This is a genomic window from Lachnobacterium bovis DSM 14045 (assembly GCF_900107245.1).
In the GTDB taxonomy this organism is placed as follows: Bacteria; Bacillota; Clostridia; order Lachnospirales; family Lachnospiraceae; genus Roseburia; species Roseburia bovis.
Genome location: NZ_FNPG01000007.1, coordinates 115,343 through 155,928, shown reverse-complemented (window position 1 = coordinate 155,928; position 40,586 = coordinate 115,343). Strand labels below are relative to the sequence as shown.

The following is a 40,586-nucleotide window of genomic DNA, read 5'->3' as shown; positions in this document are numbered from 1 at the left end:
ACTGTGTATATAGCAAACGTCTTCTTCTTCACTTTATCCTCCTCTTCTACGCTTTCCTTTACGTTAGTCTAGTTTTTGTCTTATTTAACTAGTTTTTTAGGTTAAATAGTCATTTCTAGTCTTACACAAAATCGTTCTTCGGTATTTAGTTACTTCATATATATAGCAATATAAAAAACTACATTGATTCATGCATAATATATTTGATTCATACATACTATGTTTGGTTTACATATACTTGTACGTTATCTTTTTAGTTTCGTATATATATATATATATGAAGGCGTTTTAGAAACTATATTTATAATACAACTGTGTTTTATTGTTGTCAATAATTATTGTTTTATTTTTTTTAGTATTTTATTTTTAAAAATAAGGATTTACTAAATAGATAAATATAAAAATGCCCTCTCTACTGACTGTCCAGCAAAGAGGGTACATATCATACTTTTAGCATTCTAATTTAAAATATATCATTTTATGTTAATTACCACACATGAAATCATTGGCACTTCTAATTCCAGATTTTTGGTTGCTTTTATAGTTTGTAAAGGTGTATCTGATGCTTTATCACCGTAAACATATATCTCTAATTCTTTGTCAATAATTTTAGAATCTAATATATCACATAAATTAATTTTGGTACTATTCCTATTTGCATTATATATTATCAACAAATTCTTAATGGTATATATTACTATTCTCTCGTTTAATTTATAAAAGAATATATCCTTTTTTATCTCTTTTTCAGTTCTTAATTTTAACTGATCAAATTTCTTTCTAACAGCAATTAAACCTTTGTAATAATCTAGCATTTTCTTTCTATCGCTGTCTAATTCATATTTTATGCTATTAATATCTCTTGATAAATTAAAACTATTTTCAGCATAATCAATAAATTCACCATTTTTATAAATTTTTTTGCTTCTTAGGGTTTCTTCACCTTGTAAGAAAAATGGTATACCCTGTGATGTAAAAACTATTGCTGCAGATAATCTATTTTGTGCCAGTAATAATTCTCTTTTAAGTTTTTCATTTGCAATATCATCATTATTATTAATTTTTTCATTTTCATCATACACAATATTTAGTTTATCCCATAAAGTGTAGTTATCATGACAGGAAACATAATTTATAACTTTGCGTGGATCATCATTCCATGCTCCATTAGGGGAATACGCATAGCTTACATAATCAACCTGACTATGTCTAATTGCTCCCACAACAGAAAAGGCTATATCATTTTCCATATTTTTTCCACCATTTACGAATCCTTGACTTTCTTTGTAAAAAACATGTCCTTTTACAGAATCTCTAATGTCATCTGAAAAAACACCAATTCCATCTAATTTTGTTACATTTTCTTTTAGAGAGAGTAATTCTTTTTTTAAGCCACATTGTTCTGCGCTCCATCCCTCTCCGTAAATTATAATATTTGGATTAATTTTTTTAAGTTCTTTAGAAATGATATTCATAGTTTCTAAATCGATACATCCCATAAGATCAAACCTAAAACCATCAATATGATACTCTTTTGCCCAATAACATACACAATTTACAATGTATTGTCTAACCATATCTTTTTCGGAAGCTACTTCATTTCCACAACCTGAACCATTCCAATATTTTTTATCATTTTTTCTAAAAAAATAATCTGGCTCAACCTTTTGAAAGCAAAAATCATCTACTGAATATGTATGATTAAACACCACATCCATAATTAACCCTATGTTATTCTTATGAAATGTTGAGACTAATTCTTTAAATTCTTTAATTCTTATATTTCCATCGTAAGGATCAGTTGAATACGAGCCCTCTAAAGAAAAATAGTTTATTGGATCATATCCCCAATTATACTGATTGGAATCCTTTTTACTTTCATCTATGCTTCCAAAATCAAAGAAAGGCATAATTTGAATATGAGTCACACCTAAGTTTTTCACATAATCAATGTATGATTTTTGTGCCATTCCTAAAAATTTACCTCTATATTCGTTTGGAATATCTATACTTTTATCAAGTGTTGCATCTGCAACTGAAGTTTCCATTATAATAGCATCATTTGCATTTTTCAAAATCACACACTTATCATTTTCAAAATCATCTGGATTAGTTTCACTAAGATTACAAACCATTGATCTTACACCATTGACGCCAACTGCCACTGCATATGGATCCTGAGTAATTCTGGTTTTGTCATTTTTTACAACGAAATCATAATACTTGTTTTTTAGATTTTTATTAATTGTAACCTTCCAAATATCTGTATTATCTTTTTTTAGTTCGTATGTTTTTTCTTTTTCTCCTACCGAATCATTGTAAATGTTAACACTGACAGCTTTTGCACTTGGTGACCATAAAGTAAAAGTTGTTGTTCCATCAGCATTAAGTAAATTCTTGTTAAATGTGCTTAATGTTTTCATCCTATTTCCTCTTTCTTTTAATAATTTATACTTTCGTTTTTTTTCGGATATAAATACATTATATTTTATATTGCACATTTTTGCAAGAATTTACTATAAAAATATAGCTAATTATTTATTTTTTCTATATTTTGCTGACAAATGCTTCTTTTAAATGCTGAAAACTATTTTTCATTTGATATTTTAACCATTTTTTCTAAAACTTCATATGCTTTATTGTTTTCAAGAACTTCTCTTGCTAATTCAATACCTTCTTTGATACTTTTTACCTTATTTCCAATATAAAGAGTTGCACCTGCATTTAACAATACAATATTTCTTTTGGCACCCGTTTCTTTTCCAGTTAAAATATCTTTTGTTATTTGAGCATTTACTGGTCCTTCTCCACCACGTAATTCATCAAGTTCTACTCTATCAAATCCGAATTCTTCAGGAGTTATAACATAATTCTTTTCTTCTCCATTTATGATTTCTGTCACATATGTTTCACCTGTTAATGTTATTTCATCCATGTGATCACATCCGCTTACAACCATTACTCTTTCTACTCCAAGCTTTGACATTGCTTTTGCAATTACCTCTGTTAATGATTTATCATAAACACCAATTAACATATTTTTTGCTCTTGATGGATTTGACATAGGTCCTAAAATATTAAATACTGTACGCATTCCAAGTTCTTTTCTTACTCCACCAACATATTTCATTGCAGGATTAAATGCTGGTGCAAACATAAAGCCTACTCCACCTTCTTCAACACATTTTTGAACCTTAGATACATCTGAGCTAATGTTTACACCTAAAGATTCTAGAACGTCTCCTGCACCACATTTTGAAGAAATCGAACGATTTCCGTGTTTAGCCACAGGTAAACCCGCTGCAGCTACAACAAAAGATGATGTAGTCGAAATATTAAATGAATATGTGCAATCTCCCCCTGTTCCAACTAAATCTACGTAATTATCAACTTTAGGTGAAATTGTATTAGCTTTTTCTCTTAAAACAGTTGCTAACCCAATTATTTCATCTAATGTTTCACCTTTTAATCTAAGAGCTGTAAGAAAAGACGATATCTGAACTGGTGTAGCCTGTCCTGATAATATTTCTTCTTGCGCTAACATTGCTTCTTTAGTTGTTAAATCTTTTCCTGATACTAATTTATTTAATACTTCTTTCATAATATTTCTCCTTCTTCCTCTTTTATTTTTTGATTCACGTTTCCAATTTATTCTTCTAGATTTTTTTAGCTATTTATTTTTAGTAGCTTTTCTAGTTTTTATTTGACAGCTAAATCTAAAGCATCTTTAAATTCTTTTGAATATTTATATGCTTCATCCACAGAAAAATCATTTTCTCTTAAAACCTCAATAAAATGTGTGCCAACAATTGCACCATCTACTTTATCAATCAATTTGCTTATATCGTCAAATGTTCTGATTCCAAATCCCAACATAACTGGAATGTCTGTTTTTTCTTTCACAGATTCTAGATAATTACTAACTTCTCTATGAAAATTTCCTCCTTGACCTGTTACGCCCATAGAAGAAACGCAATAAACGAAGCCTCTTGCATCTTTCAAAATCATATCCATCCTATCTCTTGATACCGGAGAAACTAATTGAATAATAATAGTTTTATCTTTTGAATTATTATCAATTGCTCTTTGTAAATCATCCTGCTCTTCAAATGGTAAATCTGGAACAATTATTCCATCAACGCCTACTTCATTACATTTTTTTATAAAATTTTCTATTCCATAAAAACAGATAGTATTATAATAAAGCATAAAAATTATTGGCATTTTTAGCCCTTTTTCTCTAGCCTGTTTTACACATTCAAATGTTTTGACTAAATTAGCGCCTTTTTGAATTGCTTCAAATGAAGCACTCTGAATAACAGGACCATCAGCTATAGGATCTGAAAAAGGAACTCCTAATTCTACTACATCAACTCCAGCCTTTTCCTGCGAAAACAAGATGTCAATTGTGTGCTCATAATCTGGAAAACACGCTGTAACATATGTAATAAATGCTTTTTTATTTTCTTTTTTTAGTTCTGCAAAACGTTGTTCTATTCTATTTTGTTCAGCAAAACCTACTTTTGAATTTTGTTCATTTTTAATTATTTTTTCCATAACATTCATCTCTTTCACCTCTAAAATATATTACTTTGATTTTTTTAATTCAGACTTTCTTTTAGTTTAAATATCCATTTCCATTTACATAATCTGAAATTGTATTAACATCTTTGTCTCCTCGACCTGATAAACAAATTACCATTGTTTGATCTTTTGTCATTTTCTTTGCCTTTTTCAAAGCATAAGCAACAGCGTGTGCGCTTTCGATTGCAGGAATAATTCCCTCCTCTTTACATAATAATAATAAAGCTTCCATTGCCTCATCATCTGTTATTGAAACATATTTAACTCTATGTGAATCTTTTAAATATGCATGTTCAGGTCCTACACCCGGATAATCTAATCCAGCAGAAATTGAATGTGCCAATTTAACGTTACCATTTTCATCCTGTAGTAAATATGATTTCATACCATGCAAAACACCTATTTGCTCACCAGCCATAGCTGAAGCGTGCATTCCTGTATCAATTCCACATCCAGCTGCTTCTACACCTATTAATTCAACTTCTTTATCTTGTAGAAAAGCAGAAAACATACCGATTGAATTCGATCCACCACCAACACAAGCCATTACAACATCAGGATTTCTTTTTTCCACTTCAAAATGTTGTTTTTTAGTTTCCTTTCCTATTACACTTTGGAATGTTTTTACCATCTTTGGATAAGGATATGGTCCAACTGCTGATCCTATTACATAAAATGTATCTTCTGCTGTTTTTGCCCATGTTCTAATAGCTTCGTTTGTTGCATCTTTTAAAGTATTGCTTCCTGATTCTACGCTGACTACCTTAGCACCTAACATTTCCATTCTTAAAACATTAAGTTTTTGGCGTTCGATATCTTCTTTTCCCATAAAAACACTACATTCCATTCCGAATAATGCAGCACCTGTTGCAGTAGCAACACCGTGTTGTCCAGCACCTGTCTCTGCTATAACTTTTGTTTTTCCCATACGTTTTGCAAGTAATAACTGTCCAATGACATTATTAATTTTATGCGCTCCCGTATGATTTAAATCTTCTCTCTTTAAATAGATTTTAGTATCGCATATTTTACTTAATTTTTCTGCAAAATACAAAGGAGTCTCTCTTCCTACGTACTGCTTCATATAATAATCAAATTCTTTTTTAAATGATTCATCTTTGATGGCTTTTTCAAACTCTCTATCAAGTTCTTCTAACGTTCCCATTAATGATTCTGCAACAAATCTTCCACCAAACTTTCCATAATAACCCTTTTTCATCTGATTATTAATCTCAACCTCACATTTTTTTACTTCAGATACAAAACTCATAATTTTTTCCTTATCCTTTCTAAATAACTTCTTATTATTTTCATAATACTCAACTTCCATTGACGACGAAACATCTACTACTTCAGGATTAAATTTTTTTATTCCCGCAGAAACATTCTGACTATTTAGTCCTCCCGCCAATATAATTCTACAATTGTTATTATCTCTTAAACTCTCTAATTCTTTTCTAAACTCATTTTCAGAATTCCATTCAAAAGTTTGTCCACTTCCATAATCTTTGTTATCCATAACAATTGCCTTAACCTTATTTCTATTTTTTATTGAAAACTCATTTAATTTAAAAATATAATTCTTTAAGTCCTCAACTGTATCAATATTAAATCCCAACCAAATAGGAATATTTATTTTTGATAACACATCCTCATCAAAAAAGTTTCCTTTTTTAGTATGAATTTGAATTACATCGAATTCATTTTTTTCAATATTCTTTATCTGTTCATCATTTGGATCAACAGTAACTGCAACCGTTTTTATATCATTTTTTAAGTTTTTCTTTAATTTCGAAGCCTCTTCAAATGTGACAAAGCGCTTACTTTTTGGATAAAATACAAATCCAACATAATTAACTCCAGACTCATTTACATATGAAATTTCTTCTTTTTTTGTAATTCCACATATTTTAATTTTCATACGCCACAACTCTTCTTTCGTTATAGATGTTTTTTATTGTGTTAGCAGTTTCCTCTGGATTAAATGATTCCATTAACATTTGTCCAACTAAAACTGCATCTATTTTCACATCTGATAGATATGAAATATCCCCTGGCGTATAAATACCACTTTCGGACACAAAAATCTTTTCGTCATCTACCATTTTTCTTAATCTTCTTGTTGTGTCTAAATTAATAGAAAAATCATTTAAATTTCTATTATTTACTCCTATAATTCTAGGATTTATTTTTAAAGCTCGCTCCATCTCATTTTCGTTATGAACTTCAACTAAAACATCTAAGTCTAGGCTTCTTGCTAACTTATAAAAGTATTTAATCTGATAATCATCAAGTATTGCACAAATTAACAGAACAGCAGAAGCTCCTATTATTTTTGCTTCATAAAACTGATATTCATCAATCATAAAATCTTTTCTTAAAATTGGAAGTGATGTAAGTTGTTTAATTTGCTTCAAATATTCTATACTTCCTTTAAAATAATCAACTTCTGTCAAACATGAAATTGCATCAACTGATTTACTATAAAAATCAATTCTACTTGCCAAATCAACTTTCGAATCAAAATCGCCCGCACTTGGTGACGCATTTTTAAATTCTCCTATAATCGACAAACCATCTTTTTTCAAATTTGAATAAAATGTTGTATTTGTAGGCTTTTCTTTAATACTAAGAGCCATAGATTTCATTTCATCTTCTGATATTTTTTTCTTTTGTTCTTCTAAAAAAACAATTTTTTTTTCGACAATTTTATCTAAAATCAACTTGTAACACCTCGCTTTTAACATTTTTAGTTTCGTTCAAATAATTAAGTAGTATTTCATGACCTTTTTGTGTATAAACTGATTCCGGATGAAATTGCAATCCATACACTTTGTATTTTTTGTGTTCTACTGCCATAATTTCATTATCATCTGACATCGAAAGAATCTCCAAATCATCTGGAAAGTCTTCTTTACTTATAACCAAAGAATGATACCTTGCAACTTCTAGTGGATTAGATATTCCATTTAATATTCCTTTTTCATTATGTTTTATTATACTTTTCTTTCCATGCATCATCTTATTTGCATGAACTATTTCTCCTCCAAATGCTTCACCAATACACTGATGTCCTAAACATATTCCTAAAATTGGAATAAGTTTATAAAATTTTTTTATTACATCAATACAGATTCCTGCATCTTTCGGAGCTTTTGGTCCTGGTGAAATAACAATTCCTCTTAAATCCTTTTCAAGATAATACTTTTCTACTTCTTCAACAGTGATTTCATCATTCTTTTTAACGATTATATCAGCTCCTAATTCTCCAAAATATTGATATAAATTATAAGTAAATGAATCATAATTATCTATTAGCAATATCATACATCTTCTCCTCTTCAACGATAGTTTTCATTAAAGCTTTTGCTTTGTTACAACATTCTTCGTACTCTAATTTTGGTACCGAATCAGCTACAATACCTGCACCCGCTTGAATATATATCTCATTTGCTTTTTTTACCATTGTTCTAATTGTTATACAAAAATCTAGATTTCCTGAAAAATCTATATAACCTGTTGCTCCTCCATATAGACCTCTTTTACTTTCTTCAAGTTCTTCTATTATCTCTAAAGCTCTATGTTTTGGAGCACCACTTAACGTTCCCGCTGGTAAAAAAGAACCTATAACATCCAATGGATGTATTTTTTCATTTTTTTCTCCCGAAACCAAAGAAACGATATGCATTACTTGCGAAAATCTCTTTATTTTCATAAAATCTTCTACCTTCACAGAACCAAATTTTGCAATCTTACCCATGTCATTACGAGCCAAATCAACTAACATTACATGTTCTGCTTGTTCTTTTTCATCAGAAATCAATTCTTTTTCTAACTGCATATCCTCCTCATATGATTGACCACGTTTTCTTGTCCCTGCAATTGGACAAGTAAAGACTTTATCATCTTTTTGTTTTACAAGCATCTCTGGTGAACTTCCAATTATTTCAAACTCAGGGAATTTAAAATAAAACATATATGGAGATGGATTTTGTTTCCTTAATTGTTCATAAATCTCAAACCCATCTCGTCTTGTCGCAACAGTCCATCTTTGTGATAATACAGTTTGAAAAACATGTCCATCTCTAATATACTCTTTTATTTTCTTTACCTTTTTTGTATATGATTCTAATGTGTCACTAGCATCAATTAATTCTCCATCTATAATGCCCTGCTCATCAAAATTCTTGTAATTTTCTGTGTTTAAAATATCATTTTCTTCCTTTATTTCTTTTCCAAATCTAGCCTTAATTATCATATAATCAGCCACAGTGCTTATATTTTTTTCTTTATGACTATAAGGATCATATAAAACAATTGCATTTAAAGTTCTTTTATAATGATCTATAACTAGAATTCTGCTTGAAAACATTAATTGAATTCGTTCTATACCTAGTTTATCTTCTAAAGTATTAGGTATTTTATCTATATATCTAATAAAATCAAATCCAAGGCTTCCAACTAATCCTCCCGAAAAATTGAAATTAGTTTCCTTTTTAAAGTCCTCTAAATTCAAAATATCAAACTCCTCATAATACTGTTTCAACAACTTATATGGATTACCTTTTCTTACTTCTTTTTCTCCATCTTTTTTCTCTATAACCAGGCTATTCTTATCTGAATGAATTATTTCATCAACATCAGCTCCAATAATAGTAAACCTATTATTTTTAGCATTTGTTATATTATGAATATTGTCATAGTCAGCTTCGTTATTTACCTGATTTATTTCTTCATAACTTTCTAACATAAAACCATTTGAATTACCAACATAATTCTTATATATTTGAATTGCCTGATCATCAACAGCAAATTCAACCGTTTTCATATAAATCTTCATTTTTCGTTTTTTCATATTGTTCCTCCTAATTACTATAAATAAACCTATACACAACCTTTATTCTATTAAAATTCCTACTAAAAATTTTTACAAAAAAAATCCCTAATAGTTTTTAACTACTAGGGACGAATTATCTGTCGTGGTGCCACCCAATTTCATTGTACTTTTTTAACAAAAAAACTGATACCTATAATTAGATATCAGCCACTAATCAATACAACCTCACTAGATACGGACTTCACGTTTCATATCTTTCTTATAAACGCTAAATCGATATCTTCCCTATATAACGTTAGGAAACGGCCTCAGCTACTTTTTATTCACCTAGCATCTCACGAATCCATTCCTCTAGATTAAACTACAAATTCACACCAACCATTTGCTCTCTGAAAATCATCCTCTAAAGTACTTACTTTCGATCATAGATTTTAAAAATATTCACTTTTAAATCATTCTTTTTTCAAAACTCACATATGACAATTAATTAATCATCATACATTCAAAACACTCATTGCTTTATGAAAAAGCTTTTCAATTATGCCCTTTTTGATAAATATTCATTTTCGTGCAGTAGTAATTTACTTAAGTAAAGTATATGCTATCAGCCTTAAAGTGTCAACTTTTTTTATTAAAAATACTAGAACAAATATTTATATAAAGCATAACCAAATTTTATATTTTTATAAAGTATTTATCGACTTCTAATAAAAATATAATAAGTGTTTTTTATTCTTCATTTAATCTTTTCAAAAAATCTGGACCTAAATTACCCTCTTTCCAATGTTTTCTACACAAAGCAATATAGGAACTATTTCCACCTAATACAACCTGTGATCCTTCTCTAATAATTCCATCTTTATTAAATCTAGCATTACATTTTGCAGCTTTAGTACACCAACAAACAGTCTTTATTTCTTCAATAGTATCTGCCCACGCAAGCAACCACATACTTCCTTCAAATAATTCATTTCTAAAATCTGCTCTCAATCCGTAACAAATGACTGGAATATTTAAATCATCCACAATATGTGTAAAAAATTCTACTTGATTTTTAGTACAAAATTGTGCCTCATCAATTATAATACAATCATATTTTTTTATTTCTTCATCAGAAAATTCTAGCAATTCATCCGTTAAAATACATTCGCTCTGTAATCCGATTCTTGATTTTACTATTCTTTCACCATCTCTTGTATCTGTTCGAGGTTTTGCAAGTAAAGCCTTTTTACCTCTCTCCAAATAATTATACTGAACCATTAACGCATTTGCAGTTTTAGAACTTCCCATTGCGCCATATCTAAAATATAATTTTGCCATCTCATTTCCTCTCTCATCTCTTTTTTACAGTAATCTATTCTAAAATGATTAATGAAATATTTACTAATTCAATACTTTGCTTATATAACATCTTACTATATCTTATTATACGAAAAATGAGGCAAGCCTAAGCCTACCTCATTATTTTACACCAATATCAAATTTATTTATATATAAAATTATTTAACTTGGTTGAACTCTAATGGTTTACCAGCGATGAAAGCTTTAGCATTCTGTAATGTTGTTTCAGAAATAGCGCTTAATGCTTCTTCTGTGAAGAATGCCTGATGAGATGTTACAATTACATTAGGGAAAGATACTAATCTTGATGTAATTGATGTCTCAAGAATTTCATGACTTCTGTTTTCAAATACGTTGTTACGTTCTTCTTCGTAAACGTCAAGACCTACACCATGGAATTTGTGAGCACGGATTCCTTGAATTAAGTCATCTGTATCAACTAATTCACCACGAGATGTGTTAACAAGGATAACACCATCTTTCATAGTTGTGATAGTTTTTTTGTTAATCATGTGGTAGTTCTCATCTGTAAGTGGGCAGTGGATAGAGATTAAGTCTGCCTGAGCTAATACATCATGTAAGCTCATGTATTCGATAAATTTTAAATCTTTGTTAGGGAATTTATCATATGCGATAACTCTCATACCAAATCCTGCACAAATTCTAGCCATAGCAGCACCGATTTTACCTGTACCGATGATACCAGCTACTTTACCATGTAAGTTTCTACCTTTTAATCCATCTAAACTAAAGTCGTTTTCACGAACCTTGATATATGCTTTGTGAATTCTACGGTTTACTGCAAGAGCAAGAGCCATTGCATGCTCAGCAACTGCTTCTGGAGAGTATCCAGGTACTCTGAATACGCTGATTCCGTTAGCTTTAGCAGCTTCAATATCAACATTATTAAATCCAGCGCAACGAAGTAAAATAAGTTTTACGCCTTTTTTAGCTAATTTAGCGATTACTTCAGCACTAAAATCAGAACTTACGAAACCACAAACTGCTTCGTGTCCTTCTACTAATGAAGCTGTTCTGATATCAAGATCAGATTCGATATAATCAAGCTCGATATCTTTGTATTTCTTTACTTCTTTGCTGAATGATTCGATGTCATAACTTTTCGCATCATAAATTAGGATTTTCATGAATGTTCCTCCTTGAAAATAAATATTCATCAATAATTTTTTTACATACGACACTTTTTCGATTTGTCGGTATATATTATATACCTTTTGTATACAAAATACAATAGTTTTACGATTTTGTACTCAAATACAGACATTTTCATGCATTTTACTTTACATTAAAAAAAATCAATACATTTTTTTGTTATCTGCTATAATTCTCGTACTCAGCCTTCTTCTATTTCGTCATATTACCAGTATTTATAAACCAAACTATTTATTATATTTGTATAAAATTTTTCCCACGTCTGTATAATCCTCTTCTGTAAAATCTGAGATTTTATTTGTATCTTTCTTTAGTATTGAGTTATTTTCGCCTAAATTATTCATTCCACCATAAAAATAAGTCAATTTATATTTATATATATTTTCTTTTGTCTCACAAAATAAATCTTCTTTTTTAGTACTATTGCTAGATATACCGCAATCACTAATCATTACAGGTGTTCCAAAATCTATACTCTTTTTAATGCTTTTTGCTGCAATTTGAACATTTTTTGCCTCTAGGTTCCCAAGATCTATCGAAAAAACAATATTGTTTGTTTTTATCTTATTCTTACTTATTGATTCTAATTTAATTGCCTTAAAAGGCACATTAATTGCTATTAATGAATTATTATTGTTTTCTCTCAGACTAGAAACGACAGTATTTACTTTTTTCAAATATTTAGCCCAATTTTTTTTACTTATCTTATCACTTTTAGTTTCTTCATTTACTATTCCTGTTTTTTCATTATATTCATCAGAATCTATTTTTTCTAAACCTTCTATATTTTTTAATTTTATTGCAAACATCAAATTAGTAGTTCCACTAGAATATTGCAAACATTCTGTATAGAACTTCTTTATTTCATCATTAGATGTTTTTATTCCAAAATCTCCTTCTATCATAACAAATAAATCAAGCATCTTAGCATTTTGAACAGCCTGACTTAATTTTTGTTTAATAATATTAGCATCTTTTCCAAAATATGAATTATTATCTTTAGTAATATCAACGCTTAATTTTATTCCGTTAATTTTCCAATTATCTTTCAAAAAATTCATTGTATCATAATTAATATAATTAGAATTCACATCAATATTCATTCCTCGAATAGCAATTGGATACGCACTTTCATTACATATTTGAGTTCCTATTACCTCAACAGCTGAAACTTTGGATGGATTTAATTCTAAAACCGAATTATATTTATTTAATTCTTCATTTTTATTTTGACTACTTTCATCTGGATTTGCACTTTTAGGAATTTTATTTTCAAACTCTATTTCTTCTTTTACTATAGACGAAGATTTATGAACTGATTTTTTTTCTGACTCTTTTGTGCTAAAAAGCATAATTATAGAAATTATCAATAGCAATACCACATTCGCAATTACTAATCTTGTTCTAAATGATATGTTTTTGTTCATATTTCATCCTCCTAATATCTTGTCTTTTCAAACCCTTATATATAATTTTTTCTAATATAATGAATATATTATATAATCTCTTCTGATTTTAAAATCAATAATATTTTCCTAGATAATATATCGTTTTTAAAAAAACAAAATTAGATATTGACTTTTAATTTATTTTATTTTTTTCAAAAAAATGAAAATATGAACAAACATATCATTAATAATCTAATACTTTATATTAATTCTGCCGAATTGGTTTTTCTTCAATAAAATACATTTTTGAGCTAAAGTCTTGGAAATAACGAACTTTATCATTATATCCTGTTGCACCATATGCTTGTGAAAGCTTAACTCCACCATTCATAAAAGCACTACCTGATGAAATATAAAGTTCTGTCTCTCCTGGCATTGATACAAATTTTGAAACTAAATGTTGTAACAATGAATTATTTTTTATATGAATAGGCGATTGTGTATTAATCAAGTCTCCAAAATTTTTAATATTTTGTTTAATTACTCTGTTCGTAAAAATGTACTTTCTATCCTTCTCTAGACCCTTTAGTTTAAAAACATTAAATGTAGTATTTGCATTAACTAGTTTTTGTAAAATCATACCAACCGCTGTTGTTTTATCCTTTGAAACAACAACCCATTGATAAAGATTATCCTGATTTTTTCTATCAAATCGATAGAAATCACCGTATAAAAGAACTTGTCTATATTTTTTATAAATCTCAATTTGTTCTTTAATCTCATTTAGTTCATCCTTGCTCATATCACAAAGATTACATTCATACCCAAATGAAGCAAATGCAGCAACATTAAACCTTGTATCAAGCGGAGTTTCTCTTAAAGTCTGATGATTTGGACATACTGAAACATGCGCTGTATAACAACTTTGTGGATATCCGTAACTATAATTATTTTGTGCTCCAACACGATAAATTGCATCAGTATCATCGCTTGCCCAAATCTGTGTACAATAACATAAAATTCCTAAGTCAAATCTATTCCCTCCAGCTGAGCATCCTTCAAACAAAATTTCCGGGAACCTATTAGTCAATTCTTCCATAATTTTATATAATCCCATAACATAACGATGAGCCAATTCTTTTTGTGCAAAAACACCTCGCTTAGCCAACATTGGTGAATAGTAATCGCTAAAAATTCTATTCATATCCCATTTTACATATTTTAAATTTATTGATGAAAAAACATCTGTCATTGCTTCTATAATATAGCTTACGACCTCATCATTTGATAAATCCAAAATTCTTTGGTTTCTACCTTCTGAATGTGGTTTTGAAGGATGACTTATACACCATTCTGGATGTTGGCGATATAAATCACTATCTACATTTACCATTTCCGGCTCAACCCATAATCCAAAATCCAATCCTAAATCATTTATCTTGCTTACTAGACCTTTTAATCCACTAGGTAATTTTTCTTTATTAACAAACCAATCTCCAAGCGAAGATTTATCATCATTTCTTTTTCCGAACCAGCCATCATCTAAAACGAATAATTCAATTCCAACTTTTTGGGCTTCTTTGGCTAGTTTTAAAAGTTTTGATTCATTAAAATCAAAATAAGATGCTTCCCAGCTATTGATTAAAATTGGACGATTTTCGTATTTATATTTACCTCTTGTAATATGTTCTCTGACAAAATCATGCATATTATGACTCATTTCATTAAACCCATTTGCCGAATATGTCATAACTGCCTCAGGCGCCTCAAATTCCTCTCCACCTTTTATTTCAAACATAAAATTAGTTGGATTTATACCTGTTACAACTCTTGTTTTGTGATTACTTGAACATTCAACTGCCTCATAATGATTTCCACTATAAATTAAATTAAATGCATAAACTTCTCCATAATCCTCTGTTGTATTTTCTTTTGCCAGCATTATAAAAGGATTTGCTCTACTTGAAGATGTTCCAGTATACGATGAATTCACATGTTTTCCCGCAGTAACTTTAAATTCATGCTTATCCATCTCTCTTGCCCACGCTCCATTAAAAGTTGTTAAAACATAGTCGTCTGAATCTAAATCAAGTTGTGTACTCATCAATCTTTCTATGCAAATTGTTTTATCATCATTTAAATTTATAATTTTTGAGCTTCTTGTAATAATGTCAGCCTCTTCATACACAAAATAATGCAACTGGAGTTCAACCTTTGCATTATAATCTACAAGAGAAACTACTAGATGATCTACCCCACCTGCTAAATCATATGAACCTGGCAAAGTCTTAAACTTTTGTTTTCCTTTTGATATTTTAGCTTCTTTAAAAAGGAAATCGGAAGTATTTAAACCATCCTCACTAGTTATAACAACAAATGGTTCTCTTATATCCCCTTTACCGTAAGAAGAAAACTCTAATCTCTCATCTTCAAGCGTAAGATTAATATTTTCATTGTTATATAAAACAGTATTTCCTGCAGCAAATTCATGCTTTTCATACAAAAACTCAACCTCTTCTTCAGAATCTATCTTAATGCTCTGACCATAATAAAGATGTTCTAAGTGTTTTGTTTGTGTCACCCTAAAACTATACGTTGTATTGCTTGTATCTAACTGAAAATAATCTCCATATCTTTTAATCATACCTTTTTCCTAAATCCTTTTTCAAATATTTTATTAAATTCCATTTTATCTAAATTTTTTTTCTAATTCACTAGAAATTTCATTTAATTTACTGTCAGTTAAAATGTATTTACTTCTAAACCAGAAGAACGCAAACACTAAACCTAGAATTGGAATAATTGTCATTACCATTCGTAAACCCATTTTTGATGAATTGCTAACCATTCCCGACAAATCCATTGTTTGTGCAACTTTCGATGAATCCCCAGATTTTAAATTTAAAAACTGAAGAGCTGCTGAAGTCACAAAAATAGCTAAACCAGTTGCTAATTTTACAACAAATGTCTGCATTGAAAAAATAACAGATTCATCACGTCTTCCATTTTTTAACTCTCCATAATCAACAGTATTAGCCAAAAAAACTGTTACCAATACATTATTCATTCCAGCTGATGCCATAATTAATACTCCCGGTATCAAAAAAACTGCTAATGATCTTACTCCGCACATTGCAAATAATAAAAGTGTAATATATCCTATAACTGACATCGCCAAACTTATATAAAAAATTTTTATACTATTAAAAAATTTTCTTAAAACCGGGTACAACAACATCATTGCAAGTATTTGTGATGCTCCACCTACTGTATTAAAAACCGTATTATCAGCATACCATCTTGTTCCACCTAAATCATATTTAAAGAAATAAATCACAAGATTAGAAGTAATATAAAGCGCTGTATTTACACAAACAATAGTTATAACTACCGACATAGCCTGGTCATTTTGTATTAAAGCTTTAAACATCTTTTTCACGGATACTGTTTCCATATTTACAGTTGATTTTTCTTTAACATTTATGCAAGTAATTAATATAAAGGCCACAAATAAGCATGCTATTATTAAGGCAAACCATTTAAAACCAATTATCTCTATATTATTGTTTCCGTTTCCTCCAAATGCATTTCCCAAAAAATGCACTGCCATTAATGTAAATATTTGAACGATAGCGGATCCAACACCCGCGCATGATCTTGCTAATGTCGTTAAATTTTCTCTTTCTTTACCGCCTTTAGTAAATGCTGGTATCATTGACCAAAACGGAATGTCCATCATTGTATATGTAACACCCCACAGTATATAAAAAACTGCTGCATATGCAATCATTCCTGCGCCATTTAGTTTTGGTGGACACGCAAACATAACAAACAATATAATTGCATTTGTTATAGTTCCTATTAATAACCATGGTCTAAATTTACCCCATTTTGTTCTTGTTCTTGCGACAATAACTCCCATGATAGGATCATTAAATGCATCAAATACTCTTGCAATCAACAAAATCACACCAAGAGCCATCGCACTCATTCCCAATAAATCATAATAATAGTACTGTATATAACTTGCCGAAAGCATATATACCATGTCTTTTCCTACGGCCCCAACGCCATAAGATGCTTTCTCTTTTGCTGTTAAACATCTTTTCTCATTCATTTTAATACCTTGTCCTTTATTAATTTTATAATCTTCCTACTTAATAAAAACTAAACCATTTTTATTGTTTCATTCCCATTGCAAGTTTAATAACATTATACGCTCCATCGTACAATCCAATCTTTTTATTCATTTTAATGTTTTCGCACATATCAATTAATAACTGTTCATCTTCTAAAAACAGATTAATCATCTGAATTGTATGAGGAATATCTCTACATTCTAATGTACCATCTCCTACTTCACTCGAATGAATTGCTCCCCACATTTCATGTTTTCCAACACGCCTTATAAATAGCTTAGGTACTGGATAAAATGCTAATTCACTTGGTTTTGTAATGATAACGTCAGTGCCTCGCATTAATAGATTAGTACAATATACTGCTTCAAATATGTTTTTATGACAAAAACTATGTATACCAAATATTTCCTTATTCTCATCTAATAATTGTTCCGAAAACTCTACCGTTTTATTCCAATCATTAAAATGCTCTACAATAACACCTCTCATATGAGGTATCTCCCTTAGAATGCTTTGCCAAACATTTTCATAATCACCAACATTTACCAATAAAGTTACTTTCTTTTCCCTAACTTTAGGTAATAACTCTTTAATTATGGTGATAAATATTTCTTGCTGAGCCCCTGCTCCACCAATTGTAAGCAAAAATCTCATTGGCTTATCATTCTTTTTACGAGAAATTCTTTGTTCACAATCTCTTTCAATATTTGATACTAATTCATGATCTATATAATGTCCTGTATAAACTAGACTATCTTTTGGCATAGAGTTACAAACTTTATTCTTATTAAAGCCATTTAAAATTCTATATCCCATATAAGAATTTCTACACTGTACAGTATGAATGCTTCCCTCAGCTAAATGTAGTGCCATTGGCCAATTATCAGGAATGGCATTCACAACATACTTCATTCCGGCATGTACAGCAGCCTGTGCCGGCCACACATGAGTTCCAACAACTGGAATATCTTTTGGAACATTCTTATAAACAGGTGCCATTAATTCTGCATTTTTTTGATCCACTGCATTATATGATAACTTCCTAAAACCTTCATAGTTTAATGGTTCCCATACAATCTTGTTAAAAATTGGGTTTTTAGATAATCTTGAACCTAAAGAATATAATTTATTTTGCGAACTAATTAATTTAGTGCATGTCGTCTGTGGATATCCATTTAAATCCATCCAATATGGTTTATATCCTAACGCTTTGGCTGCAGATGCCATTGCCATCGAAATTCTATAATGTCCAAAACCCATTCTAATATTTCCAACGATAACACCTTTTTCTATATCAAATTTTTCCTCTGATTTTTCATCGTTTAAAAGTACATCTGATACAAAAAGACTATCTCCTATTACTGGGTTTTTCTTTAGGCAAATTTTATAATCTGCTGCAGTATCATCACCAAATTTTTTTATATTTTTAGTTTTTGATTTAAGTGCTTTTTTATACACTCTTTTAGATATTTCGTTTCCGAAAATTATTTTTGATCTGTCTTTCATTTTTCCCCTCTTTTTACACTATATTTTAAATATGTTTTTACTTTTTACAGTAAAATTTATTTCTATTTTATTGCCCAATGAAGATGTACAAATAAGTTTAGCCACGCCCGTTTCTGCTTTGCTTTTAACATACACCCCAACATAACCACCTCTAAATGCAGTAAATGATGGTCCAATCAAATCAATTGGTCCTTTTGTTTCGAAAACAACACCTTCATTAAAAAATGAAAGTCTATTACCATTTTCATCTGTTGCAACCAATCGAACTTCTGCAACATCATATGAATTTTTTTCAATCAATTCATAATTTGATACATTTGCTTTAATAACAACCTTTGTCATAGGTGCTTTAGTTATTGTCTTGGCAACTTTACCATCCTTTATTGCCTCAAACTTATATACTGTAGATGTTTGTCCCCAATCCCCAATATATTTATTGAACAATCCAATTGCATCAGATGGTTTTATTTTATATAAGGTCAACGATTTTAATTCAATCCACAAAAGTTTAGGTGAAATTTTACCATACCCATTAACAGCAATATAATTCAACGCATACTTTAAATCTTTTGCCTTTTTCTTCGAAAACGCAGGTTCATTTTTTTCTATTCTATCGCCTATAAAATCATCTATTAAAATTGGACCATATTTAAGTCCTTTATAAGCTGAATCTAATTTACAATTATACTCTTTAATAAAATCTCCATTTTTGTACATTCTTACAGAATCTGCATTTGACAAAATATACGTTTTACCTCTGTTGCATCCAGGATGCTCACCAATATCCATAGACGAACTGATATCAAGAATAACTCTTTCATTATTTTGACAAGCATATATTAAAGAAGCCATTTTAGGATTTCTAAACATATCCATAACCCCATGATAACAAATCCTGTCTCCACTGCCAAAATCTTTATGTGTATTATAATCAAACATACACCATCCAAATGAACCTGCAATATCTTCTTGTAACTGAATATCATTTAAAACTTTTGCATGTCTAAGCATATGTGATACTTGGTGTTCTTCCGAATCAAAAACCTTCGTTGGATACATATGTCCATTATATTCACTAACAATATATGCCTTTGTAAAATCAGAGGTAACTTTTGCCTTTTTTTCACACCCAATATTGTTTCCAGAATGAACAAAATCATTATATGTATAAACATCTTCTAACAAATGACTATTTTTAAAGCAACGAACACCTGCAGTTGCTCTTGTCGGATCAAGACTTCTTGCGACTTCATTTGTTTTTCTATAAAACTCATCATCATCTTGTGATTCATTAATTCTTACACCCCATAAAAAAATCGAAGGATGATTCCTATACTGTAAAATCATGTCTCTTGTATTCTCTATGGCTTGTAGTTTCCAGTTTGAATCTCCTATATGCTGCCATCCTGGTATTTCCGTAAAAACTAATAAACCGATTTCATCACAACGCTTAATAAAATAATGAGATTGCGGATAATGTGATGTTCTAACAGCATTAACACCTAATTCATATTTAAGGATATCAGCATCAAGTTCCTGCATAGACTGTGGCATTGCATATCCCACATACGGATAACTTTGGTGTCTATTTAAACCTCTAATTTTTATTTTCTCGCAATTTAAATAAAAACCATCTTGCTTAAATTGCACTTTTCTGAATCCAATTTTATCTATTCTAGAATCAACCACTTCATCATCAATGTACAATATGGTCTTTAATTTATATAAATTGGGGGTATTTATATCCCATAAAAAAATTTTTTCTAATATTTCATTTCCTTCTGCACAATCGTCTAATAAAGATGCATTCCATTGCTCGACAATGGAATCATTTTTATCCAACAATACATGAACTATTTTTATTTTTTTATTTTGTTTTGAATTCAAAATAAAATCTTTTGACAGTTTAATTTTTGTATGAATTTTAGCTCTATTTACTCTTTTCCCCGAAAAAGTATGTTCACTTTCACTTGCATTTATTAAATTAGCATTTAACAAATCGATGTCATCAAAGAAAATTTTAGGGAATACATCTAAGATTGCGTTTCTATTTGAAACTTCAACATAAACATCTCGATATATTCCGCCAAAAGTCATGTAGTCAATAACATATCCAAATGGTGGTACATTCAGATTCTCATTGCTATCTACCTTAACAGCAATTATATTATTGCTACCATATTTAAGCATTTTGGTTATATCAATTGTGAAAGCAGTGTAACCACAGCTATGACTATATGCCAATTGTCCATTAACATACACTGTAGCCTGATGTGCAACACCTTCAAAAGTTAGGCGAATCAACTTATCCGCCCACTCCTTAGGTGCAAACAGTATTTTTCTATATCCACTAACCATCTGATAATCTTTCTCATCAAAATAATTATATGGAACTTCCCTTACTGTATGGGGAATTCGTATATCACTGATACGATGCATTATTTTATCATCTAATTTATCTTTTAACAAAGAATTACTAAACTCTTGCAAAAACTGCCATCCATCATTGAGATATATCCTTTCCATTTTCCCTCCACGCACAAAACATATTATTAATTATGATATGTGCAAAAATTAATTATATACCATTTCTCTATTTTTAATTATTTTACAATAATTCCACAACAAATAATATCAACAACAGAAGCTAATGCATCTGGATAGCTAACTTCATTCTTTACTAAGATATCATTCTGGAAAAATTGTTCAATTGTTGCTGAAAGCATAGCTTTAATAACTGTAACATTAATTGGACGAACAACGCCTTCTTTAATTCCCTCATTAATTAGAGCAATTGTACTATCCCAACCTGTTTCAAGTCTTTGTACTATTCTATCATAACTCTTTGGATATTTTTCACGTACAATGTATAACGCACTAAAATCAATATCTTTATATTCATCTGGCATTGCACCAAGAACTGCTCTGATTTTCTCTTCCGTAGATAAACTTGAATCGTTTAGAATTGCCTCTTCCTTACTTTTTATCTTATCAAAGAAGAAATCTAACATTCTATAAAACATTGTCTTCTTATCTGGAAAAACTCTATAGATAGTTTTCTTACTGATGCCCATTTCCTTAGCAAGTTCATCCATTGTAAATTTTAATCCCTTTAATTTAAATAGTTGAATTGTTGTGTCTAAAATGAATTCTCTTAATTCTGATTCTTTGTACTTCCATCTCATGTTTAAACATACCTCTTTTTCTCTAAAATCATTACCTTCAAAATGGAAACCATACCATTTTGTTAAGTTTTCTTTATTGTAACATTTAATTAATAAATATTCAACTATTTATTTCCACAAATACAGTTTCTAACTTTTGTTAAAAATTACTAGTATTTTTGACTTTTTCAAGAAACTATTAATGTTTTACATTGTCTTTTTTCATACTATCGTTTCCTATAAAATTGAAAAACTCGTTTCTTGGGAACAAATTGCCAAGTTTTCCCATGAAAACCTACTAATTTCAATATGATATGACACTTTTTCCACTTCTTCTAAAAAATTTCGTACTATATCTTCCTCTCCTTGAACTTCTATCGTAACACTACCATCATATTCATTTCTAACATATCCTGTCAAATGATATTCATCAGCTACAACCTTCGAAAAATGCCTAAAACCAACGGCTTGAACCTCTCCATACACTTTATAATATCTTCTAATAGTCATCTTTTCTCCTTTTTTGGGACAGTTTTATTCTTTTTTAGTTTCCCTTATATTAAAATTATATTACATAGTCTTATATTCTTTTACACTGTATTTAAAATTCATATATAATAGCCAAACTATTTTTTAAGAAAAAGTTGCACCACCGCTCAATAAACTGCGACAAATGCAACTTTTTTAACCATGTAATATTTAGTTAATATTTTAATATTTTTGTTTCTAATCAATTGTCAATTCTCTGCTTTCTATTTCTAACTCTATCTTATCATCATGTTTTTTATATTTTTTAAGCAACAAAACCCAAAGTGAATGTACAACATACGTCAGCATCTTAGAATTGCTTACCGAATATGGCAACAAAACATGTAAATCAAACAACCTTATTCCAAGTGGTGGAAGAAAAACAAAGCTTGAAGACTTTTGCTCTTTTCCGTTTGAATGTATCATTTCATATGTTATCATCAAAAAATGCTCCCCTTTATATGTGCACTCATAAGAAACAAAGCACTCATCCACTGTCCAAATTTCCCCATCTATGCACTCTTTGGGTTTTGAATTAGCATCATTGTAATCTGTAGTCTGACAGATTATTTTCCATTTTACATGATTTGATTCCGTCTCTTTTATCAAATCTGTAAGCTTTCTAATCAATTCCTCATCTTTTTTCATATGTGTTATACTCCCTTCATGTTTCACATACAAACCTCTTTTTAACTATTTTTCATCAACCCTCTTTGCATGTACAGCAAATCTTTGTTTTTCAACCGAACAAGTAGATAGCGTAATAACTTTATCTTCCTTTGTTGGTTTAATATTGCTCTTAAAATATGATTTTTTTAAAATTTTATCCAAGAAATTACTAAAATCATCATTAACATCAAAAGGAACCTGATAAATAAAACTATTTTCACTTACATCTTCATACGCAAAAATCTCATATCTATATTTCTTCTTTTCTGTAATAATCTGAAAATATTTATGATCAGCATAATAGTTTGGATCTCTTTTGTAAAATTTAAGCTTTCCAAACATACTTAAGTTACGCATATTATGGCCATAAATCAAAGTATGTGAATCTTGAAAATCTGTTTTATTTTTTGCTTCTAGAAAAATAGAGCCTGCTATTGCATCACTTTTATCTAATGCTGTTCTTAAATATTTTTTATTATCTCCTGAATATAAAATTGGATAACTTATATCATCATTTTCAAAATATATCCAACCAACAACATCAGAATTCTGTTTTTTTAGTGCTTCAAAATCTATCTGAATATCGTCATACCATTTGTTCTGCTTACTTTTTTTCTTTTTCTCCTTTGTATAATTATCGGCTAAATCTGCATACAATTGATTTGATTTACTATAATCTCTATAAATCATGAACAACTGACTTCCTGCATATCCAGCAAGAATCAATCCTAAAATCAAAGGTACCACAACACCTAAAGAAAAATTATTCTTTTTCTTAGAAGGTTTATTTTTTGAGTCTGAACTATAGTTTTTATCTAAATTGTTTTCTTCTGTAGATTGTTTATCATTTGAAATACTTTCTTTTTTTTCTTTTTTATATGCCTTTAATAAAATATCTGAATAAATCCACAATGCTGCTACCACTACTATCAAAAAGCCCACAAAGACATAGCCACCTGTTGTTGAAAAAAGTGGCTTAAACACGCCAATAAAAGGAACCATAAACACTGGTTTTCCAACAAATCTCGAAAAAACAACCGGTTCTTTGTCTACACCACTATTTGCATCACCTTTAGTTATAAATGCTTTTTTTTCATTATCAACCTTTACAACTCTGTGAGTCATGACATCACTTGTATCTGTTCCTAACTTGAATGTAATTACATCGTTTGCCTTAACATCGATTACGTTAGCCTCTTCAACATAAGTTACACTATTTTTAGGATAACTTGGATTCATACTTTCCGATTTAATCGCATAAACTTCATATCCAAATATTCTCGGAATGCTAAACGGTATGCACAAAACTATAACTAACGCCAGAATAATATTCCCAATTCTTTTGAATAGCTGAGATTTCTTCTTTATCTTCTCCATATGAAATTTCCCCTCTTCATTTTATTTAACACCACTTTCTTTATAAATATTATACTCTATTTTAATGTATTGTTCAAAAAATAAATAAAGTTTTGTATTTTGGGTATTCCATTCTGACAAATACTATGTTACATTAGAATATGCGTGTTTTCTTGTAGAATTCTTTTTATTATCTAATTTTATAGGAGGAAAAAAATATTGTTTAAAAATTTCAAAAAATCAATTACACTATTAGCAATAGCTTGTCTATTTTCAAGCACAGTTTGTTATATGAATGTAGAAACACTTTATGCTGCTTCTTCAAAAAAATCTTCTAATAAGACTTCTTCTAAAAAAAATAGCAGCAAAAAGAATAATAGTAAAACTGATAAAAGTATCATTGTTAAAGGCAATGCTTCTCTCGAAAATGCCATTAAATCTGCTAAAAGTGGAACAACAATTGTGATCGACGGAACTATAAAATCTAATACTATTAAATTACCAGCTGGCGTTAACATTCAAGGTATAAATAATGCTGTAATTGATTTTAGTTCTACTAGAGGTGCTAATGGAAAAGGTCTTTATTTAGCAGCAAATGGAAGTACAATTTCAAATGTCACAATTAAGAATGCCGCAGATAACGGTATTTTTGTAACAGGTTCTTACAACACTTTTAAAAATGTCACATGTTGTTACAATCATGATGCAGGATTCCAGGTTAGTAATGGTGGTGCAAATAATTATTTCTATAAATGTAATGCTAATCACAATTATGATGCAACTGGAGAAAATGCAGATGGATTTGCAGTAAAACTTCACTCAGGTGTTGGTAATGTTTTTGAAGAATGTGTTTCTGAATACAACAGTGATGACGGTTGGGATTGCTATGCAGCTCATGGAGCAATAAAACTTATTAACTGTCACGCTAATTACAACGGTTTATGTAATGGTATCCGTGGAGATGGAAACGGATTTAAAATGGGTGGCGTAGATAATAAAACACCAGGTCAAAAACCACATTTAGATCCACTTAATCACTATTTAGAAGGATGTACTGCTGTTGGAAACTACGCCGCTGGATATGATAGAAATAATCAAAGCGGTGTTGTTACAATGAAATCTTGTTACGCTGATTCTAATAAGGGTGGAAACTATCATTGGCCTGCAACTGGTAAGCCATCTGCTTTAGGTTACAAAGTAGTTTTTGGCAAAGCAATAATCGACAACTGCACTAGCAAAAATGGAAGAAATGATATTTCTGGTGCTATCTTAAAAGGAAATTGCATTGGATTTTAATTCTACCGTATATTCTAGGTTTAATTATAACATAAGAAAAACATATATAGATTTATTATTTATTTTATAAGTTACATAAATTAGATATAATGATATTTTATTCAAGAAAAACGCAATTTTTACTCCCCTTATTAGATCTTATGCACCATCCATAACTAAATAAGGGGAGTAGTTTTTTATTCTTGCTTATGTTTTCTTTGCTCTATTTCGTTATTTATTTTTTTCTTTTTCATCTTGTTTTCATACATTCTAACATCAGCGACATTAATTAATTTATTAAGACTAATTGTCTCGCTAAACTTCGAAAAACCAATTGATAATCTGATTTTACAAGGGATATAATCAATTTTTTTAATTGTATTTATTTTTCCTTGAATATCTTTTACAAATTCATTCAAATCAAACTCTTCATGGTATTGAGATATAATAGCGAATTCATCACCTCCTATTCTAGCAATTACTGAATTGTTACCATAATTACCTTTCAAAAGCTTCGAAACAGTTTTTAAAACCTTGTCTCCGAACTGATGACCAAAAGTATCATTAAAATATTTGAAATCATCAATATCAATATAAAAGAGGACAAAATCAATATTTTTTCTATTATACTCTCTCTCATATTTATCAAGCATTTCAATGAAGCCTCGTCTATTAAACAATTCTGTTAATTCGTCCGTTACCGCAAGTTTATTAATTGTCAAAGAAGCACTTTCATCATAAAAATTGTCCTTAAATCCACCCACTAAACCTACTATTTTCCCATCAACATAAATTGGTCTTTTATTAACAATAAGCTCATGAACTGATCCTTTTACTATACAGTTAACTTTATGATTGATAATGGATTCGCCTTCCTTTATCACTTTCAGTTCTTCCATTTTTGGTCCATCTTCATTAATGTGCCATCCCATTTCTTCATCGGTTTTTCCAATTATCAAATCTTTATCCGTTATTCCATAAAAATTCATAAAATTATCATTTACATCAATAAAACGGCGGTTCCTATCTTTCCAAAAAACACCTATATCACTAAACTCTAAAACATTTCTCAAAACTTCGTCATTGATTTTGTTTTTACTAAAATATTTGCCTTTTATCATTTTTTTACTTTCAAGCAATTTTTTAGTTGTTGCACTTGAATTCTTAATAAACAAAACACATTGCGTTCCATTTTCTCTCTTCTGATACATCAACCAAAAAGTGAACCAATCATATGTATTATCCGTCCTTTTTACTCTAAAAAACCTTTCTTTATATGAAATCTGTTCTCCTTTAAAATCAATTTTTAAATCATCTGGCTTGAACAATGACAAAAATTCATCTTTTTCCTTAGGATACAAACTTTTTCTTATAAACTCATCTATAGTTATATCCAATTTATTATCTATTATTCTTCTATTAATATTCATCCCGTTATAATATAGGTTTTCTATTCTATTATCTTTAAAATCAACTAAGTCAATACAAACAAACATTGAATATAACATTTTAGTATAAACATTCAACCATTTTCCCTTTTCAAAACCTACATCATAGAGAGAATGCGCAACGGAAATCAAATATGCGTGCGTTTTTCTATGTATATTTGTTGCAATGTAGTTTATCTTCAAATTACATAAATAACCATTTTTTACTAAATCAATACTTTTTTCTTCTTTCTGAAGGCGCGCACTCTTTCCTATAGAAATAATATCTTTTCTTCTGTCGAATAAACCCCTATTAAAAAAGTCTTCATTTTCACTCAGCGTATCTGTTCCTAAATCTTTTATAAATTTTAAGTATTCTTCATTAGCTATAATATATGTAATTGCTCCTCTGTGATATTCAACTACAGCAAGTGGAAAGCCTGATGAAAAAGCGAAATTTGTTTTTTCATTAAATTCCTTCTTATAATCACGCAATAAATTATCATCTCTCACTATTGATTCAACATTAATGTTCATAAGTGGATTACTATTTAGCAAATTAATCCTATTTATTATAACGTTGTATGCAACATCTGGACCAACTTCCTTCTGGATGTTGTTTTTTTCAATATTTTCTATCGCATCATTATAGGGCAATGGCTTTCCAAATAAAAAACCCTGCATTTTCTCGCATCCAATAGAATGCAAAAATTCTACCTGCTTTTCTGTTTCAACCCCTTCTGCAAGAGTTCCCATAGACAATTGTTTGGCCATATTCACAATAGACGCCAAAATAACTTTACTTTTTTCATTAGAATCAAAATCCTTCAAAAAATTCATATCAATCTTTAAAAAATCAAAATTAAAATCCTTTAACGCATTAAATGAAGAATAGCCACTTCCAAAGTCATCCATCCATACCTGATAGCCCGCATCATGAATTTGTTTGATTTTTTTATTTATAACTTCTACGTTTTCGCTAATTATACTCTCTGTAATTTCAAAATGAATCAATGCCTTTGGAATTCCACTTTTTTTTACCTCTTGCTCTATTATTTCTAATATGTCACACATTTCAAAATCCAACTTAGATAAGTTCACAGAAATCGGTTCAAATATTTCGTTATTCTTCTTTAATTCAACATATTTTTGACACACATATTTTATTACATAAATATCTATTTTATGTATTAAATGTGCCTTTTCCAAAACTGTAATAAACTCATCTGGATTAATACTGCCATAAATTGGATCATTCCATCTTGTCAAGCTTTCCCAACCACACAACTCTCGTGTTAATGTTCTAATTATTGGTTGAAAATATACTTCAATATACTTGTTTTCCAATGCTTTATCTAAACTTGTTATTATATAATGTTCTTTTTTCTCTTTTTTTGCAACCTTATCATCGTAATAACAGTACGTCAAATCATACCTACTTTTTACATTTTGACAAGCTAACTTTGCTTTATCTATAGCATTTAATATATCTTTATCGGTTACATTTATATCTGAATATTTGCCATAAGACGAACTATTGTAAATCTCTTTTCTATCTGATGGATTTTCTAAGCAATAAATACCGACCTTAAGATAAACTTTTTCATTTTCATGATATTTTTTTACACGATTATTCAATTTTATAACTTCGGCTATAACATTCATACTATTAGTAAAAACAGCAAAATGATCATCATACAATCTAGCAACAGTCTGTGATTCAAAAATATCAACTAATTGTTCCGCAATGTATTTTAAAAACAAATCCCCCTCTAAAAAACTATATTCTTCATTGAAATACTTAAAACCATTTACATCAATAAATAATAACGAAAACATTTCATCTGTCTTAGTTTTTATTGCATCATCATATTTTTTCTTTGCAATCTCCTTAAATTTATAAATATTATTTAGTTTTGTTAACCCATCAATATTAGAATCATTTATAGCGCTTCTTAAATCATTTCTTCTTATTTCCTTACTATTATCTTCACGGCTATTAAATAACAAATCAATTTCGTACTCATCATACACCTCATCATTTTTATTTTCTAACAGCAAAAAGAAAGCATAAATATCCTTTGTATCATATTTTAAAATCATTTGTCTATTCACACAAATTTTATGCTTTTTTTTACAAGATCCAATATAAATATTAAAGTATTCCTCTCGGTACGTTATTCCTTCTTCATAATCTTCTATCAACTTTTCCCTATCAAAAAAATCAGAAGCAATCTGTTTACTATCATCTTCAACATTATATATAACTAAATTTTTATAAGCCACTTCATAATTCATATGAGACATTTTAGAATCTTCAATCGGTGAACTAATACCACAAACATGAAAATCAACTATTGTATTTTTTGATATATTTATTGTAAAGAAACATGATTTTTTAACAAATTGGCTAAACGAAAAATATTTCGACTCCTTATTATTATTCTTGTTTGCTAACCATAAATAAACCGAATCCATAAAGTTTTTACTTTTTCCTTTTTTCCTACCTTCAATGCTACAAAGAAAGTCTCCCATTATTTTTCACCCCACTTCAAAACCCATGTCTCTATATAATTACCTGCTATTGTCTCTTATCTATATCGGCTTTTTTAAAATTCAACTGTCTATTGACATATTAAAAAATATAACAAAAAAGCCGAATACACCTAGACCTCTCATTACTACGTGTATTCAGCCTTTACAATTTGAATCCATTGCTTTCATAAAAAATATTCACCCCCACGCAAATATCTTTACTTTAAAAATTATATCTCTGTATTAATATAACTTGCAATGAAATCCTTATATACATACTATTTTTCTTCACTCTGCTGTGAAGTTGTTATGCCATAATAAACCTCAAAATAAATTTCTAATCCAGACATTTAAATCCCCCCTATTCTTTTTTTAATTAAATATACCCTACATCTAATAGTATAACATATTTTTAAATTTTTTCTATATTTTTTCAAAATTTAATTCACAAAAATTCTATTGTTTTTTTATGCAAATTTGATTGATTTATTAAAAGACAATTTTGAATTGTTTTTTTTATCTAACTATTTATATTTATAAACCAATATTTTTGTTATATTTTACAAATGCTTAAATAATACATATAAAAGATTATAAATAATAAAAATTTAATACCGAAATATTAAATGCTTATAAATTTTGATATTATATAAAAAATAACAAAAATAATAAAAGCGAAGTTTTATAAAAGAAGGAAAACGGTGAAAGAGCTATGGAAGAAAAAAAATATGCAGTTCTAATTGACTCAGAGAATATTTCTGCCAAATACATAAGTACTATTCTTGATGAAATGACACGTTATGGTGTCGTAACATACAAACGTATTTACGGTGATTGGACAAGTCCTCAATCAGCATCATGGAAGAATGTACTCTTTAAATATTCTCTCACACCTATTCAACAATTTAATATCGTTTCCGGAAAAAATACGACAGATTCCGCTTTAATTATAGATGCAATGGATATTTTATATACAAACAACGTTGATGGATTTTGCATTGTTTCAAGCGACAGTGATTTCACACGATTAGTATCTCGACTAAAAGAATCCGCAATGGAAGTTATTGGTATGGGTGAATCCAAAACTCCTCGTTCATTTAAAGTTGCATGTACTATTTTTACTGCGCTAGATTTATTATTAGATCAATCTACCGATATGAATTCAAACTATAAATCAGATTCGAACGACCTGACAAAAACCATTTATTCCACTGGTTCTTCATCCGACAATAATTCAACAAACTCGCTTAACATAATTGAAAAAATCAGCTTGGACTCAATTGAAAACTCAATCATTGAAATTGTAACTGAAAATAATAATAAAGGACGTGTTACTGAACTTGGAGAAATTGGGAATAGACTTCAAAAAAAATATCCAGATTTTGACGTGAGAACTTATGGATACAGCTCTCTTTCGACCTTTATGCAAGAAATAAAGGCAGTTGAATTACGTAGAAGAAATAACAATACAGTTACAATTCATTTAATTAATAACAAATCATTCCGAGATAAAATTGTTAATTTTATAATTGAAATTGTATCTGAATATGGCGACAATGGAATAGATTTAGGTTTACTTGGAACAAAAATACATAATAAATATCCAAATTTTAAAGGAAAAGAATTTGGATACTCGACACTTTCAAAATTTATCTCCTCTATTCCTAATTTGACAATCGTTGCATTTGACTCAACGCGTAATTATGTATATATTAATAATAGAAAGAAATAATCTCTGTAACCTATATAAAGATTATTTTTTAATGAACAAAAAGAAAAACTAGAGGTAATACTTATGCAAAGACGTCAATTGATATTCAGTGGTCGCGTTCAGGGTGTTGGTTTTAGATTTACAGCCGGTAATATTGCTTCCGATTTAGGTTTAACGGGATGGGTAAAAAATAATCTAGATGGAACAGTAACAATGGAAGTGCAAGGAGATTCTTTAAAAATATACCAACTAATTAAAGAACTTAAAAATGACGGCTACATTGAAATTGAGCACATCGAAAGCTGTTCAAAAGATATTGTTGATAATGAATCAAAATTTCGTACAATTTATTAACCATAAAAATTTAATTATTATAATTTCTTAACTAAAAAACAAACCACTATTAAATAGCAGTTTGTTTTTTTTAATCATTACTTTTCTCTAAAAACTTTAAAACTTATATATACTAATTTTTATTATTTTCGAACTTTATTTCTGTTACGATTTATAACAAATATTTCTATAAATTTTTAACTTCCTTATAATCAAACAATAATGATTTTATAATTTTCTTAAAATTTGTAACGCATCAGCTTCTATTATTAGTTTACCATGTTCTTCAATAAAAGCTTTTTTTTCTGCTCCTGTATAAGCACCATCTGCATATTCATCAGTAATAAAAGACAGGCTTTTTACCTGATTATCAGTCAAATATCCTATTTCAATTAATACAATGTATGAACCATTTAATCTATATAAGCGATTTGGAATTCTTCTATCTATGTTAACCTTCTTTGAGAACTCTTCCAAATTATTAAAAGAATTAAAAACCAGTAGCCCTTCTACTCTATCTTCTGGCTGAATCTCTTCTATACGCTCTCTTTCATAATCCCTATCTAGCTCACATGGATCTAGATGTGTTTCTGAAAAAGTCAAAGCAATCGTATGATTTGGTCTAAAATTGGCTCTTACTTTCTTTACTCCAAGTTCCAAGTCAATATGAAATTCCTTTTCCGCCATGTTGAAAATATGGTGCATAAACTCTTGTGTCTTTTCTCCATTCGACATGATATCATCCATGGTATAACCCAAACCTATAATCTCTTCTTCTGTAACAACGCATTGAATGGTGTGATTTCCCACTCGTGAAAACTCTATAATGATTCACCGCCTTTCTCAGAAAATTTGCTTTGTTTTTCTTTTATTGGATTGTTACCCTATATTTCGGCACGAAATACGTCAATATTCTTCACTTTAGAAAAGTTTAACACTTTTAATATTTGGCAAATTGATATTAATTTTATCTTAATATTATTTGATATTATTTAATTTTTCGCAATTAAAAAAGCGATTTTATATTCGCTAATACTTATCCATTGATAAAAAAACAAAAAAACTCTAGACTTAAAATCTAGAGTTTAAAGTGGACTAGATGGGAGTCGAACCCATGTCCGAAATACGATTCATTGTACTTCTACGAGTGTAGTAAGTCCTTTAACATTCCCTCCGTTGTTCGAGGACTAACACCCTAACAACTTCAGTAGCTTCATAATACGCCCATAAGTGCAAAGCTTAACCTATGTCGTTTCCTACATGTTCGAAGCCTGGGTCTTAATGTGTAGGTGCACTAAGTCAGACTGCTGCAACTAGGCAGCTAATGCTAAATTATTATCTTCAGCGTTTAATTTTAATTGTGCCATTTAACGCATTGCATACGGCTCGCTTCTCCAACTTCACGTACCCCGTCGAAACCATTACTAGCCCAAATTTCTAATTTTGAAATCTCTCAAGGCCTCTCTTTTTTGATCTCTCTTAGCAATGTCCTGACGTTTATCATACAACTTCTTACCTTTTGCTAATGCAACTTCAACCTTAACAAGACTTCCTTTAAAATACACCTCAACTGGTACAATAGTATAACCCTTTTGAGCAATCTTCCCAATCAATTTCTGTATTTCTTTTTTATGCATTAAAAGCTTTCTTGGTCTAAGAGGATCTTTGTTAAAAATATTACCTTTTTCATAAGGACTTATATGCATACCATACAAAATCACTTCTCCATCCTCAATATGGATAAATGATTCCTTAATAGAGCATCTTCCCATTCTCAACGCCTTAACCTCTGTGCCAGCCAAACTAATTCCTGCTTCATATATCTCCTCAAGGAAATAATCATGACGAACTTTTTTATTATTTGCAATAAGCTTTTTAGATTCTTTAGCCATAGTTAACTCCTTTCGTCGATATATTTTACTTTTACAGCCACAAACATTATTATACACCAAAATCTAATCTTTTGCAACTAATTAAAGAATTTTCTCACTATACACAAAACTATTTAAAGCACAAATCCTCACTACATGTTCTCTAAAGTAAGAAAACATATAGTGAGGATTAATATCTCTCTAATTAATCGTTGACTCACATAAGCCACCAATATTTCATAAACTGTGTATAATAATCACTATACCAAAGCTTTAGAATTCTGCATATGTAAATTTTGGTGTTTCTATTATTCCACTATACATGGCAAATATAAAAAGAATCATCATGATTAAAAAATATTTTAAAACTAAAATAATAAATTCTTTTGTCTCTTTTTTCATGACTTACCACCTTTATAAAAGTTATATAATCTTTCATTAATTACAACCCAACCTAAATTCCAAGGGTGAACTGCATCGCTTGTGAGATACTTGTCATATGAATACTTTGACAAATCATCAAATTTAACATTATATTTTGATGCAATTTTTTTAACATTTTCAGATAAAACTGTTCTTTTATCTTTAGTCATTCCTGTATAATCATACCATCTACCATTAACAGGTAATAGTACAATATCCAACTCTATGTTCTGTGAATTGCACAATCTAATAAAATATTCTAAATCTTTGTATTCTTTTGATTGTTCCCATGAATCCTTATTATGTGAACCTTTCAATCCTAGAATGTTCAATTCTAATTTTGAAAAATTACTATCTCTCATTGTAAAATCATTATGTGATTTTTTTTCAGAAAGCTTTGTTGCTTTTTTTAACATTGTTTCATTTTTAAAATCAATTTTATGTTTATTAGCATACTTTTTCTTTCTGCCCTTACCATACAATTTATGATCTAAATTATATGATGTTTTTACTGTAATATAATCTTTTTGTCTTGCATATCCTTTATAAAAGTTATAACGAAATTCGTCTATACTTGAATCGTTATTTCCAAGATTGATACTATTACATAATTCTACTTTAGACTGCAATCCCTCGTTCTTAGATAAAAGTTTCTCAGAACGTTTTGCATAGTATTCTTTAATATCTCTTGGAATAGTCTTGTTTTCCATAAAGTGATAATATTCTGTCTCAGAGAATCTCAACTCAAAATGCTCTGGTGAAATTCCCTTTTTGTAAAACCATGTTGGAGACAGGAGCATAACAACTTTTTTATTATTCATCTGTTCTCCAACAGAACCAACAGCAATTCCATGTAATAAAGTTTGATTATATGAACTACCAATTGTCATCCAATTTTTGCTGTCTTTTGCACACATATTCATTGGATGATATTTAGAATTACGTCCATGCGCAAACTCAGATGATCCACAAATAATCATAGTATCATCACCAATATTCTGACTAATTGCCTCATACGATCTATCTTTATAAGCACTATTCCACATACCCATGCTTTTATCATCAGTATATAACTTATATGATAATGATATCTCAAATATTACCAAAAAAACAGTAAACAACAATGCTGCTACTATAAATGCTTTGATTTTTTTCATTTTGTCACACCTTAACTCTTATGATTTATTGTAACTTAGATTTTACTTTATCAATAATCTTTCTTGGTGTATTCATTTCTTCTCTTGTTACCTCTGAAGGTGAAATTACAACATCAAGTTCTGATTTAATATCAACTAACAATTCAGAATAATCTAATGAATCAAGTAATCCTTCTTCTAATAAATCGATATCTAAATCTTCTCTTACAACTTCATCTCCACATAATTCCTCTAAAATACTCAAAATCTTTTCTTCCATCTTTTTAACCTCTTTCTTATAATTTTTATAATAAATTTTTAAAACCAAATTCTGCACTAACAACTTGTTCTAGTTTAATGCACTTTAACTTTTATAGCACTCTACTATATTAACTTTCCTGAGAAAATTAAGAAACCAAACATTACAACGTTAAATGTCACAAACCATTGAATTGCATGGTACCACTTTTTCTTCTTATTTTTCTTATGAAATTTAGATTTTTTCTCATAAATTTCTGTAATTGCCAATAATACACCATGGTAAACACCATATACAATATAGTTTAAATCTGTTCCATGCCAAATACCCATTACTGACATATTAATTAAGAAAGCAAGCGAAGCTCTGTTTAATTTTTTCTTTGGACATTTCTTTTCTGTCATTTTCATTACTATTCTAGTAAAGATAAAATCTCTAAACCAATGAGATAATGAAATATGCCATCTATCCCAAAACTCTTTTAAATCCTTACTAACAAAAGGTTTATTAAAGTTTTCTGGTAGTTGTATACCAAATATCATTCCTGCACCTACTGCCATATGTGAATAGCCGGCAAAATCGAAAAACATATAGAATCCATATACATACATATATCCAATTAATTCTAAAATATCACTTGTTCTTTCTAATCTTAACATTGCTTGATAGAAAAGAGCTGCAAAAACCGTTTTATACATTGCTCCCAAAAGGATTCTAAAAATCGCAGTTCCTAAATTATCTAAATACTCTTCTTTTGAAATTCTTCTTTTTAAGTCTTCCTCAAATCTTCTACTTCTATCAATTGGTCCAGATGTAATTGTAGGGAAAAATAGGAACAAATAAGCAAAATCAAACAATTTTACATCTTCTATTAATCCGTCATAAATCTCAATTATAATCTGTGTACCTTTAAATGTCATATAAGATATGCCTAAGAAGGCAAATATCTTTAAATGTCCTGGTAGAACAGGCAAAAACTTATTTAACATTAATGGTAATAATGATAAGAAAACAAAAATATAATATGTTTTTGCATTTCTACCTTTTGCTTTATATATTCTTAAATATTCACGAATGATAAAATATTCAAACAGACAAAATATAACCAAATACATTATTGCCTTTGGTGATTTCATAAGTGCTAAGAAAACGAATACCAATGTTACAAAAAAGCCATAATACTTAATATTCTTTTCTTTAATTCCTAGAATAATTGCTGGAATCGATAATAAAACCAATGCACTAAAAAATGTATATCCAGTAAATAATTCCATACTACACTAATGTCTCCATTCTTTTATAATCAATTTTTCCATTGTTAGTTAGAGGCATCTTATCTAACACAACAATTTTCTTTGGAACCATATACTTAGGAATCATCTCTTGAAGTTGATTTCTAACATATTTTCTACTATCATAATCTTCATTTAATTTATCACTAACAATAAATGCAACTAATTGTTTAATTACTCCGTCAACCTTCTTTGGAATAACAGCCGCCTGAGTGATTTCTTTTATTTTTGTCAAATTAGACTCTATATCACCCAACTCAATTCTATACCCATGAAGTTTAACCTGTCTATCAATTCTTCCCAAGAAGAAAATCATGCCGTCTTTATTCTTGTAGCCAGCATCACCTGTGAAGTATGCAGGTACCTCTCTACCTTTGTAAATAATAGTCTTAAACGCTTCAGCAGTTTTAACCGGATTCTTATAATATCCAATACTCAATGTATTACCTAGAATAACTAATTCGCCTATTTCATCGCTTTTAGCTAACTTAACTTCCTGACCTTCTGTTGAATCAGCTAAAATCAAAATTTCTGTACCATGTTTTTCATATCCGATTGGAATTGATTTTTCATCTTCTAATAATTCTTTAGTCACCTCAATTGATGTAACTGCAACTGTTGACTCTGTTGGACCGTAAGTGTTAATAATCTTAGCCTTTGGAAATCTTTCCATTAATTTTTCTGAAGTTTCTTTTGATAAAGTCTCTCCACAGAACATAAAGAACTTAAGACTATCAAGTTCTTCTTCAGAATATGAAGGTTCAGATAAACACATCGCAGCAAATGATGGAGTTGAAACCCAATAGTTAACCTTATTTTCTTTAATATATGAAACTAGAGCAGCTGTATCTTGTTGCAACTCTTTATCTACAGAAACTAATGTTCCACCACTAACTAAACTTGTATATGTATCCATTACTGATAAATCAAATGAATATGGAGCTTGATTCAAGAAATTTTTTCCATGTTTTGCTCCAATTGAATCTCCTACTTCAGTTGACCAATCTAAATAGTTTTCTAAACTTGATCTAGTAATTTGAACACCCTTTGGCTTTCCTGTACTTCCTGATGTAAAAATAATGTAATATACACCATCTTGTTTCAAATATGAATCTTCTGAAACATTTTCTAAAACTGTATCATCTTTTTCTTCAAAAACAACATCTAATAAAGCATTAACATCAATAAAGTTAACATTTGACATTTTATATGTATATTCATTAACCTTTTCAACTTCTGACACTCTTTGAGAATCCTCTTTACAGATACGTTCTACTAAATTCTCTGTCATCAAAACATACTCATTTTCAACTGTTTCGATAATATCTTCGATACGCTCTATTGGCATACATCTATCCACTGGACAGTATGTTCTACCTGATTTAGTACTTCCTAAAAAAGAAGCAAGCATCAAAGGATTTTTATGTCCATAAATAACAATAGGATTTGCTTCATTTTTACCAGAAACATTTTCTTTAATCCATTGAGCAATCTGCTCTGATTTATTCCACAATTGTAAGTAGCTTAATTGTCCCACACGAGATTTAAAAACTACTTGTTTTCCATTCTCAATAGCCTGTGTTTTAATATTTTCAATAATATTCATTAGCTATCTCCTTCCTGCTTTTATATGCATTACTGCATAGTAATTTTTTTACAATAATATTTCTTTGCGGATAATTTTATTTTTTTAACAGATAGTATTCTAATATACAAACCTTAGATTAATCTAAAAAGTTTCTTAAGATTTCTTAAGGTTTGCCTTAAGATTTCTTTATTCTATCTATATATTTGTTGAAAAACAGCAAAAAAAACGTAATAATCACTCTAGAATATATCTAAAGTAACCATTACGTTTATCTTAATCTTTTTAATCGTGTCAAATTTTCTAAATATTTTTTATTTCTGCAAAAAAATTTTATCTATAATAATAATTTATTTAGTTATTAAACTTTGATTATATTTTTTATGTGGTTATTTAAACTTTTTCTTCTTGGCCACTTCGTTTTTCAATAAAGAATAACACTGCAATCAATAAAGCTATAGATATAACTAAATTAATTATTGTGTTTTGGATAATTCCTGCAAATATATATGAAACCATTGATACAGCCGCAACTGTCAAAACATAAGGCAACTGCGTCGAAACATGATTAACATGACTACACTGTCCACCAGCCGAAGCCATAATCGTTGTATCTGAAATTGGTGAACAATGATCTCCACATACAGCTCCAGATAAACATGAAGCAATTGAAATAACCATCATCTCACCTGAAGGGAACACACCTACAACAATTGGAATTAAAATACCAAATGTTCCCCAAGAAGTACCTGTAGCAAAAGAAAGTCCCATTGCAACAGCGAAAATAACAGTTGGCAAGAAAATAGTAAACGCTGATGCTGATGTTCTAACAAGTGTTGATACATATTTCTCAGCGCCAAGTGTTTTTGTCATTCCTGATAGAGTCCAAGCAAATGTCAAAATAATTATTGGAGAAACCATTGACTGGAAGCCCTCCGAAATACAGCTCATAAATTCTTCAAAACTTAAAACATCTCTATACATATAAAGAATAAACATAAATATCAATGTTACAAAAGCGCCCATTACTAATGCTGGTTGTGCTTCAGCGTTTGCAAAAGCATCAACAAAATTATTATCACCTGTAAAGAATTTACCAGTATAAAGCATAAATAATGCACATGTTAAAATCAACACAATAACAGGTAAAACCAAATCAATAACTTTTCCTTTATGATTAACTACTTTTTCTTTTTCGCTTGCATATGGTCTTTCTGGTGTTGTATACAAATCACCTTTTATTGCATTCTCTTCATGAATTCTCATTGAACCATAATCGATTCTTCTTATTGTAATATAAGCAAGCATGATTAACGTTAATAGTGCATAATAATTGTATGGAATTGTTCTCAAAAACACAACAAATCCATTAATATTTGATCCTTCTGGAACCGAAGAAGTAACTGCTGCTGCCCATGAACTAATTGGAGCAATAATACAAACCGGAGCTGCTGTTGCATCAATAATATATGATAGCTTAGCTCTAGACACTTTATGACCATCCGTTATCGGACGCATTACACTACCTACTGTTAAACAGTTAAAATAATCATCAATAAAAATCAAAATTCCAAGAAACATAGTTGCTAATTGTGCACCCGTTCTTGTCTTTATGTGTTGCTTTGCCCATTCACCAAAGGCAACTGATCCTCCTGCTCTATTCATAAGCGAAACAATTATTCCTAATACTACTAGGAAAACCAATATTCCCATATGAGTACTATCTGTCAATTGTTCTACCATTCCAATATCTTTTTTGAATAACATGGTATGCATAGCTAATTCAAGATTAAAATTTGAATAAATAACTGCTCCACACACAATACCAACAAATAATGATGAAAAAACTTCCTTTGTAATCAAAGATAGTGTTATAGCTATAATTGGTGGTAAAAGTGAAAAAAATGACTTTTCTGCAAAGCTACTATAATCTTTTAGATTTGTCATGTCCACCGGACAAGCAAACGTGTAAATTGCCAAAAGTAAAATTACAAGCATCAAAATCAACGAAGTTTTTTTCTTTCTGTTCATAATTTTTCTCCCATCTATAAATA

Annotated in this window: 30 protein-coding genes, 1 other RNA gene, 1 pseudogene and 1 other annotated feature; of the genes and pseudogenes, 3 read left to right on the top strand and 29 right to left on the bottom strand. The window is 29.4% G+C overall.

The genetic code is table 11. From position 1 onward, the window contains the following. Positions 1 to 473 precede the first annotated feature (473 nt). The 19 genes and pseudogenes from pulA to srtB all read right to left on the bottom strand — a co-directional run bounded on the left by pulA (position 474) and on the right by srtB (position 24,706). Complete coding sequence (pulA, locus tag BLV79_RS03560; RefSeq protein WP_074716231.1) at positions 474 to 2,423, bottom strand: type I pullulanase; 1,950 nt, start codon at positions 2,421 to 2,423, stop codon at positions 474 to 476. A gap of 164 nt (positions 2,424 to 2,587) precedes the next feature. Continuing rightward, on the bottom strand, positions 2,588 to 3,601 hold the full coding sequence (gene trpD / locus BLV79_RS03555) for an anthranilate phosphoribosyltransferase (protein WP_074716229.1): 1,014 nt from the start codon (positions 3,599 to 3,601) through the stop codon (positions 2,588 to 2,590). Positions 3,602 to 3,699: 98 nt separating this feature from the next. Then, positions 3,700 to 4,557 (bottom strand): tryptophan synthase subunit alpha, encoded by an 858-nt coding sequence (gene trpA, locus BLV79_RS03550; protein ID WP_074716252.1) that lies wholly within the window; start codon positions 4,555 to 4,557, stop codon positions 3,700 to 3,702. Between the two features lie 61 nt (positions 4,558 to 4,618). Continuing rightward, complete coding sequence (gene trpB, locus BLV79_RS13285) at positions 4,619 to 5,803, bottom strand: tryptophan synthase subunit beta (RefSeq protein WP_242871425.1); 1,185 nt, start codon at positions 5,801 to 5,803, stop codon at positions 4,619 to 4,621. Between the two features lie 111 nt (positions 5,804 to 5,914). Then, positions 5,915 to 6,505: pseudogene (locus BLV79_RS13280) on the bottom strand (phosphoribosylanthranilate isomerase); the annotation flags it as partial. After that, entirely contained in the window at positions 6,495 to 7,307 is an 813-nt protein-coding gene (gene trpC / locus BLV79_RS03540) for an indole-3-glycerol phosphate synthase TrpC (protein ID WP_074716226.1), read from the bottom strand. The pseudogene BLV79_RS13280 and the gene trpC, both read right to left, overlap by 11 nt. After that, positions 7,294 to 7,911 (bottom strand): anthranilate synthase component II, encoded by a 618-nt coding sequence (locus tag BLV79_RS03535; RefSeq protein WP_074716224.1) that lies wholly within the window; start codon positions 7,909 to 7,911, stop codon positions 7,294 to 7,296. Before BLV79_RS03535 ends, trpC begins: the two co-directional genes overlap by 14 nt. Further along, the gene (locus BLV79_RS03530; protein WP_074716223.1) at positions 7,892 to 9,439 is read right to left on the bottom strand and encodes an anthranilate synthase component I family protein; all 1,548 of its coding nucleotides are present in this window, start codon (positions 9,437 to 9,439) and stop codon (positions 7,892 to 7,894) included. The genes BLV79_RS03535 and BLV79_RS03530 overlap by 20 nt, the downstream gene beginning before the upstream one ends. A gap of 103 nt (positions 9,440 to 9,542) precedes the next feature. Further along, positions 9,543 to 9,856 (bottom strand) — a binding site (T-box leader). 294 nt (positions 9,857 to 10,150) lie between these two features. Continuing rightward, the gene (locus BLV79_RS03525) at positions 10,151 to 10,741 is read right to left on the bottom strand and encodes a thymidine kinase (protein ID WP_074716221.1); all 591 of its coding nucleotides are present in this window, start codon (positions 10,739 to 10,741) and stop codon (positions 10,151 to 10,153) included. A gap of 179 nt (positions 10,742 to 10,920) precedes the next feature. Further along, the gene (locus tag BLV79_RS03520; protein ID WP_074716220.1) at positions 10,921 to 11,910 is read right to left on the bottom strand and encodes a 2-hydroxyacid dehydrogenase; all 990 of its coding nucleotides are present in this window, start codon (positions 11,908 to 11,910) and stop codon (positions 10,921 to 10,923) included. 252 nt (positions 11,911 to 12,162) lie between these two features. Further along, positions 12,163 to 13,362, bottom strand: coding sequence for a hypothetical protein (locus tag BLV79_RS03515; RefSeq protein ID WP_074716218.1), 1,200 nt, complete (start codon positions 13,360 to 13,362; stop codon positions 12,163 to 12,165). A gap of 226 nt (positions 13,363 to 13,588) precedes the next feature. After that, a complete protein-coding gene (locus BLV79_RS03510; protein ID WP_074716216.1) occupies positions 13,589 to 15,967 on the bottom strand; it encodes an alpha-galactosidase in 2,379 nt (792 codons plus the stop codon). 45 nt (positions 15,968 to 16,012) lie between these two features. Next, complete coding sequence (locus tag BLV79_RS03505; RefSeq protein WP_074716214.1) at positions 16,013 to 17,440, bottom strand: glycoside-pentoside-hexuronide (GPH):cation symporter; 1,428 nt, start codon at positions 17,438 to 17,440, stop codon at positions 16,013 to 16,015. 61 nt (positions 17,441 to 17,501) lie between these two features. Then, positions 17,502 to 18,968 carry a DUF6937 domain-containing protein gene (locus BLV79_RS03500; RefSeq protein WP_074716212.1) on the bottom strand — a complete coding sequence of 489 codons (1,467 nt, stop codon included), beginning with the start codon at positions 18,966 to 18,968 and terminating at the stop codon, positions 17,502 to 17,504. Positions 18,969 to 18,986: 18 nt separating this feature from the next. Continuing rightward, positions 18,987 to 21,494, bottom strand: a complete 2,508-nt coding sequence (locus BLV79_RS03495; RefSeq protein WP_074716210.1) for a glycoside hydrolase family 2 protein — start codon at positions 21,492 to 21,494, stop codon at positions 18,987 to 18,989. A gap of 77 nt (positions 21,495 to 21,571) precedes the next feature. After that, a complete protein-coding gene (locus BLV79_RS03490) occupies positions 21,572 to 22,153 on the bottom strand; it encodes a TetR/AcrR family transcriptional regulator (protein WP_074716209.1) in 582 nt (193 codons plus the stop codon). Positions 22,154 to 22,369: 216 nt separating this feature from the next. After that, on the bottom strand, positions 22,370 to 22,642 hold the full coding sequence (locus BLV79_RS03485; RefSeq protein WP_074716208.1) for an acylphosphatase: 273 nt from the start codon (positions 22,640 to 22,642) through the stop codon (positions 22,370 to 22,372). 216 nt (positions 22,643 to 22,858) lie between these two features. Beyond that, positions 22,859 to 23,308, bottom strand: coding sequence for a hypothetical protein (locus tag BLV79_RS03480; protein WP_074716250.1), 450 nt, complete (start codon positions 23,306 to 23,308; stop codon positions 22,859 to 22,861). A gap of 45 nt (positions 23,309 to 23,353) precedes the next feature. Next, on the bottom strand, positions 23,354 to 24,706 hold the full coding sequence (srtB, locus tag BLV79_RS12420; protein WP_083354425.1) for a class B sortase: 1,353 nt from the start codon (positions 24,704 to 24,706) through the stop codon (positions 23,354 to 23,356). A 198-nt stretch (positions 24,707 to 24,904) separates the two neighbouring features. On the opposite strand from srtB, the gene BLV79_RS03465 reads away from it, so the two are divergent. Next, positions 24,905 to 25,981, top strand: a complete 1,077-nt coding sequence (locus tag BLV79_RS03465) for a right-handed parallel beta-helix repeat-containing protein (RefSeq protein ID WP_242871422.1) — start codon at positions 24,905 to 24,907, stop codon at positions 25,979 to 25,981. Positions 25,982 to 26,157: 176 nt separating this feature from the next. On the opposite strand, the gene BLV79_RS03460 is transcribed toward BLV79_RS03465, so the two are convergent. Further along, complete coding sequence (locus BLV79_RS03460) at positions 26,158 to 29,922, bottom strand: EAL domain-containing protein (protein ID WP_074716206.1); 3,765 nt, start codon at positions 29,920 to 29,922, stop codon at positions 26,158 to 26,160. A 712-nt stretch (positions 29,923 to 30,634) separates the two neighbouring features. Between BLV79_RS03460 and BLV79_RS03455 the strand changes: the two genes are divergently transcribed. Continuing rightward, positions 30,635 to 31,654, top strand: a complete 1,020-nt coding sequence (locus tag BLV79_RS03455; RefSeq protein ID WP_074716204.1) for an NYN domain-containing protein — start codon at positions 30,635 to 30,637, stop codon at positions 31,652 to 31,654. Between the two features lie 63 nt (positions 31,655 to 31,717). Next, positions 31,718 to 31,987, top strand: coding sequence for an acylphosphatase (locus tag BLV79_RS03450; RefSeq protein WP_074716203.1), 270 nt, complete (start codon positions 31,718 to 31,720; stop codon positions 31,985 to 31,987). 207 nt (positions 31,988 to 32,194) lie between these two features. Here BLV79_RS03450 and BLV79_RS03445 read toward each other — a convergent pair whose 3' ends face one another. From BLV79_RS03445 to BLV79_RS03410, 9 genes are all read right to left on the bottom strand, one after another. Beyond that, complete coding sequence (locus BLV79_RS03445) at positions 32,195 to 32,776, bottom strand: adaptor protein MecA (RefSeq protein WP_074716201.1); 582 nt, start codon at positions 32,774 to 32,776, stop codon at positions 32,195 to 32,197. Positions 32,777 to 33,054: 278 nt separating this feature from the next. Beyond that, positions 33,055 to 33,397: a transfer-messenger RNA gene (gene ssrA, locus BLV79_RS03440) on the bottom strand. Further along, positions 33,391 to 33,858 carry an SsrA-binding protein SmpB gene (gene smpB / locus BLV79_RS03435; RefSeq protein ID WP_159429321.1) on the bottom strand — a complete coding sequence of 156 codons (468 nt, stop codon included), beginning with the start codon at positions 33,856 to 33,858 and terminating at the stop codon, positions 33,391 to 33,393. Before smpB ends, ssrA begins: the two co-directional genes overlap by 7 nt. A gap of 252 nt (positions 33,859 to 34,110) precedes the next feature. Further along, positions 34,111 to 34,239: a hypothetical protein gene (locus BLV79_RS13145; protein WP_022750079.1), complete on the bottom strand. Its 129-nt coding sequence runs from the start codon at positions 34,237 to 34,239 to the stop codon at positions 34,111 to 34,113. Further along, positions 34,236 to 35,417, bottom strand: coding sequence for a D-alanyl-lipoteichoic acid biosynthesis protein DltD (gene dltD, locus BLV79_RS03430; protein ID WP_074716200.1), 1,182 nt, complete (start codon positions 35,415 to 35,417; stop codon positions 34,236 to 34,238). Before dltD ends, BLV79_RS13145 begins: the two co-directional genes overlap by 4 nt. Before the next feature lie 25 nt (positions 35,418 to 35,442). After that, a complete protein-coding gene (gene dltC / locus BLV79_RS03425; protein WP_074716198.1) occupies positions 35,443 to 35,676 on the bottom strand; it encodes a D-alanine--poly(phosphoribitol) ligase subunit DltC in 234 nt (77 codons plus the stop codon). 104 nt (positions 35,677 to 35,780) lie between these two features. After that, complete coding sequence (gene dltB, locus BLV79_RS03420) at positions 35,781 to 36,929, bottom strand: D-alanyl-lipoteichoic acid biosynthesis protein DltB (protein ID WP_074716196.1); 1,149 nt, start codon at positions 36,927 to 36,929, stop codon at positions 35,781 to 35,783. Position 36,930: 1 nt separating this feature from the next. Further along, the gene (gene dltA / locus BLV79_RS03415) at positions 36,931 to 38,553 is read right to left on the bottom strand and encodes a D-alanine--poly(phosphoribitol) ligase subunit DltA (RefSeq protein WP_074716194.1); all 1,623 of its coding nucleotides are present in this window, start codon (positions 38,551 to 38,553) and stop codon (positions 36,931 to 36,933) included. Between the two features lie 372 nt (positions 38,554 to 38,925). Further along, positions 38,926 to 40,563, bottom strand: coding sequence for a Na+/H+ antiporter NhaC family protein (locus BLV79_RS03410; RefSeq protein WP_074716192.1), 1,638 nt, complete (start codon positions 40,561 to 40,563; stop codon positions 38,926 to 38,928). Positions 40,564 to 40,586: the final 23 nt, after the last annotated feature.

Excerpts from the sequence above, each read along its gene's own strand:
- pulA (WP_074716231.1), bottom strand. The coding sequence starts at position 2,423 with ATGAAAACATTAAGCACATTTAACAAGAATTTACTTAATGCTGATGGA.
- trpD (WP_074716229.1), bottom strand. The coding sequence starts at position 3,601 with ATGAAAGAAGTATTAAATAAATTAGTATCAGGAAAAGATTTAACAACT.
- trpA (WP_074716252.1), bottom strand. The coding sequence starts at position 4,557 with ATGGAAAAAATAATTAAAAATGAACAAAATTCAAAAGTAGGTTTTGCT.
- trpB (WP_242871425.1), bottom strand. The coding sequence starts at position 5,803 with ATGAAAAAGGGTTATTATGGAAAGTTTGGTGGAAGATTTGTTGCAGAA.
- BLV79_RS03535 (WP_074716224.1), bottom strand. The coding sequence starts at position 7,911 with ATGATATTGCTAATAGATAATTATGATTCATTTACTTATAATTTATAT.
- BLV79_RS03530 (WP_074716223.1), bottom strand. The coding sequence starts at position 9,439 with ATGAAAAAACGAAAAATGAAGATTTATATGAAAACGGTTGAATTTGCT.
- BLV79_RS03525 (WP_074716221.1), bottom strand. The coding sequence starts at position 10,741 with ATGGCAAAATTATATTTTAGATATGGCGCAATGGGAAGTTCTAAAACT.
- BLV79_RS03520 (WP_074716220.1), bottom strand. The coding sequence starts at position 11,910 with ATGAAAATCCTAATTTATGATGCGAAAAGTTATGACATCGAATCATTC.
- BLV79_RS03515 (WP_074716218.1), bottom strand. The coding sequence starts at position 13,362 with ATGAACAAAAACATATCATTTAGAACAAGATTAGTAATTGCGAATGTG.
- BLV79_RS03510 (WP_074716216.1), bottom strand. The coding sequence starts at position 15,967 with ATGATTAAAAGATATGGAGATTATTTTCAGTTAGATACAAGCAATACA.
- BLV79_RS03505 (WP_074716214.1), bottom strand. The coding sequence starts at position 17,440 with ATGAATGAGAAAAGATGTTTAACAGCAAAAGAGAAAGCATCTTATGGC.
- BLV79_RS03500 (WP_074716212.1), bottom strand. The coding sequence starts at position 18,968 with ATGAAAGACAGATCAAAAATAATTTTCGGAAACGAAATATCTAAAAGA.
- BLV79_RS03495 (WP_074716210.1), bottom strand. The coding sequence starts at position 21,494 with ATGGAAAGGATATATCTCAATGATGGATGGCAGTTTTTGCAAGAGTTT.
- BLV79_RS03490 (WP_074716209.1), bottom strand. The coding sequence starts at position 22,153 with ATGAGATGGAAGTACAAAGAATCAGAATTAAGAGAATTCATTTTAGAC.
- BLV79_RS03485 (WP_074716208.1), bottom strand. The coding sequence starts at position 22,642 with ATGACTATTAGAAGATATTATAAAGTGTATGGAGAGGTTCAAGCCGTT.
- BLV79_RS03480 (WP_074716250.1), bottom strand. The coding sequence starts at position 23,308 with ATGAAAAAAGATGAGGAATTGATTAGAAAGCTTACAGATTTGATAAAA.
- srtB (WP_083354425.1), bottom strand. The coding sequence starts at position 24,706 with ATGGAGAAGATAAAGAAGAAATCTCAGCTATTCAAAAGAATTGGGAAT.
- BLV79_RS03460 (WP_074716206.1), bottom strand. The coding sequence starts at position 29,922 with ATGGGAGACTTTCTTTGTAGCATTGAAGGTAGGAAAAAAGGAAAAAGT.
- BLV79_RS03455 (WP_074716204.1), top strand. The coding sequence starts at position 30,635 with ATGGAAGAAAAAAAATATGCAGTTCTAATTGACTCAGAGAATATTTCT.
- BLV79_RS03450 (WP_074716203.1), top strand. The coding sequence starts at position 31,718 with ATGCAAAGACGTCAATTGATATTCAGTGGTCGCGTTCAGGGTGTTGGT.
- smpB (WP_159429321.1), bottom strand. The coding sequence starts at position 33,858 with ATGGCTAAAGAATCTAAAAAGCTTATTGCAAATAATAAAAAAGTTCGT.
- BLV79_RS13145 (WP_022750079.1), bottom strand. The coding sequence starts at position 34,239 with ATGAAAAAAGAGACAAAAGAATTTATTATTTTAGTTTTAAAATATTTT.
- dltD (WP_074716200.1), bottom strand. The coding sequence starts at position 35,417 with ATGAAAAAAATCAAAGCATTTATAGTAGCAGCATTGTTGTTTACTGTT.
- dltC (WP_074716198.1), bottom strand. The coding sequence starts at position 35,676 with ATGGAAGAAAAGATTTTGAGTATTTTAGAGGAATTATGTGGAGATGAA.
- dltB (WP_074716196.1), bottom strand. The coding sequence starts at position 36,929 with ATGGAATTATTTACTGGATATACATTTTTTAGTGCATTGGTTTTATTA.
- dltA (WP_074716194.1), bottom strand. The coding sequence starts at position 38,553 with ATGAATATTATTGAAAATATTAAAACACAGGCTATTGAGAATGGAAAA.
- BLV79_RS03410 (WP_074716192.1), bottom strand. The coding sequence starts at position 40,563 with ATGAACAGAAAGAAAAAAACTTCGTTGATTTTGATGCTTGTAATTTTA.